Source organism: Nocardioides ungokensis, from assembly GCF_013466985.1.
GTDB classification, from domain to species: domain Bacteria; phylum Actinomycetota; class Actinomycetes; order Propionibacteriales; family Nocardioidaceae; genus Nocardioides; species Nocardioides ungokensis.
In genome coordinates this window covers 815001-871573 of the sequence record NZ_CP059164.1, presented here as the reverse complement: position 1 = coordinate 871573, position 56573 = coordinate 815001, and the positions used below count along the sequence as shown (strand labels likewise).

Here is a 56573-nt window from a genome sequence, read left to right as displayed (position 1 = left end):
CACTGGTAGGCAACCCACCGGGCCCACAGCCACGGCGTCATCTCGTCCGACAGGTCGGCCAGCTGCGTCAGCACGACCCGGTGCGCGCTGCGGCGGAACATCGGCACGCCCTGGTGGTACTCCAGTGCGGTCGCCGCGTCACCTGCCCGCTCGGCGGCGGTCGCGCTGTCGACGAACGCTTCGTACTCGCGCGTCATCAGGTCGCTGATCCGCTTCCCGCGGCGGAACCCCGGTGACGGGCTGGACGGGCTGGACGGGTACGGCGATCTCGGCGTGCTCATGCCCTCAGACTTCGCCTCGAGCAGGTGCCGTCACAAGGCTCGCTACGGCTCCTGTGGACAACGCAGCGCCGAGGACGGGCTGTGCACGATCTACGGCTCGGTCAGCAGGTGCTCGGCGGCGGCGTCCCGGCGAAGCGCGCGGCCAGCCAGGCCTCCGCCGCGGGGATGAAGCTCGCCCCGGCGTCGCTGTGGTCGGCACCCTGGATCTCCTGGGTCTGCACCGGCACGCCCTGGCGGCAGTACTCCGCGGCCAGGTCGGCCTGGTCCTTCGCGACCATCACGTCGTCGCCCTTGCCGTCGTGGTTGCCCCACACCATGAACATCGGCGCGCTCGGGTGGCCCGAGGCCGACCCCATCTCGAGGCCCTTCATGATCCGGCGGAAGACCGGCACGTCGAGGATGTCCTCGTAGCGCTTCTTCATCAGGTGCTTGATCGTCAGGTTGGGGAACTCCCCGGACATCTCCCCGATGCACTGGTGCGACTCGGTGCGCACCACCATGCGGCCCCACCTGGAGAGGTACTTCCTCAGGTCGAGGCCGTGCGCCCGGCTGATGCCTTCCATCGCCCCGGGGATCACGTCGGACCACTCCGGCGTGCCGTTGACGTAGGGCAGGTCCCCGGTCTCAAGCTTCGAACCCTTGCCACTTTCACGCCCCCGATCCTTGCTCCGTCGCCACCCCGCTTCGACCGAGTGGGCCGACCGCCAGAGGCGGTCGGCCCACTCAATATCGAGTCAGGTCGCGTCCCGTGCCGCTCGCAAAACGATGCGCATCAGCTGCAGCCGCTGGTGGAGCCGCAGCCCTCGCAGACGTAGCACGAGCCGGCGGGGCGCATCTTGGTGCCGCAGGTGAAGCAGAGCGGGGAGTCGACGGCGTGGCCGGTGATCTTCTCCAGGAGCTCGGCGGAGGTGTGGGCCTCCTTGGCGGGCTGGGCCGGGACCTCGCGGGCCTCGGAGCCGTGGCTGTCCTTGGTCTCCACGAGCTCGGCCTCGACCACCGGGACGGAGGTTGACGGGGCCTCGAGGAGCTCGGCGGCGGAGCCGGTCTCCTCGACGGGCTCGTAGGAGCCCGTCTCGAGGTGGCGCTGGCGCTCGTCGGCCGAGTAGATGCCCAGGGCGGCGCGCGACTCGAACGGGAGGTAGTCCAGGGCCAGGCGGCGCCAGACGTAGTCCATGAGGGACTGCGCCATGCGGACGTCCGGGTCGTCGGTGAGGCCGGCGGGCTCGAAGCGCAGGTTGGTGAACTTCGAGACGTAGGTCTCCAGCGGCACGCCGTACTGCAGGCCGATGCTGACCGCGATCGAGAAGGCGTCCATCACGCCGGCCAGGGTCGAGCCCTGCTTGCCGAGCTTGAGGAAGACCTCGCCGAGGTGGCCGTCATCGTGCGCACCCGAGGTCATGTAGCCCTCGGCGCCACCCACGGTGAAGGAGGTGGTGCGCGAGACACGGGACTTCGGCAGGCGCTTGCGGGTCGGGGCGTAGACGATCTTCTCGACGACCTTCGCCTCGACCGGGGCCTCGGCGGTCTGCGCCGTTGCGGCCTCGCCCTTGTTCTCGCCCTTGCCACCCGAGAGCGGCTGGCCGACCTTGCAGTTGTCGCGGTAGATCGCGGTGGCCTTCAGGCCGAGCTTCCACGACTGCAGGTAGACGTCCTCGATCTCCTCGACGGTGGCGCTCTCGGGGAGGTTGACCGTCTTGCTGATCGCGCCGGAGAGGAACGGCTGGGCCGCCGCCATCATCCGCACGTGGCCCATCGGCTTGAGGGCGCGGGCGCCCATCGCGCAGTCGAAGACCTCGTAGTGCTCGGTCTTCAGGCCGGGCGCGTCGATCACGTGGCCGTGCTCGGCGATGTAGGCGACGATCGCCTCGACCTGCTCGGGCTGGTAGCCCAGCTTCTTCAGCGCGCGCGGGATGGTCTGGTTGACGATCTGCATCGAGCCGCCGCCGACGAGCTTCTTGAACTTCACCAGGGAGAAGTCGGGCTCGATGCCGGTGGTGTCGCAGTCCATCATGAAGCCGATGGTGCCGGTCGGTGCGAGCACCGAGGCCTGCGCGTTGCGGAAGCCGTTGGTCGCGCCGAGCTCGATCACCTGGGCCCACGCGGCGGTGGCGACCTTGTGCACGCCGGAGTCGGCGATGCCGAGGGTGCGCACGGTGTCGTTGGCGGCCTGGTGCTTGCGCATGACCCGCTTGTGGGCCTCAGCGTTGCGGGCGTAGCCGTTGTAGGGGCCGACCACGCCGGCCAGCTCGGCCGAGCGCTTGTAGGAGGTGCCGGTCATCAGCGAGGTGATCGCGGCGGCCATCGCGCGGCCACCGTCGGAGTCGTAGCCCAGGCCCATCGCCATCAGCAGCGCGCCGAGGTTGGCGTAGCCGATGCCGAGCTGGCGGTAGTCCACGGTGGTCTTGCCGATCGCCTCGGTCGGGAAGTCGGCGAAGCAGATCGAGATGTCCATCGCGGTGATGATCAGCTCGACGGCCTTCGCGAACAGCTCGGAGTCGAAGGTGTCGTCGTCCTTGAGGAACTTCAGCAGGTTCAGCGACGCCAGGTTGCACGAGGAGTTGTCGAGGGACATGTACTCCGAGCACGGGTTGGACGCGGTGATCCGGCCGGTCTCGGGGTTGGTGTGCCAGTCGTTGATGGTGTCGTCGTACTGCAGGCCCGGGTCGGCGCACTCCCAGGCGGCCTTGGCGATCTTGTGGAACAGGTCGCGGGCGTCGACGCGCTCGATGACCTCACCGGTCATCCGGCCGCGCAGGGCGAAGTCGGTGCCGTCCTCGACCGCACGCATGAACTCGTCGCTGACGCGGACGGAGTTGTTGGCGTTCTGGTACTGCACCGACGTGATGTCGGCGCCGCCGAGGTCCATGTCGAAGCCGGCGTCACGCAGCGCGCGGATCTTGTCCTCCTCGCGCGCCTTGGTCTCGACGAACTCCACGATGTCGGGGTGGTCGACGTCGAGGACGACCATCTTGGCCGCACGGCGCGTCGCGCCGCCGGACTTGATGGTGCCCGCGGAGGCGTCGGCACCGCGCATGAAGGAGACCGGGCCGGAGGCGGTGCCGCCGGAGGAGAGCAGCTCCTTGGAGGAGCGGATGCGGGAGAGGTTCAGGCCGGCGCCGGAGCCGCCCTTGAAGATGAAGCCCTCCTCCTTGTACCAGTTCAGGATCGAGTCCATCGAGTCGTCGACCGAGAGGATGAAGCACGCGGAGACCTGCTGCGGCGAGGGAGTGCCGACGTTGAACCAGACGGGAGAGTTGAAGGAGAAGTACTGGTTGACCAGGAGCCAGGTCAGCTCGTGCTCGAACACCTCGGCGTCGGCGTCGGTGGCGAAGTAGCCGTGCTCGACGCCCGCCTTGGTGTAGGTCTTCACGACCCGGTCGACGAGCTGCTTGAGGCTCCACTCGCGGGCGTCGGTGCCGACGGCGCCGCGGAAGTACTTGGTGGTGACGATCGTCGAGGCGTTGACCGACCAGAAGTCGGGGAACTCCACGCCGCGCTGCTCGAAGACGGCCTCGCCGGTCTTCCAGTTGGTCTGGACGACGTCGCGACGCTCCCACGAGATCTCGTCGTAGGGGTGCGTGCCCTCGGTGCTGAAGACCCGATCGATCTTCAGGCCGGCCCCCGTCTTGGCGGATGCCCCGCCGCTCACCGTCTCGGTCATGTGTGCGCTCTCCCTGTTCCCTCGTGTCGTGGTGTCTCTGATCTGGCCCGGCAGTCGCCGGAAAAGCTTGAAGCGGGGTGCTGTCTTGATGATCCCTCCGACCACCGACAGTGGATGGTGTGGTGCGCCCGGCGCCGCGCTGCTTCCCCACAACGGGGCGCCGGGCGGTCTGGGTCAGCCCGGTGGGGCCGAGGCGGTGGCGTCGAGCAGCTCGCCGGGGCTCGAGGGGACCGCGCTGCGCTCTGCGCGCAGCATGGCGATCTCATCCTCGAAGTCGTCGGCCGACTCGAACGCGCGGTAGACGCTCGCGAAGCGGAGGTAGGCCACCTCGTCGAGCGTGCGCAGCGGGCGCAGGATCGCCAGGCCCACCTGGTGGGCCGGGAACTCCGCGAGCCCCTGGCTGCGCAGGTCGTCCTCGACGGCCTGGCCGAGGCAGGCGAGGTCGTCCTCGCTGACCGGGCGACCCTTGCAGGCCTTCCGGACGCCGGCGACGGCCTTGTCCCGGGTGAAGGGCTCGGTGGCACCGGAGCGCTTGAGCACGGTCAGCTGCATCTGCTCGACGGTGGTGAACCGCTTGGCGCAGGAGCTGCAGGTACGCCGGCGGCGGATCGAGCCGCCGTCGTCGGCGACGCGGGAGTCCAGGACCCGGGTGTCGGTGTTGCGGCAGTACGGGCAGTGCATCGGGTCCCCCTCTCGCGTCTCGGTTCCGACATCCGGGCTCGCCACGAACACCCTCGGACGGGTGTGGAGAGGCTGTGGATATCGGGGGTCATTCTGTGTAGAACATCCGGTCACCTGTGGGGCTTCCGCACCCGTTCTGTGAACTAGATGTGGATAACTACACCGGTGTAAGTACTAGATGTAGTGGTAACCGTACGCCGCGATCCGGGGCAGCGCAACGCGAACGCGACAACACCCGGGGGCCGGTCGGCCGCGTGCAGAGAAACTGCAGGTCAGCGGCCTGCGGGCAACCGAAAATAGTCATTTCGGGTGGTGTGTCGCACCCTCGGACTGGGGTCGTCGACACGGCCCCGGAATCGGCTCGGGCGGACCCCTAGCCGGTCTGCTGGGACGACGCCTGGCCGCCGTCCAGCTCGAGGATGAACCACACGCTGGTGCCGGTGGTGTCGACCTCGGAGCCCCAGCGGTCGGCCAGGGCGTCGACGAGCATCAGCCCGCGACCGTAGACCCGCAGCGGGTCGTCCCCCTCCCCCGGCGGCGGGCTGGGAGCGGGGGCGCCGGCACTGGTGGAGCCACCGAGGTCGCGGACCACGACCGTGAGCACGTCGTCCTCGAGGTCGAGGGTCAGCTGGGAGGTGGTCTGGGCGTGCATCACCACGTTGGTCACCAGCTCGGAGAGGCAGAGCTGGGCGGTCTCGACCGCGTCGCCCTCGACCTGCCAGGCACTCAGCTGCTCGCGCAGGAACCGGCGCGCGGCACCCGGGGAGCGGGGCTCGCTGTCGAGCAGCAGGCTCGCGCGACGCCCCTCGCCGGCCACCGCCGGGTCGTCCGGGGTGGTGTCGCCGTGGCTGCGACCGACGGTCACCCGCACCCGGCGCACCGCTTCGGCCACGCGGCGGGCTGCCGCCTCGAGCAGCCCCAGCTGCGGCTCGGTGAACGCCTGCGGGGCGTCGTAGAACAGGATGATCCCGCCGATCGGGGAACCGGTCCCGGGCAGCGGCCACGCCGCCAGCGCCGCCACGCCCTCGTCACGCTTGTAGGCGACCAGGTCGGGGTACTTCTGCTCGAGGGCGTCGAGCTCTCCGAGCACCGGTTCGCCGTTGCGGACGACCGCGGTGAGCGGGACGTCCTCGTACGCGTCGATGTGGCACCACTCGAGCCCCTCGGGACTCACCCGCTCGGTCGCCACGAACCGCAGCCGACGGCCGCCGCCCTCGGTGAGCGCCAGGCCGACCCGGGCGACGCCGGGGAGCTGCCCCAGGTCGCCGATCACGTTGCGCGCGATGTCGTCGACGTCGGGGGCGCTGCGCAGCGCGAACCCCAACCGCGAGAGGTGTCCGAGCGGCGCGCGAGGGACATGCGTCATCGGCTCGTCGACCGACGAGCGGGCACCCTCCACCACGGGGGCCAGCCTAGGACAGCGCGGCCGGAAAGGACTGCCCATGAGGCCCTTGACAACGGCTTTCGGCGTCCTGACGACTCGTTCGAGCCCGAGCGCACGAACGCCGCGATCATCGGTCAGAATGTCGCATGTGGGGTCGGGGAAGAGGGCAGCACCGCGGCGGGCGGCCAAGCGTCCGTCGAGGCTGCAGCCTTCGCTGCTGGCGCTCGCGGCCGGGGTCACCCTGGCGGTCGTGGCGTGGGGCTACCTGGTCTATGCCGCCATCGACTTCGGGAGCTCTGCCCGCGGCGGCGAGTCCGCCGCCTGGGGGTTCCTGGCCCTGGCCTCGGTCGGGGCGGTCGCCTGCCTGTTCGTCGCCCTGATGCTGATCCCCCGCCTCGTGCACCGGCTCCGCGAGCACGGCGCCTCAGCTTCGTCGACGCCCACTCCCCCCGACCTGCCCCGCCCCGTCGGCGGCCGGCGCGCATCTCGCTGAGCCACCACCTCACGCGCGCCGGTCGACCAGCCGCCTGACGAACTTCAGGCCCGACCAGACCTCGTCGACCGCCGCGACCTTGACGTCGACGAACCCCAGCCCGAGCCCGAGGTCGCGCACCCGGCCCTCGTCGAGGTCCGAGACGAGCCCGTCGGGGTTGCGGGCGGAACGCTGTGCGGCCTTCTTGGGCCAGCACACCCAGACCATCCCGTCCGTGGTGGTCCGCTCGAGGAGGACCGGCAGCCGACGCGTCAGGGCGGCGAGGTCGGTCTGGAAGGTGAGCGTCACGTCCGCGGCGCGCGGCAGGCGGCGTACGACGTGGGCGGCGCCGAGGTCGCCGAGGTCGACCGAGGCCGGGGCGGCGTCGAGGAAGACCATGTGGGCGTCCTTGATGCCGAGCTTGCGCACCAGTGGGGTGCCCGAGTAGCCGGCCATGGGGTGAGGATGGCGGGTCGGCCCGCGCCCGACAAGGTGATTGCTGTCGGCGGCTGGGTCGCCGGGGGTTTCGAGGCTCGCTGACGCTCGCACCTCAACCACCGGCGCTCGCACACTTCGACACGGCGCTGGCGCGCCTCCTCAGTGCATCGCCTCAACCACCGGGAGAACGCCGCGAGGGGCGGGGCCACCAGGCCCCGCCCCTCGTCTTCCCCGGCCCGCCAGCCGGGGTCGAGTCGGCTGGCGGAGGTCTCAGTGGTGCGTGTCGGTCACTCGCCCGTCGGGACGCGCAGGCGCTGGCCGGCGACGACCATCCCGGAGTCGAGCGCGTTGAGCTGCTCGATGTGGTCGACCATGGCGCGGACGTCACCGTCGTCGGCAATGTCGGCGGCGATGCCCCACAAGGTGTCGCCGGTGCCGACCATCACCACGCGGGTCGGCTCGGGGGTGCCGGGCTCCTCGGTGGCCACGGAGCCGGCGGCCCAGTAGAGCCCCAGCCCGAGCACGACCAGCAGTGCCAGCACGAAGACCACGAGGCGGCCGCGGCGGGTGAGCCGGACCTGGCCGGTCGGCGCGGGGCGCGGCGCCGGCATCGCGGGGCGGAATGTGCGGGTTGCGGTCATGGTGCTCATCGGGACCTCCTGGGGAAGTGGCGGTCAGCCTCGGGTCGTCACGCCGATCTGCTGTCGAACCGATGTCTAACGGCGGCCACCGACAGTCCCTCTCGGGCGGTCTGGACCAGCGGGTCGAGCACCGGATCGATCAGACGTTCGATCGAACATGTGTACGAGGTTAGATCAAGTGTTCGAACGAGGCAAGGAGCGACACGAACATTTGTTCGAACGATTCGAACGGCCCCGATCGCCGGCCTGGTGCCGGCCAGGCGCCGGCCAGATCGCCGACCCGGGCGACGGCTCAGGCGTCGCGCTGCATCGCGCGGCGACCCTGCGCCACGAACATCCCCAGGCCGCGCGCGGCCACCGACGGGGCCAGCGCCGAGGCGCGGATGACACCGCCGCGCCAGGCCGGGACCGCGCGCACCACGCGGCGGGTGCCGAGCAGGGCGACCGCTTCCTCGGCCACCTCCTCCACGGTGAGGATCCGGCCACCGGAGTGCACGAGCGCCGACCCCGTCCCGCGCGGATCCTGGCCGTCGAGCATCGCCGTCTTCACCCCGTCCGGGCACAGGGCGTGCACCCGGATGCCGCGGGCGGTCTCGGCGTCGGTCGACATCGAGGCCGACACGATCGCGGCCTTGGTAGCGGCGTACACCGTGTAGCCGGGCACCGGGCCGAGGCCCGCGAGGGACGCGGTGTTGACGATGTCGCCGCCGCGTCCGGACGCCTCGAACGCCGCGATCGCCGTGCGCATCCCCCACAGGGTGCCCATCAGGTTGACCCCGACGAGTCGCTGTACGGCCTCCTCCGACAGGTCGGCCAGGGTGCCGTCGTCCCCGACTCCGGCGTTGTTGAACCACGCCGTGAGCACGCCGTGGCGGCCGGCCTCCGCGGCGGCAGCGCGGTGCGCCTCGGGGTCACGGACGTCGTGCGAGAGCCCCTCGACGGCGCCGATCTCGGCCGCGGTCCGGGCGGCCGCCTCCCCATCGACGTCGGTCACCACGACGAGGTGGCCGCCCGCCACCATCCGCTCGGCGATGCCACGCCCGATCCCGCGGGCACCCCCGGTCACGACGCAGCTGGTGGGGACGGAGAGAGGGGCGGTCCTCGACATGACGGGAGTCAAGCAGACCCAGGGAGCGGCAGGCTCGGCCACCCGGACCCATTCACCTGACGCGCCCGGCCGCAGCGGCGTACGTTGCCGACGTGAGCCCGGTCGCCGACCCACTCGTGGCCCCCGTCGAGGACAACCTCGCGGCGTTCCACCGCGTCCTGACGACGCTCCCGTGGGTCACCGTCGAACGGCACGCGGACGTCACCGCGTTCCGGTCCGGCCTTCCGCACCCGTTCTTCAACGGGGTGTTCGGTGCACGGTTCGCGCCCGGCACCGAGCCGGAGCGGGCGGCCGCGACGATGGCGCCGTTCCTGGAGCAGGGGCTGCCGTTCCTGTGGTGGTGCGGCCCCTCGACGTGGTCGGAGGCCCTCGACAGCGCGCTGGCCGGGCTCGGGATGCACCGCGAGGACGCGCCCGGCATGCACGTCCCCCTGACGGGAGGCGTCCCGGACGCACCGCCGGTGCCGGGCCTCGAGATCGCCCTCGACGCCACCGCCGACCCCACCGCCGGCGCCGGCGACGTCGCCCGGGTCATGTGCGAGGGGTTCGAGTTCCCCGACGAGCTGGCCTGGGCCATCCGCGACGTGATCGCGCTCGACCCCGCTCACGTGGTGAACGCGATGGCGACCCTGGACGGCGAGCAGGTCGCCTGCGGGACGCTGTGGGTCACCGGGCGCACCGCCGGGCTCTACAACATCGCGACGCTTCCTGCGGCGCGCGGCCGCGGGATCGGGTACGCCGTGACGGCGGCGATGATGCGCGAGGGCCGGGACCGCGGGTGCCGGGAGTCGATCCTGCACGCGAGCCCGATGGGCCTGCCGGTCTACCGGCGGCTGGGCTTCGTCGAGGTGTGCCGGATGCCGCAGTACGTGTGGGTCCCGGACCACTGACACGCTCCTCCACAAGCGCGACACGCGGTTCGAACAGATGTTTGAATCACCAGACCGGTTTGGCTACGGTGGTGACACCTGCCCGGGGCGTCCCCGGGCCGCCCGTCGCGAACCTGGAGGCAGCCGCATGGCCACGAAGAAGACCGGCACTGTGAAGTCTGGCGCCGGGAAGGCGGGCACCGGGAAGTCCGGCACCGGCAAGGTCGCGCAGCTGCCCGACGGCCCCCCGGACGCGACCGGCCTGACCCCGCGTCAGCAGCGGGTGCTCACCACCATCAAGGGCTCCATCGAGCGGCGCGGCTACCCGCCGAGCATGCGCGAGATCGGCGAGGCCGTGGGCCTGACCAGCTCCTCCAGCGTCGCCCACCAGCTCAAGGTCCTCGAGGAGAAGGGCTTCCTCAAGCGCGACCCCAACCGTCCGCGCGCCATCGAGGTGTTCCTGCCCGAGGTGATGGCGGCCCGCAGGTCGATCTCCGCGGCCGAGGAGACGTCGTACGACGAGACCGGCATCGGCGACGCCATGCCCGCCGCCTCCTACGTGCCCGTGCTGGGCAGGATCGCCGCCGGTGGGCCGATCCTGGCCGAGGAGCGCTACGAGGACGTCTTCCCGCTGCCCAAGCAGCTGGTCGGCGAGGGGCAGCTGTTCCTGCTGGAGGTCTCGGGCGACTCCATGATCGACGCGGCCATCTGCAACGGCGACTACGTGGTCATCCGCCAGGAGCAGACGGCCGAGAACGGTGAGATCGTGGCGGCCATGATCGACGGCGAGGCGACGGTCAAGACCTTCCAGCGCAAGGACGGCCACGTTTGGCTGCTTCCGCACAATGAGGCTTACGATCCGATCGACGGAACGAACGCGACCATCCTCGGGAAGGTCACAGCGGTCCTCCGACGCATGTGACCCTGAGGGCTTAATGCCCTGCCTCAGGGGGTTCTCCGGGTCATACTGGGTATTCACGCCCGTTGAAGTCCCGGAAAGTTAAGCACGTGACCATGCCGAGCCTCCCCGCGATCCCGGGTATGCGCAAGAAGCACCCGCGGATCGTCCGCGGCGTGCTCGAACTCCTGCTGGTGCTGTCCCTGTGGGTGGCCTACAGCCTCTCGCGGCTCTTCGCCGACACCGACATGGACCCGGCCATGGCCCGGGCGCGCGACCTGCTCAACATCGAGCGCAACCTCGGTATCCACTGGGAGGTGCCGCTCAACCGGCTCTTCATCGACCACGACGTGCTGGGCCTGATCGGCAGCTACTGGTACGCCACACTGCACTACGTGGTCACCGGCGCCGTGCTGCTCTGGCTCTACCGGATGGGGCGCCAGTTCTACGTGCCGGCCCGCCGGGCGCTGGCCATCGCCACGATCCTCGGCCTGGTGGCCTACCTGCTGCTCCCCACCGCGCCGCCGCGCTTCATCCAGGGGTACGTCGACGTGCTGAGCCTGCACGCCGCCGACGGCTGGTGGAGCACCGACGCCTCGGCCCCGCGCGGACTGGGTGGCCTCACCAACGAGCTGGCCGCCTTCCCCTCGCTGCACGCCGGCTGGGCCCTGTGGGTCGCCATCTCGGTCCAGCGCCACGCGCGCTGGTCGTGGATCAAGCCCTTCGCCTGGGCGTACGCCGCCGGCACCGCCGTGGTCATCGTCGGCACCGGCAACCACTGGGTCATCGACGTGATCGTCGGCTGGCTGGTGGTCCTCGCCGGCTGGATGGCCGCCGAGCGCATGCCCACCCCCGACGACAGCCTGCCGCGCACCTCCGGGCTCGCCCCCGGTGCTGCGACCTCGGCTCGGCTCGCGACCGACTAGCTGCCGCCCCCTGGCCGCGGCTCAGCCGCCGGCGAGCCGGGTGAGCGCCTTGCGGACGACGGCCGGGTCGGTCGTGGTCCACATCGGCGGCAGGCTGGCCTTGAGGAACCCGCCGTAGCGGGCGGTGGCGAGCCGCGGGTCGAGGACGGCGACGACGCCGCGGTCGCTCGTGGTGCGGATGAGGCGGCCGGCGCCCTGGGCCATCAGCAGCGCCGCGTGGGTGGCCGCGACCTGCATGAAGCCGTTGCCGCCCGCCTTGTCGGCCGCCTTCTGCCGGGCGCTCATCAGCGGGTCGTCGGGGCGCGGGAACGGGATCCGGTCGATGATCACCAGCTGGCAGGTGTCGCCGGGCACGTCGAGGCCCTGCCACAGGCTCAGCGTGCCGAACAGGCAGGTGTGCGGGTCGCTGACGAACTGCTTGGCCAGCTCCGGCAACTGGGCGTCACCCTGCGCCAGCGTGGTCAGGTGCGGCAGCCGCTCCCGCACCGCCTCGGCCGCGGCCTCCGCGGCCCGGCGGCTCGAGAAGAGGCCGAGCGTCCGGCCGTCGGCGGCGTCGACGAGCTCCGCGATCTCGTCGAGCTGCGCCTTGCCCAGGCCGTCACGGCCCGGCGGCGGCAGGTGCCGCGCGACGTAGAGGATGGCCTGCTGGCCGTAGTCGAAGGGCGACCCCACGTCGAGGCCGCGCCAGGGCAGCGAGCCCTCAGACGAGGAGCCGGCGACCGGCTGGCCGTCGATCACCCGCTCGCTGGGCTTGAGCCCGACGCTGGTCGCGACCGAGTTGAAGTCGCCCCCCAGCATCAGCGTCGCCGAGGTGAACACCACCGTCTTGTCGGTGAGCAGCTTGTCGCGCATCGGCCCCCACACCTGCAGCGGCGCGACGCACAGCCGCGGCGGGATGCGCTCGCCACCCTCGGAGAGCCACAGCACGTCGGACTCGAGGTCGGCGGCCATCCGCTCGGCGTTCGCGAAGACCTCCTGCACCGACCCCCGCGCCTGGGTCCGGCCGGCGTCGGCGTCGCTGGAGTCGCTCTCCTTGGGGTAGGCCGACAGGCAGGCGCGCGCGGCGTCGCGCACCAGCACCAGGGCGTCGGCGAGCTGCTCGGGAACGCGCTCGAAGCGGCCCGGGACGGACTCCGCGATCGCGTCGCGCAGCGTGTCGGCCGCGTCGGCGAGGTCGTCGGCCTCGGAGCCGTCGACGAAGCGCTGCGAGCGGCGGGCCGCCCGCTCCACGTCGCTCGCACTGAGCTCGTCGGTGGCCGCCTGGGTGACCCGCGCGGTCAGCTCGTGGGCCTCGTCGATGACCACCACGTCGTAGTCGGGGATCATCGGCACGCCCTCGATCGCGTCGATCGCGAGCAGCGAGTGGTTGGTGACGATCAGGTGGGACCGGTGCGCCTTCTCGCGTGCCAGCTCGACGAAGCACTCCTGGCCGAAGGGGCACTTGGCCGCGCCCAGGCAGTCGCGGTGGCCGACGCTGACCTGGCGCCACTCCCGGTCGGTGTGGCGTGGGGCGTTGTCGCGCTCGCCGCTGCCGCCCGCCTCGGCCTCCTCCTCGGCCCAGGCGCGCAGCTCGAGGACCTTCTGCCCCATCGAGCCGGACGGCATCTCGACCAGGGCCCCCTGCTCGTCGGGCACGCCCTCGCGGATCCGGTGCAGGCAGGCGTAGTTGGAGCGGCCCTTCAGCACGGCGTACGACGCGTCGACCCGGTCGCCGACCGCCTCGACCAGGCGCGGGATGTCGCGCTCGACGAGCTGGTGCTGGAGCGCGAGCGTCGCCGTCGCGACCACGACCCGCTGCTCGTGCAGCAGGCTGGGCACCAGGTAGGCCAGTGACTTGCCGGTGCCGGTGCCGGCCTGCACCAGCAGGTGCCGGCCGTCGGTCATCGCCTCGGCGACGGCCTCGGCCATCGCCACCTGGCCGTCGCGCTGCGTCCCGCCGAGTGCGGAGACCGCCCCTGCCAGCACCTCGCGCACGGCGCCGGCACCCACCGTCGGCGAGGTCGTCGCAGCGCTGCTGGTGGCGGAGGTCGGAGGCACCCGAGAACACTAACGGTGCCCGCGGACACTGCCGGGGCCGCGTTCCAACACCCCCCGGGGCCGCGGATACTGCGGGTTGGGCATTCCGCACCCGTCCCCCACCGCCTAGGGTGAGCCGACCGGCACGGCGGACACACGAAGCGGGGGTTTCAATGGCCGAGCAGCTCGAGCTCAAGGCGGACGACGGGCGGGTGCTCGAAGTCCTCACGGGCGGCGACCCCGGTGGACTCCCGTGGCTCTACCACGGTGGGTCGCCGACGGCCGCGGTGCCGTTCGGGATGTTCGAGGACGCCGCCGCCCGGCTCGGGCTGCGGATGGTGACCTACTCCCGGCCCGGATACGGCCGCTCCGCGCCGTACTCCTGGACCGACGGCGCGCCCCGGATCGTCGACGACGTGGCCGACTCGGGGCTGATCCTCGACCACCTCGGCGTGGACGAGTTCGTCACCCTGGGGTGGTCCGGCGGTGGGCCCCGGGCGCTGGCCTGCGGGGCGCTGCTGCCCGACCGCTGCCTGGCGGTCGCGACGCTCGCCGGCGTCGCCCCCAAGGACGGCGCGGGGCTGGACTGGTTCGAGGGGATGGCCCCCGAGAACCGCGCCGAGTACGCCGCGGCCCAGGACGGCCCCGAGGCGTACGACGCGTACCTGACCGAGGAGTTCCTGCCGATCATGCAGGCACCCCACGACGAGCTGGTGGCCGCGATGGGCGGCCTGCTCACCCCGATCGACGCGGCCGCGTTCACCGACGACCTGGGCGACTACCTGGCCCGCAGCATGAAGCACGCCGCTGCGCAGGGGGTGCGTGGCGCCCGCGACGACGGGCTCGCCGCGACCCGGCCCTGGGGCTTCGACATCGGCTCCATCCGGGTCCCCGTCGCGATCTGGCAGGGCCGGGAGGACGCGATGGTGCCGTTCGCGCACGGCGAGTGGCTGGCCGCCCACGTGCCCGGCACCGAGGCGCACCTCCTCGACGAGGAGGGCCACATCTCCCTGGCCATGCGGATCGAGGAGATCCTCGCCGACCTCAGGAGCCTGGCCGGTCGCTGAGGGAGGCGACCCGCCGGCCAACCTGCCGGCCCACCTGCCGGGCTACCGCGTCCCCGAAGGCCCGGTGGCCGGCCGCGGTCAGGTGCAGGCGGTCGTCGAGGTAGGTCAGCGCGAGGCCGGAGGTGCGGACGTAGGCGACGTCGTACCGAGCCGCCAGCGAGGCGAGCAGCGCGTCCACGCGCGGGACGGCGAGCGCGCGCGACGGGGCGCTCGCCGGGCCGACCACCACGACCCGGAGGCCCGCGAGCTCGCCCACCAGGCGGGTGAAGCCCGCGGTGATCGCGGCGTCGGTCTGGTCGAAGTCGTTGAGCCCGCCCTCGACCACCACGAGGTCCGCGCCGTCACGCAGGGCGCCCGGCGCCCGGTCGGCGAAGGACACCGCACCGCACTCGCTGGCCTGCTCGCTGAAGCCGGACCCCGAGAAGCCGGCGACGTGGACGCTGCCCGGCAGGCGTGAGGGCCACGAGGTCGACGCGTCGGCCAGGCCGAGCCCGACCGACCAGGAGTCACCGATCACGACGACCCGTGCACCGGAGCCCGTCACCTGCTGGGCCCGCGCCGACGAGGCCGCGGCGAAGCGGTCGCACCGGGATGGGTCGGCTCCCCCGGCGCGGCCGGCGAGGTGGACGGTCAGCGCGCAGACGAGGGCCACCAGCAGCACCGGCACGGCGACGCGGCGCCCCCGTTGTCTCACCTGCGGGACGACGCCCGCAACCCCCCGACGGATCACGGGGTCAATGATCGGTCAGCCGGGCGCCGAAGTCACTCGTCCCCGCCGCCGCCACCGCCGTCGAGCCGGCTGTCGAAGTGCGGCACGCCATCGACACAGTGCGCCGTCACCTCGGAACCGCGACCGCTCTCGCTGTCCCGGCCGATGAAGCGCACCTCGAGCGTGACCGGACCCGCGTCGCCCTCCTCGACCGCAAAGCCGGGCTCGGGCTGCGAGGACACGTACCCGATGTCGCGACCGCGGCACTGCGCGGTGACCAGGCCGCCGAGCCCCAACCACGTCCGTCGCCGCGGCGTTGGGCGCGCCGACGTGGTCGGGGGGGACGACGAGGCGTCGGTCGTCGTCGTCGGCCGCCCGGTCAGCGTCGCCGTGGCCCGCGCCGGCGCGTCCTCGCCGGCCCCGACGTTCTCCCCCGCCGACGAGATCACGAACCACACCGCGGTCGACCCGACGACCACCACGGCGAGCCAGGCGGCGACGCCCACCAGCACGGCCCGCGACATCCTCATCGCCCCATCCTCTCAAGATCCGGCCGGGCGGGAGGGTCTTCGGGGCTACCGTTCCGGGCATGACGAGCATCCTGGTGGTCGAGGACGACGACGCGATCCGCGTCGCGGTCCAGCGCGGCCTGCGGGAGCGCGGCTTCGCGGTGGCCACGGCGGCCACCGGGCTCGCGGGGCTGGAGCACGTCCTGCACGAGGCACCGCAGGTGGTGCTGCTCGACCTCGGGCTCCCCGACGTCGACGGGCTGACCCTGATCTCGATGATCCGGGCCGCGAGCCAGGTGCCGATCATCGTGATCACCGCCCAGGACGACGACCCGACGATGGTCAAGGCCCTCGACGGCGGTGCCGACGACTACGTCGTCAAGCCCTTCGGGACCGACCAGGTCGCCGCCCGGATCCGGGCGGTGCTGCGGCGCGGCGGGCGCGAGAGCGCACCCGAGTCGATCCGGGTGGGCGAGCTCGTCGTCGACGAGCGCAGCCGCACCGCCACCCTGGCCGGGCAGCCGCTGGATCTCGCCCGCAAGGAGTTCGACGTGCTGCTCCTGCTCGCCTCGCGGGCCGGCGAGGTGGTGACCAAGCGGGAGCTGCTCACCGAGGTCTGGCAGCAGGCGTACGGCGGGTCCGACCGGACCGTCGACGTCCACCTCTCGTGGCTGCGCCGCAAGCTCGGGGAGTCGGCCGCGGAGCCGCGCTACCTGGTCAGCGTGCGCGGCGTCGGCGTACGCCTCGTCGACCCCGACGCCGGGGGCGCCTGATGCGCCGACGGATCTCATGGCTGGTCGTCGCCACGACGTCGACGGTCGTGGTGTCCTTCGTGATCCCGCTGTGCCTGCTGGTGCGCACCCTGGCCGAGGACCGGGCGATGGCCACGGCCGACCAGGAGGCCCACAACGTCGCGATCCTGGTGGCCGGCGACCCCTCCCAGCTGCGCACGTTCCTGGCCGGGGTCAACCGCCGCGGCGCCGCCACGACGGACGTCCTGACCAGCAACGGCCGCGAGCTCGGGCCCGGTCCGCCGATGGCGACCGACCCGGACGTGCACCGCGCCCGCACCGGCCGTGAGGCCTTCACCGTCGTCGACTCCCGGGGCGGGCGGGTCCTGCTCCCCGTGGTCCTCCCCGACGGCACCGTGGTGGTCCGGTCGACGGTCACGCCGGACCAGCTGCGTCAGGGCGTGACGCGCGCCTGGGTCGGGATCATCGGCCTCGGCGTGGTCCTGCTGGCGCTGGCGCTGGTGCTCGCCTCCCGGCTCGGCCGGCGGATCAGCGAGCCGCTGAGGGAGGTGGCCGGCACCGCCCACCGGCTGCGCGAGGGCGAGCTCTCCGCACGTGCCGACGTGCGCGGCACCGAGGAGACCCAGGAGCTCGCCCGGGCGCTCAACGGGCTCGCCGAGCGGACCGGTGAGCTGCTGGCCAGCGAGCGGGCGGCGGTGGGCGACCTCTCCCATCGGCTGCGGACCCCGGTGACGGCGCTGCGGCTGGACGCCGAGGCCGTCACCGACCCGGGCCTGGCCCAACGGCTCGGCGAGCACATCACGGTGCTGCAGCGCACCGTCGACGCGATCGTGCGGGAGGCCCGCCGCCCGGTGCGCACCGACCTCGCCCCCTCCTGCGACGCCACCGCGACCGTGATCCGCCGGGTGGAGTTCTGGCGGGCCCTTGCCGAGGACCAGGGACGCACGGTGGTCGAGCGGCTGCCGGACCGGGCCCTGCCAGTGCCGCTGGCCGCCGAGGACCTGGCCAACCTGGTCGACGTCATCGTCGACAACGTCTTCGCCCACACCCCCGAGGGGACGATGATGCGCATCGACCTGCATCCCGGGGAGGGTGGGAGCGAGGTGGTGCTGGTCGTGGCCGACGCCGGCCCGGGCATCACGGAAGGCGCACGTCAGGAGCGCCCCGGCTCCACCGGGCTTGGCCTCGACATCGCGCGACGCACGGCCGCAGCGTGCGGCGGCCGGCTGCGGATCGGGACCGCCCCCGAGGGAGGCGCGGCGGTCGAGGTCACCCTCCCGGCGGCCGGCGACTGACGGCCCAGCGTCCGCCTCAGCGTCCGTCTCAGTGACCGTCGTGGTCGTCGTCGTGGTGTCGATCACCGTCGCCGTCCCCCCGCTCGCGCCCGGCGTCGTCGGAGCCGGAGTCGTCGGCGACCGGCGCCTGCGCCTGCACCACCTGCTGCGCGCCCGGCGAGGAGGGGGCGGCCGCCTGGCCGGGCACCGCCGGCGCCGGGGCCGCGGGCACCACCACGGTGCGCACCACCACTGTCACGCACACGCCGTGCTCGAGGTGGGCGCCTGCGGCGCAGGGGGCCCAGCGAAACCGGGTTGCAGGCCGGACCACCTGCGCCGGTGCCTTGGGTCGCGGGGCGGCAGCGACGACGGCCTTCGGGCGGGTGTCCGGCGCGTCGGCCGACGCGGCCCGGTAGGCCGCGGCCGAGCCAGCGAGCCCGACGGCCAGGAAGGCGGACACGATGCCGACGGAGTGGGTCTTCATGCGGGCCACCGTGGCTCCCCGGGCCCTAGGGGCACCTCGCGAGAACCTCAAGTCCACGTCAAGACCTCCCATGACCCGGACTTAACGCGAGGATGAGGCCGGCTTGCCGCGGTCTCGGCAACGCTGCCGACATGACCTACTCCCCCGCACGCCGCGACCGCTACCGGCTCGCCGTCTCCGCGGTGACCGGTGTGGCCGCCGCAGGCGCGCTCACCTCCACCGGCTGGCTGGCCGGGGCCGCGGCCCACGACCACAGCCGCGAGCTGGCGCAGCAGCAGGCCAGGCAGGACGCCGTCAACGCCCGGGCCGCCCGGGCCCGGGCGAGGTACGACGCCGCCGTGGCCCGCCAGCAGGCGCAGAGCCGCAGCAGCCGGCCCACGACCGTGCTCCGCCAGCGCCCGACCAGCACCCGCGTGACCACCCGCTACGTCACCGGCACCGCGGGCACGTCCGTGGTCGGAGGCGGTGGCACCGTCAGCACCCCCGCCGCACCGGCGGCCCCGGCGGCCCCGGCGGCACCCGCGGGGCCGGTCGCCCAGCCGGCCCCGCCGCCGCCTCCTCCGCCGCCCCCGCCGCCGGCGCCGTCGGGCGGGTCGCACCCGTGAGCGGGACCGCCCGCTTCCGGGCCCTGGGCACCGACGTGTTCGTCGCGGTTCGCACCGCCGCGGACCTGCCTCGCGCCCGCCGCCTCGCCGCCGACGTGCTCACCGACGTCGACGAGGTGTGCAGCCGCTTTCGTCCCGACTCCGACCTGTGCCTGGTCAACGCGAACCCGGGCCGCTGGGTGGATGTCGACCCCTTGCTGGTGACCGCGGTCGAGGTGGCCTGTCGGGCCGCGGACGCCACGGGCGGCCTGGTCAACCCCCTGCTGGGCCGCCCGCTCACATTTCTCGGCTACGACCGGGACTTCCGGCTGCTCGTGGACTGCGAGGACGAGGAGACCGTGGCGGAGACGCCGCTCCCCGACCGGGACCGGTGGCGGGACGTCCGCACCGACCCCGCGGGCGGCGTACGCATCCCGCCCGGCACGGCGCTGGACCTGGGCGCCACCGGCAAGGCGTGGGCCGCGGACCTGATCGCGACGGCGTACGCCGAGCACCTGCGCGGGTCGGCCGTCGTCAGCGTCGGCGGGGACCTGTGCATCTCCTCCCCCGACGCGATCCCGTGGGAGGTGGCCGTCACCGACCTCCCGGACGAGCCGCCCGTCGTCGTAACCCTCGACCGGGGCGGGCTGACCACCTCGAGCACGCGCGTACGTCGCTGGACTCGCCGGGGGGCCCGGCGCCACCACCTGCTCGACCGCGCACCGGCCACCCCGCGACGGAGGTGTGGCGCACGGTCACGGCGACCGGCGCGACCTGCACGGCCGCCAACACGGCCAGCACCGCCTCGGTCGTCCTCGGCGAGGCCGCCCCGGCCTGGCTCGACGCGCACGACGTGACCGCCCGCCTGGTCGCCTCCGACGGCCGGGTGCGCACGGTGGGCGACTGGCCGACCGAGAGGAGCGCGGCATGACCGACGGACCCCTGCTCTGGTACCTCAACCGCAGCACCGGGCTGGTCCTGCTCGTCCTGCTGACCCTGAGCACCGTGCTCGGGGTGCTGTCCCTGGGCGGCCGGCCCGGACGCGGCGTACCCCGCTTCGTGACCCAGTCGCTGCACCGCAACCTCGCGCTGCTCTCGGTCGCGCTGCTGGGCGTCCACGTGACGACGGCGGTCGTGGATACCTACGTCGACATCCGCTGGTGGCAGGCCGTGGTGCCGGTCGGCGCGACGTACATGCCGCTGTGGCTGGGGCTCGGCACCGTGGCGCTCGACCTCATCGTGCTGGTGGCGGTCACGAGCCTGCTCCGCACCCGGCTCGGGCACCGCACCTGGCACGCCGTGCACCTGCTGTCGTGGGCCGCCTGGGCGGTCGCGGTCGCCCACGGCCTCGGCATCGGCACCGACCTGCGCGCCGGCAACCTGCTGGCCGTCGTCCCCACCGTCGCGTGCGTCGCGGCCGTCCTGCTCGCCGGGACGGTCCGGGTCGCGCGCGGCCTCCGCCCCGAACATCTCCCCGAGAGGAGCCTCTCGTGACGCGGCCCACCTCCCCCGTGCCCGTGCCCCACGACATCAGCATCCACCCCGGTCCGGCCCTGCTCGAGGGCGTCGCCGACGGTCCGTCCCTCGCGGCCCACCGGCAGCAGTACGGCGACCTCCCCGCCGTCGGTCTCCCGGACCTGCTGCGGCTGGTCCGCGGCGTCGGCCTGCGCGGCCGGGGGGGCGGCGTTCCCGTTCGCCGTCAAGCTCGAGGCCGCCTCGCGGCGCCGGCGCCCGGTGGTTTTGGTCAACCTCAGCGAGGGCGAGCCGGCCAGCGCCAAGGACAGCGCCCTCGCCCTGGCCCGCCCGCACCTGGTGCTCGACGGGGCCGTCGCTGCGGCCCGCGCACTCGGCAGCCGGGAGCTCCACCTGGTGGTGACCGGGGAGCGGCCGCGGGTGCGCCTGAGCGTCAGGCAGGCCCTCGAGGAGCGCGGCGGAGACGTCGCCGTCCACGTGCACACCGCTGCCCCACGCTTCGTCGCTGGCCAGGCGCGCGCCGTGATCGAGCTGTTGTCCGGGCGGCCCAACCTGCCCGTCACCGCCTGGACGCCGGAGGCGGTCGACGGCCTCCGCGGCCGCCCCACCCTGCTGTCGAACGCCGAGACCTGGGCCCATGTCGGGCTGCTGGTGCTGCGCGGGGAGGGCGCCTACCGACGGCACGGCACCGACGCGGAGCCGGGGACCGCTCTGCTGACGCTGACCAGTCCCGGTGAGGACCCGCACGTCCGCGAGGTGGCCTACGGGACCCGCCTGCGCGACGTGCTCCCCGAGGCCGCGCACGGCCTGCCCGCGCTGGTCGGCGGCTTCCACGGCTCGTGGGCCACCTGGCCCACCCTCGCCAGCGCCCGCGTCTCGGTGCCGGGGCTGGCCGCCCTCGGCACCCCTCTCGGTGCGGGCGTCCTGCTCGTCCCGGACGCCGACACCTGCCCGGTCGAGCTCACCAGCCGCATCGTGACGTTCCTCGCCGGCCAGAGCGCCGGACGGTGCGGGCCGTGCCTCAACGGACTGCCGGCCCTGGCCGCCGCGGTGCGCGACCTCGCGACCGGCTGGGGCGGCGCGGCGCGGGCCGGCGAGCTGGCCGCCCTGGTGCGGGGCCGCGGGGCGTGCGCCCACCCGGACGGCACCGCCCGTTTGGTCCGCTCGTTGCTGGCCACGCTGTCCCACGAGGTCGCCGAGCACGCGGCCGGCGGCTGCACCCACGCGTCCGCGGCGGTGGCCTCGTGAGCCGGCTGCGGGTCGACTGGCCCAGCTGCCAGGCCCGCGGGCTCTGCCACGAGCTGCTGCCCGAGCTCGTCGAGCTCGACGAGTGGGGCTACCCGATCGTGGGCGGCGAGGTCACCGACGACCTGGTCGCCGACGCCCGCGCTGCCGTACGCGCCTGCCCCCGGCTCGCGCTGCGGCTGGTGGCGCGGTGAGGAGGACCCCGGACGTCATCCGAATCGTGGGGCCTGAGCCACGATTCGCCTGACGTCCGGGGAGAGCCGGGCGGCGGAGCCTCAGACGGCGTACGCCGCCAGCTCGCCCGCGAGGTCCTCGTTGGCGCGACCGCGCACGATCGTGCCGTCGCCGGTGTGCTCCATCGAGGCGATCTCGCCGTGCTGGTGGAGGCGGTTGATCAGGTCGCCCCGCTCGTAGGGCAGCAGCGCGTGGAACTCCACGTCCGGCCGCGGCAGCTCGCTCTCGATGATCGCGAGCGCGTCGGCGATGCCCTCGCCGGTCCGCGCCGAGACGACGACCGCGTGGGGCTCACGCTGGCGCAGCCGCGCCAGGACCATCGGGTCGGCGGCGTCGGCCTTGTTGATGACGACGAGCTCCGGGACCTGGTCGGCCTTGATCTCGGCGAACACCTCGCGCACCGCGGCCAGCTGGCCCTCGGGGTCGGGGTGGGAGCCGTCGACCACATGCAGGATCAGGTCGGAGTCGGCGACCTCCTCCAGCGTGGAGCGGAACGCCTCGACCAGCTGGTGCGGCAGGTGCCGCACGAAGCCGACCGTGTCGCTCATCGTGAAGACCCGGCCGTCCGCGGTGGTCGTACGCCGCGTGGTGGGGTCCAGGGTCGCGAACAGTGCGTTCTCGACCAGCACCCCGGCGTCGGTGAGCCGGTTGAGCAGCGATGACTTGCCGGCGTTGGTGTAGCCCGCGATCGAGACGCTGGGGATGTGGTTGCGACGGCGCTCCTGGCGCTTGGTGTCGCGGGTCCCCTTCATCTCCTTGAGCTCGCGGCGCAGCTTGGCGATCTTGGTGTTGATCCGCCGGCGGTCGGTCTCGATCTTGGTCTCACCGGGACCACGGCCACCGATACCGGCACCCGCGGCCACCCGGCCACCGGCCTGGCGGGACAAGTTGCCACCCCAGCCGCGCAGGCGCTGCTTCATGTAGCTCAGCTGGGCCAGCTCGACCTGGGCCTGGCCCTCCTTGGACTTCGCGTGCTGGGCGAAGATGTCGAGGATCAGCGCGGTCCGGTCGACTGCCTTGACCTTGAGCCGGTCCTCGAGGTTGCGCAGCTGGCTGGGGGCCAGCTCGCCGTCGAGGATCACGGTGTCGGCGCCGGTCGCCTGCACGATCTCGCGCAGGCCGTCGACCTTGCCGCGGCCGATGTAGGTGGCCGGGTCCGGCTTCTGCCGCCGCTGGTAGATCGCGTCGAGCACCTCCGAGCCGGCGGTCTCGGCGAGCAGCGCGAGCTCGGCCATGGAGTTCTCGGCGTCCTCGACCGACCCCTCGGTCCACACCCCGACGAGCACGACGCGCTCGAGGCGGAGCTGGCGGTACTCGACCTCGGTGATGTCCTCGAGGTCGGTGCGCAGTCCGGCGACGCGGCGCAGCGCGTGCCGCTCGGCGAGGTCCATCTCGCCGGTGGTCTCCTCGGCGTCCTCGGGGTCGGGTTCGCTGGCCCAGGAGCCGGTCGCGTCGTCGGCGTACCCGGACTCCCAGCCGTCGTCGCTGTCGTCCCAGGTCTCGGTGGCGTCCAGCTCGGCGTCGAGGTTGAAGTCGCGTGCGTTCGTCATATGCCCTTCAGGGTAGGTGCGGGAGCCCGGGGGCGCGAGCCGTTTGCGACGCGCTCCACTCCCGTGATGTCTCAACGCGGACGAGCGCGGGGCGATTCCCGCGACGATAGGTTGGACCGGTGAACACCCCCTCCCCCGAGCGCAGCGTCTCCGAGGGCCGAGTCCCCGAGCGTGCCCGTGTCGTGATCATCGGCGGGGGTGTCATCGGATGCTCGATCGCCTACCACCTCGCCCACGCCGGCTGGACCGACGTCGTGCTCCTCGAGCGCGACCGGCTCACCTCCGGCACCACCTGGCACGCGGCCGGCCTGATGACCTGCTTCGGCTCGACGTCGGAGACCTCGACCGGGATACGGCTCTACTCCCGCGAGCTCTACGCCCGCCTCGAGGAGGAGACCGGGCAGGCCACCGGGTTCAAGCCGGTGGGACTGATCGAGGCCGCCGCCGACAAGGACCGGCTCGAGGAGTACCGCCGGGTCGCCACCTTCCAGCGCCACCTGGGCCTCGAGGTCGAGGAGATCTCCCCGCGGGAGATGGCCGACCTCTTCCCCTGGGCGCGCACCGACGACCTGCTGGCCGGCTTCCACGTGCCCGGCGACGGGCGGGTCAACCCGGTCGACGTCACCACGGCGCTCGCCAAGGGCGCCCGGCAGCTCGGCGTACGCATCGTCGAGGGGGTGTCGGTGACCGACGTGCGCACCGACCGCGGCGAGGTCCGCGGCGTGAGCACCACCGAGGGCGACGTCGTGTGCGAGTACGTCGTCAACTGCGCCGGCATGTGGGCCCGCGAGCTGGGTGCCCGCAACGGGCTGGTGATCCCCAACCAGGCGGCCGAGCACTACTACCTGATCACCGACACCATCGAGGGGCTCGACCCCGACGCTCCGGTCTTCGAGGACCCCGCGGCGTACGGCTACTACCGCGAGGAGGGCGGCGGCATGATGGTCGGGCTCTTCGAGCCGCAGGCCGCGCCGTGGCAGGTCGAGGGCATCCCGAAGGACTTCTCCTTCGGCAAGATCCCGCCCGACTGGGACCGGATGGGGCCGTTCCTGGAACGGGCCATGGCGCGGGTGCCGATCACCCTCGAGGTGGGGGTGCGCACCTTCTTCTGCGGCCCCGAGTCCTTCACGCCCGACCTCGCGCCGGCGGTCGGCGAGGCGCCCGGCATCCGCAACTACTTCGTGGCCGCGGGCATGAACTCCGTCGGCATCCTCTCCGCCGGCGGGCTCGGCCGGGTGATGGCGCACTGGATCACCACCGGCCGCCCCGACGTGGACGTCACCGGCTTCAACGTCGACCGCTTCCGGCCCTGGCAGGCCGACGACGCCTACCGGGCGGCCCGCACCACCGAGATCCTCGGCACCGTGTACGCCGCGCACACGCCCGGCAAGCAGCTGCGCAGCGCCCGCAACGCGCTGCTCTCCCCCGTGCACGAGCGGCTGGTCGACCAGGGCGGCTACCTGCGCGAGGTCTCCGGATGGGAGGGCGCCGACTGGTTCGCCGGCCCGGGCACCACCCCCGCAGCCGAGCCCACCTGGGGCCGGGCCCCGTGGTTCGCGCAGTGGGAGGCCGAGCACCGCACCGTCCGCGAGGGCGTCGGCCTGATGGACATGAGCTTCATGGCCAAGCTCCGTGTGCAGGGCAGCGACGCCGGCGAGGTGCTCGCCCGCGTCTCGGCCGGGGCGGTCAACGAGGCCGACGAGACGATCACCTACACGCAGTGGCTCGACGAGGACGGCCACATCGAGGCCGACCTGACGGTGACCAGGCTCGCGACCGACGACTTCCTCGTCGTCGCCTCCGACGCCGCGCACGGGCACGCCCTGGCCTGGCTGGGCCGCCACGTCGGGGACGCGGACGTCCGGGTCACCGACGTCACCGCCGACTTCGCCCAGCTCAACCTCCAGGGCCCGCGCTCGCGCGACCTGCTCGCCGACCTGACCGACGCGGACCTGTCGACCGAGGCCTTCGGCTTCCGCACCTCGCGCTGGATCGAGGTGGCGGGGGTGCGGGTGCTGTGCGCGCGGATCACCTACCTCGGCGAGCTGGGCTACGAGCTCTACGTGCCCGCCGAGGCCGGGCTGAAGGTGTACGACGCGCTGCAGGCCGCGGGCGGGCCCTACGGCCTCGCGCCGGTGGGGCTCAAGGCGCTCTCCTCGCTGCGGATGGAGAAGGCCTACCGCGACTTCGGCCACGACATCGACAACACCGACTGCCCGCTGGAGGTCGGCCTCGGCTTCGCGCTGGCGCTGGACAAGCCGGGCGGGTTCGTCGGGCGGGACGCCGTGCTCGCGCGCAAGGAGGCCAACGCGGCGGCCGGCGGGATGGGCCAGCGACTGGTGCAGCTCCGGGTGCTCGACCCCGAGCCTGCTGTGTTCCACGCCGAGGTCGTCCACCGCGACGGCGTGCCGGTCGGCTACGTCCGGGCGGCGTCGTACGGCTGGACCCTCGGCTCGGCCGTCGGCCTGGCGTTCGTGTCCGGCGGCGGAGAGCCGGTGACCGCCGACTGGCTGGCCGCCGGCACCTGGGAGGTCGATGTCGCCGGCACCCGGCACCCGATCGAGGTCTCGCTGCGACCGATGTACGACCCGACGTCGGCGCGCGTCCGCGCCTGACCGGCGTGCGCGTCGTACGCCTCTCCGCCGACGGCGGCGCGCTCCCCGGACTGCTGCCGGACCGTGCCCCGGGCGGTCGCGTGCTGCTCGGGATCACCGGCGCGCCCGGCGCCGGCAAGTCGACCCTGGCGACGCACCTCGCGCGGACCGCCGGGGCGGTGGTGGTGCCAATGGACGGCTTCCACCTCGCCGACGTCGAGCTGGCCCGCCGCGGCCTGCTGGACCGCAAGGGAGCTCCGGAGACCTTCGACGGGTGGGGGTACGCCGCGCTGCTCGGCCGCCTGCGCGAGCGCCCCGACCACGTGGTGATGGCGCCGGCCTTCGAGCGGGAGCTCGAGCAGCCGCTGGCCGGCGCCGTACCCGTCGCGCCGGAGGCCGAGCTGGTGGTGACCGAGGGCAACTACCTGCTGCTGGACGGGCCGCCGTGGTCGGCGGTGCGCGCGGCCCTGGACGCGGTGTGGCACGTCGTCACGGACGATGCTGTCCGGGTGCCGCGGCTGGTCGAGCGGCACGTCGCCTTCGGCAAGTCGCCGGTCGACGCCCGCGCCTGGGTGGACCGGGTCGACGGACCCAACGCGGCACTCGTGGACGCGGCCCGGTCGCGGGCCGACGTGGTCATCGACCTGACGGCCTGGGAGGGCCCAGCCTGAGATCCCCCATGTGGGTCATGGGCACCACGTGACCCCGCCGCCACACTGGAATGTCGATCGGGCGGACGCGGGAGGGCGGTGGCGGGGATGGACGCAACGGCCCGGTGGCTGGGCACCGCCCCCGGCCGGCTGGTCGGTGCGGTCGCCGTGGTCGTGCTGCTCGGCCTGGGCGCCTGGGGGACGACGCTGGCCGTCCTCGACGAACCCACCAACGGCCCCGGCACGGCCGGCCTCGTCCTGTCCGGCAGCCCGGTGGTCGGGCAGGTCTGGTCGGACGCCTACGGGACCTCCGCCGTCGCCGCGGCGCTGCGCGGGCTGCTGCTGGTCGTCGTCTGCTGGAGCCCCCTGCTGGCGCTCCTGGCGCTGTGGACCGGCCGCAGCTACCGGACCGTGTCCACCCGCCGCCTGGCGACACCCCTGGCCCTCGTCGCCCTCGGCGCCGGGGTGGTGGGCCTGGCCGCTGTCGCGGTCCTCCAGCTGGCAAGCAACGGGATGGGCGGCCTCGACCCCTGGTCCTCGGGGTGGCGGCTGGCCGCCGCCGCCGGGTGGGCCGCCGTGCTGGCCGGGCTGCTGGTCGCGGCGTACTCCCTCGGCGGCGTGCTCTCGCTGGGGCTGCGCCCGTCGGTGCGCGCGGTGCTGCGCACCGCCGACAGCGAGGCGGCCGCACCCGCCGAGCGGACCATGGACGAGAGCGGGCTGGGGCTGGCGTTCTCCGGCGGCGGGATCCGGGCGGCCTCGATCAGCCTCGGTGCGCTGCAGGCGCTCGAGCGCAACGGCTCGCGCGGCTGGGACAAGGCCGACCACGTCACCTCGGTCTCCGGCGGCTCCTACATGACCGGCGCCTGGAGCCTGGCCCGGACCCTGGCCCCGGCGGGCGAGGAGTCCGCGCCCCGGCCGTGGGCGTTGGCCGGGATCCAGCCCGGACCCGAGGAGCGCCACCTGCGCGACAACCTCGGCTACCTGTTGTCCAACGCCCCGCGCGGCAGCGGCGACGACTCGGTGGCGCCGACCTCGGAGCCGGCCGAGAGCGCGCGTGCGCAGCGGCTGCCCGCGGCCGTCGCCACGGTGCTGACCGGGATGCTCGCCAACGCGCTGGTCTTCCTCGGGATGCTGTGGGTGGCCGGGCGGCTGCTGGGCTGGTTCTACCGCTGGTACTTCGGGCTGACCTGCAAGGGCTGGCGGAGCGACCGGCACCTGGCCTTCGAGCTCGACCACACCTGCCTGTCGCCCGGACCCCGGGAGGTCGGGCCGATCCTGGTGTGGCTGGCCGCCGGGCTGGCGTTCGTGCTCGTGTGGGTGCTGGCGAGCAAGTTCAGCGACGCCTCCGGCGCGACCGTGCCGCCGGCCTGGCTGCTGGTCCCCAAGCTCCTGGGGTACGGCGGCCTCGCGGTCGGCCTCGCGCTGCTGGCCTTCATGGCGGTGGTGCCGCTGCTCGTCGAGCTGGTCTGGCGGCCGGTCGCGGCCCACGACCTGTTCACCTCGGCGGTCGCCGTGGCCGGCTCGCTCGGCTCGATCTCGGCGGTGCTGCGGACCCTGCGCAAGCCGCTGGCGAAGGTCGCGCCGGTGCTGGGCGGGGTGCTCTTCGCGACGCTGCTGCTCTTCTTCCTGTGCCGGTGGGCGCTCGGCGGCATGGTGGTGGCGCCGAGCGAGCGCGACCGGGTGCTGCTGGCCGTGGTCGTCCTCGCCCTGCTGGTGGTGCACCTCGGCGGCACGATCGAGTTCTGGTCGCTCGCGGGCTTCTACCGCGGCAAGCTGCGCTCGGCGTTCGCCACCTACCGCACCGGCGGCGCGACCGGCGTGCGGGCCCGGGCCTACGTCAACAACGACGTCGCCGCGCCCGGGGAGCGGGTGGAACCGACCCTGGCGTCGCTCCCGGTGCGCGGCCCCGGCCGCCCGAACGGCACCCCGCTCACCATCTGCGCCTCGGCCACGGTGACCGGCCGCGGCGTACGCACCCACTACGGCGTGCCCGCCCTGAGCGTGACCTTCTCGCCGGAGGCGGTCCGGCTCTTCGCGCCGCTGGAGGAGGACGGGCTCTGGCAGCGCTACGAGTGCTCGGCCGAGGCGATGGCGACCCTGCGGCCCCGGCTCAGCCCGCGGCTCACGACGATGATGGCGGTCGGGCTGTCGGGAGCGGCGGTGTCGCCGGCGATGGGACGCTTCCGGCTGGGGCCGATCAGCATGCTGCTGGCGTTCGCCAACATCCGGCTCGGCGCGTGGATCCCCAACCCGCGCTGGGCCGCGACGCTCGCCGCGCAGGGCAGGCCGCTGCCGCGACCGGGGCTCGGCTACCTGCTCAAGGAGTTCGTCGGCTTCCACGACCCCAGCGACCTCTACCTCTACGTCACCGACGGCGGGCACTGGGAGAACACCGCGCTGGTCGAGCTGCTGCGGACCAGCCACCACCGCGAGATCGTCTGCGTGGACGCCGACTCCGGGCCCGGCAACCTCGCCACGTCGATCTCACGGGCCGTCGACCTCGCCCAGCTCGAGTGCGCGGCCAGCATCGCGCTCAACCTCGACGTGCTGCGGGCCGACCGCGACCCCTCGCCCGGCCACGACTACTCACCGCGGTCGGTGAACCTCGGGCTGGTCCGGCGCACCGACGGGAACGACGAGCGGATCAGCCTGCTGTGGTACTCCAAGCCCGCGCTCACCCAGGACATGCCGCCGCAGCTCCTGGCCTACCGCGAGGTGGACCCGACCTTCCCGCGGGTCAGCACCATCGACCAGTTCTTCCACGCCGCGCAGTTCGTCGCCTACCGCGACCTCGGCCGCTACAACGCCCGGAAGATCCTCGCCGCCCGCGCCACCCTGGCCACCCACGTGCGCGCACACCCGACCTACATCCGCTTCCGCGCCGCCGTGCGGGCCGGGATCGTCCCCGACCCGCCCGAGGGCTGGGTGCTCCCCGAGCTGGTCGACCTCGTCGAGCAGCTCGCCGCGGACCGGATCACCGACGAGCAGGCGGTGTACGCCGAGCGGGTGTACGCGACCGTGGTGGCGGCGCTGGTGTGAGGGCGCAGGAGTGCTCGGCTGGCCCGGGAGTCAGCGGGGGCGCGGCTCGGCGGCGTACTCCCCGGCGTGAGGCCGGTGACCGTGCGGAAGTCGCGGCCGAAGTGGGCCTGGTCGGCGTAGCCGAGGTCGGCGGCCACCCGGGCCAGGTCGGGGCGCTCCTCGCCGGCCAGCCGTTCGGCCGCCTCGTGCAGGCGCCGACGCTGGATCAGCCACTTCGGGGACAGCCCGATCCGGCGCTGGGTCATCCGCTGCAGCGTGCGCTCGCCGATCGCGAACTTCTCGCAGACCTGGCCCACGCGCTGTACGCCGGAGTCTCCCTCGACGTGCTCGACGACGGCGTTGACCAGCAGCCCCTCCTCGTCGACGGGCAGGAGCAGCGAGAGCGCGGCCTCGACGGCGGTCACGGCCCGCTGCTGGCCGTCCGGGGCCAGCGGGTCCGCGCCCACCGCGTCGCGGATCGCGTCGATCAGCGCGGCGCCGTCCAGGCCGCGAGCGTCGGTGAGCGGCACCGCCCGGTCGGTCAGCGTGTCGACCGAGTCGCCCCACACCAGCGAGCCGGCCGCGGGCTGCAGCATGGTGCCGAGTGCCCAGCCCTCGCCGGCCAGCTCCTGCGTCGAGAGCCCGGAGCTGGGCCCGACGAGCAGGGCGTACTCGTGGGAGACCACGATCAGGCAGACCGGGTACTGCAGCACCCGCTGCACCGACCGTGTCCCCTCCGGCAGCGCCCAGACCGGCATCCAGTAGCGGCGCACCAGGTCGGCGACCTCGGGCGTCGGCGCGAACCGGTGGATCGGCGGGCTGTAGCCGGCGGCGTCGCGCAGGTGGGCCCGCTCGGTCGGGTCGATCCGGCGATTGGGGGGCACGTGTCGGATTCTTTCAAGAACCGGGCCGCGGTGGGGCCGCACGCTGGTCACATGAACGCACTCATCGACGACTACCTCACCAACGCCGACCGCTTCTCCGCAGTCGTGGACGCGGCCGGCGACTGGACCGCACCGAGCCCCTGCGAAGGCTGGACGGCCCGCGACGTGGTCGACCACGTGGTCGACAGCCAGCGCGACTTCCTGTCCCGGCAGGACCTCGACGCCGGGTCGCGGCCCACCGGCGACCCGCAAAGGGTGTGGCGCGCCCACCTGGACGGCGTACGCCTGTCGTGGCGGACGACGCAGCCGTCACGCGGGAGTACGACGGCTACTTCGGCCGGACCACGGTGGCCGAGACGCTGACCGACTTCTACGGGTTCGACCTCGTCGTGCACCGCTGGGACCTCGGCCGGGCGCTGGGCCAGGAGGTCCGCTGGACCGAGGAAGAGATGGACCGCCTGGAGACGGCCATGAAGGGGTTCGGCGACGCGCTCTACTCCGAGGGCGTCTGCAAGCCGGCGGTCGACGTACCCACCGACGCGGACCGGCAGACCCGGCTCCTGGGGCTGATGGGCCGCCGCGCCTGAGAAGCACGGGACGTCATACGACCTGGTCGCGCGGGCGACGAGACCGTATGACGTCCCGGGGGTGCGCGGGGAGGACGGCTACTTGGGAGGCATCCGGATGCCGCCGTCGACGCGGACGGTCTCGCCGTTCATGTACGGGTTGCGCAGGCACTCCATCACCATCGACGCGAGCTCCTCGGGCTGGCCGAGCCGCTTGGGGAACAGCACGCTCTCGCCCAGCTTGGCCTTGAACCCCTCGGCGTCGCCGCCGAAGCCGTAGATCGGGGTGTCGATCAGGCCCGGCGCCACCGTGTTGAGGCGGATGGCCGAGGCCGCGAGGTCGCGGGCGACCGGGAGGGTCATCCCGACGACGCCGCCCTTGGAGGCGGAGTACGCCGCCTGGCCGATCTGGCCGTCGAACGCCGCCACGCTGGCCAGGTTGACGATGGCACCCCGCTCGCCGGACTCGGTCGGCTCGAGCTTGCTCATCTCGGAGGCCGCGAGCCGCACCGCGTCGAAGGTGCCGATCAGGTTGATCGCGATGACCTTGGTGAAGGCCCCGAGGTCGTGGGCGGAGTCGAACTCCCCGTCGCGGCCGATCGTCCGCTGCGCCCAGCCGATGCCGGCCGAGTTGACCAGCACCCGCAGCGGGCCGAGCTCGACGGCCGTGCGGACCGCCGCCTTGATCTGCTCGGTGTCGGTGACGTCGACGCTGACGAACGTGCCGCCGATCTCCTTCGCGAGGGCCTCGCCCTTGTCGGCCTGCAGGTCTGCGACGACGACCTTGGCGCCCGCGGCGGCGAGCTGGCGGGCGACGGCCGCGCCGATGCCCGACGCGCCGCCGGTGACGATCGCTGATGCTCCGTTGATGTCCATGGCTGGCGATCCTAGAGCCCGGGTCTCGTGCCCCAGCACGCGCTATGGCCCCCGAAGACTCACCACACGTCAGGCTCACGACCCGTCAGAGACAGGTGGTGCCCGATGCCACGACCACGGCCGGCCCAGTGAGCAGCACCCGGTCGTCGGCGGTCCAGCTGACGGTGAGGGTGCCGCCGGGCACGTCCACCCGGTAGGACACGTCCGCGGTCGGTGGCGTCCCCTCCGCGACCAGCCCGTCGGCCAGCGCCGAGGCGACCATCACCGCGCACGCGCCGGTGCCGCACGACCGGGTCTCCCCCGAGCCGCGCTCGTGCACCCGCATGGCCACGTGCCGCTCGCCGCGGCGCACCACGAACTCCACGTTCACGCCGTGGGGGTAGGTCTCCCGGTCGTACGCCGGCTCGTCGTACAACGTCCCGGCGTCCTCCAGTGCGTCGACCAGCGCCACCGCGTGCGGGTTGCCCATGTCGACGTGGCGCGCCGGCCAGCTGTGCAGCCCGACGCCGACGACGGTCTGCCCCAGCACCTTCGGCCGGCCCATGTCGGCGGTCACCAGGTCGTCGTCGAGGGTCAGCGTCTTCAGGCCGCCCCGGGTGGCCACCGGCACCGGCGCGGACGCATCGACCAGTCCGGCGTCCACCAGGTGCCGCACGAAGACGCGGATTCCGTTGCCGCACATCTCCGAGAGCGAGCCGTCCGAGTTGCGGTAGTCCATGAACCACTCGGCGTCCTGGCCGCGCACCAGCGCGGCGTCCGGCCCGTCGTACGCCGCGGTCCGGATCACCCGCACCACCCCGTCGCCGCCGATGCCGGCCCGCCGGTCGCACAGCGCACGCACCCGCTCGGGCGTGAGCTCGCCGTGGATGCTGCCGTCGTGGTCGGGCAGGAGCACGAAGTCGTTCTCGGTGCCGTGGCCCTTGAGGAACGCGTAGGACTCAGGCATACAGGCCCTTGTCGTAGTTCTCGGGACGGTAGTAGTCGTCGAGCTGCTCGAGGGTCATCCCCGTCGGCTCGTACTTCTGCGCGATCACGGCCCGCCGCGACACCCGGCCCTCGGGGTCCCAGGTCTCGGGCTTCCACAGCCCGGACCGCAGGAAGGCCTTGGCGCAGTGGAAGAACAGCTCGTCGATGTCGACCACGACGGCCAGGATCGGCCGGTGCCCCTTCACGACCAACGCGTCGAAGAAGGGGGCGTCGCTGACCAGCCGCGCGCGGCCGTTGACGCGCAGCGTGTCGCCACGTCCGGGGATCAGGAAGTCGAGCCCGACGTGCGGGTTCTCGAGGATGTTGCGGTAGCCGTCGGCCCGCCGGTTGCCCGGCCGCTCGGCGATGGCGATCGTGCGCTCGTCGATCACGTGCACGAGCTGCCCGGCCGGGTCGCCCTTGGGCGAGGCGTCGCAGCGACCGTCCGCCGAGGCCGTCGCCATCACGCAGAACGGCGAGGCCGCCAGCCAGTCACGGTCAACGTCGAGCAGCGCGGGGCGGGCCTTGTCACGGACCCGCTGGATCGGCTCACCGAGCAGCGCGGTCAGCTCGTCGGCCGAGGAGATCTCGGTCCAGGTGTCGGTGTGCACGGTCCAACCGTAACGGGATCCGTGGCCCCGGGGCGGTGGGAAGGGGTGCTGACCCCGGGACCACGAACCGGTCAGGGGCCGGTCGGGCGCACCACTCGCGCCGACCCTCCGCCGCGCCGCTTCGGCTCCGCCACGACCGTCAGCCGCCCGCCGTGGCCGAACTCGATGGCCGTGGCCGCCCCGATCTCCGCGGCGCTGGTGAACTGGTCGCCCGAGGCCTGGAGCTGCTGGCCGTACGGCGCCAGCGCGGCGCCGTACGCCGTGATGAACTCCGGCTCCGCCAGCGTCTTCTCCACGTTGCCGTTCGACGCGCGCGGCGCCGCCAGCGCCTCGGCGATCGGCATCCCACGGTCGATCCGGTTGAAGAGGATCTGCAGCACCGTGGTGATGATCGTCGACCCGCCCGGCGACCCGAGCGCCAGGAACGGCTTGCCGCCCTTGAGCAGGATGGTCGGCGACATCGAGCTGCGCGGGCGCTTGCCGCCCTCGATCCGGTTCGGGTCGTCGGCGTTGTAGACCGCCGAGAAGTCGGTCAGCTCGTTGTTGAGCAGGAACCCCCCCCCGGCAGCACGATCCCCGACCCGCCGGTCTGCTCGATGGTGAGCGTGTACTCCACGACGTTGCCCCACTTGTCGGAGACGGTCAGGTTGCTGGTCTCGACGTTCTCGGTGTCGGTCGCCGGCCTGGTCGTGCCCGCGGCGCCGCTGCCGCACTGCCCGTCGTACGACGTGACGTCGCCGGGAGCCGTCGGCTTCGGCATCGCCTGGTTCGGGTCGATCTGGCAGGCCCGCTCGGCGGCGAACTTGTCGGAGAGCAGGTCCTTCAGCGGGACGTGGACGTAGGCGGGGTCGCCGTCGTAGGCGTTGCGGTCGGCGAAGGCCAGGGCGCTCGCCTCGATGTAGTGGTGCAGCGCGGCGGCGTCGTCCATCGAGGAGAGGTCGTACTGCTCGAGGATGTCGAGGGCCTCGCCGACGGTCGCTCCCCCGCTGGAGGACGGCGCCATCCCGTAGACGTCGTACCCGCGGTAGTCCGAGTGCGTGGGGCTGCGGTCGATGGCGTGGTAGTCCCGCAGGTCGCGGGCCGTCATGAAGCCGGGCGGCACCGGGAGGTCGGTCTGCTTCGTCGTCGGTGGGTTGCGAACGGTGCGCGCGATCTCGTGGGCCACCGCGCCGCGGTAGAGCGCGTCCGGTCCCCGACGACCGATCAGGTCGTACGTCGCGGCCAGGTCCGGGTTGTGGAATCGGGTGCCGACCCGCGGAGCGTGCCCGTGCTTCCAGTAGAGCCGCTTGGTGGACCGGAACGCCTTGAACCGCACCTTGTTCTGCACGGTCTGGTCGTGGAAGGTCTGGTCGACCACGAAGCCGTGCCGGGCGAGCCGCGCCGCCGGGGCGAGCGAGCGCCCCAACGAGCGCGTGCCCCACCGGTCCAGGGCGCGCTGCCAGGTCGCGAGCGTGCCCGGGACCCCGACCGAGACGCCGCTGGTGACCCGCTCCGGGGTGAAGGGGTAGGGCTGGCCGGTGTCGGGGTCGATGAACGCATCGTGCGGCATCGCGGCCGGCGCGGTCTCGCGGCCGTCGATGGTGCGCACCTTGCCGGTGCCGGCGTCGTAGTGCACGAAGTAGCCACCCCCGCCGATCCCGGTGCTGTAGGGCTCGGTCACGCCGAGCGCGGCCGCCGTGGCGATCGCGGCGTCGGTGGCGTTGCCGCCGTGCTTGAGCACGTTCAGCCCGATCCGTGAGGCGTCCGCGTCGACCGACGTCACCGCGCCGCCGTACCCGACCTGCGTGGGGGTCTTGGGTGGCGGGGTGAGGCGGTGGGCGGGTGCCGGGGCGGTGGCCGCGGCGGCCCCTGGAGCGGCCGGCGCAGCCAGTCCGGCCATGGTCAGCGCCGTGATGGCGGCGGCTGCGGTCGTGCGGGTACGACGCATGCGTTCCTCCCGAGATGGAGCGACGGACCCGCCCACCCTGCCCCGGTGAGGCACCCGTTGTCGAGGGCACGCCCTCGAGCTCAGCGGGCGCGCGGACCCACCACGTCGTACCTCGCGCAGGCGAAGTCGCCGTTGCGCGCGAGCTCGGTCAGCCTGAGGTCGAAGGGGCGCGGGAGCAGCGGCCGCCCGGCTCCGAGCGTCACCGGGGCGAACTGCACGCACACCTCGTCGAGCAGCCCCGCCTCGGCGAACTGGGCCGCGAGGTCGCCGCCGCCGCAGATCCACAGGTCCTTGCCGCCGGCCGCCTCGACCATCGCCGCGTGCACCGGCCGGACGTCGCCGGAGGTGAACCGCACGTCGGCCCCCTCGATCGGCGGCAGGTCGCGGTGGGTGAACACCCACGTGGGCTGCTGGTAGGCCCAGGCCTCGCCCTTCTCGACGTGGTGCGCACGGATCCACTCGTAGGTCGTCGCACCCATCGTCAGCGCCCCGATGCCGGCGATGAACGCGCCGTAGTTCATCGGCCCGTCCTCCTCGATGTGCTGGACGAAGAGCCAGTCCAGCGAGTCGTGCTCGTCGGCGAGGAACCCGTCGAGCGTGGAGGCGGTGTAGTACGTCGTCCGGGTCACCCGCTCAGCGTGGCACGGCGGCCAGCGCCTTCTCCACCCTTCCGGGGTCGTCGTGGGCCACCCAGACGATCCGCGGGTCCTTGCGGAACCACGAGTCCTGGCGCCGGGCGAAGCGCCGGGTCGCCACCACGGTGCGCTCCCGGGCCTCCTCGAGGCTGAGCTCGCCGGCGAGGTGGGCCGCGACCTCGCGGTAGCCGATGGCGCGCCCGGCGGTCCGGCCCTCGGCCAGCCCCTCGCCGAGCAGCCGCTCGACCTCCGCCACGAAGCCGTCCTCGAACATCTGGTCCACGCGCTGCTCGATCCGGGCGTCGAGGGTGGGCCGGTCGATGTCCATGCCGACCTGCACGCTGGCGGCGTCGGCGTACTCCAGCCGCGGCAGCGACGCCGTGAACGGGCGGCCGGTGATCTCGATGACCTCCAGGGCGCGGACCGTGCGCCGGCCGTTCTCGGGGATGATCCGCGCCGCCGCCTCGGGGTCCCGCGTGGCGAGCCGCTCGTGGAGCCGCAGCGGCCCCACCTCGGCGAGCTCCGCCTCCAGGCGCGCCCGCACCGCCTCGTCGGTGCCGGGGAACTCGAAGCGGTCCAGGATCGCCCGCGTGTAGAGGGCCGAGCCCCCGACGAGCACGGGCACCCGCCCGGAGGCGCGCAGCCGCCCGGCGACGTCCCGGGCCCGGGCCTGGAACTCCGCCACGGTCAGCGGGTCGCGCACCGAGAGCAGGTCGAGCAGGTGGTGCGGGATCCCCCGCCGCTGGTCGGGCGGGAGCTTGGCGGTGCCGACGTCCATGCCCCGGTAGACCTGCATCGCGTCGGTGTTGACGACCTCGCCGCCGAGCCGCTCGGCGAGGTCGAGCGAGAGGCCGGTCTTGCCCGACGCGGTGGCTCCGACGACGGCCACGATCGGGACCCGCCCCGGGGGCTCCTCGGGTGCCTCGATCGGGCTTGTCGGCATGTGGCTAGTGTGTCAAAGAGCGGACCTCCCCCACCCGGGGGCCACCGACCGGAAGGAGCATCCCGTGGGATTCCTCGACGACGCCAAGGCGAAGCTGACCGAGGCGGTGGACAAGCACGGCGACAAGATCGCTGACGGCATCGACAAGGCCGCCGAGATGGTCGACGACAAGACCGGCGGCAAGCACGCCGACAAGCTCGCGACCGGGGCCGAGAAGGCCAAGGACGCCCTCGACAAACTCGACGGCCGCAACGACGACATCCCCGACGGCGGCAAGCGTTGACCGCGCCGATCCCGGAGGAGCAGGACCAGGCGGCCCTCGGCACGGGAACCCCGCCCGGTGAGCACGGCGACGAGCTCCCCGACGAGGACGACGCCCGGGGTGGCTCCGCCGCCCAGGAGGAGAACGCCGAGACCTCCGAGGACCAGCCGTCGCAGTGAGGCCGACCCGCCCGAGGGTCGACGACAACCAGGAGGACCGATGACGACCGGACCGGACGAGGAAGAGCTCGCCGAGGAGCAGGCACCGCTCGACCAGCCCGACCCTGAGGAGTACGAGGCCGACGAGCGCGAGACGGCCGTCTCCGCCGACACGGGCACCGTCTACGACGTGGGGGGCGAGCCCGAGGCGACCCCGCACGACCTCGAGACCGACGACGACACCGACGAGTGAGCGGCCCGCTGGACCGGTTCGTCGTCGTCGTACCGGCGTCGTACGTCTTCCTGCTGCGCGACGGGGTCGCCGGGACCGAGGTGCTGCTGCAGCTGCGGCAGAACACCGGTTACATGGACGACCACTGGGCCGCCGCCGCAGCCGGCCACGTGGAGAAGGGCGAGACGGCGTACGACGCCGCCCGGCGCGAGGCGCTGGAGGAGATCGACGTGACCGATCTCGACCTCTCCTTCGTGACCGCCATGCAGCGCACCCGGGGCGGCGAGCCCATCGACGAGCGGATCGACTTCTTCTTCACCGCCCGCTCCTGGGCCGGCGAGCCGCGCATCGTCGAGCCCCACAAGTGCGCCGACCTGCGCTGGTGCGCCCTCGACGAGCTGCCCGTGCCGGTGGTCCCGCACGAGCGCTCGGTGTTGGAGGCGCTCCGCGCGGGTACGACCACGGCGTACAGCACGTTCGGCTTCACACCCGCCTGACCCACATCCCCTGATCCCACACCCACGCAGGAGGACCAGATGAGCACCGACGACCTCGGCCCCAAGCCGGAGGCCCAGATCGAGCCCGGCGAGCCCGCTCCCGGCGGCGCGGACGCCGTCGAGGACGAGGAGAACGCCACCCCGACCACCCGGGACCTCTCCACCGAGGACAACCCGGCCGTCGACGACGTGGCGTTCCCCGACGAGATGCAGGAGGCGAGGACACCTCGACCCAGGCCACCCGCGACGAGGACGAGCCGATGTCGGGCGAGCAGGAGTCACCGGCGTGAGCGAGTCCGAGCGCCCCGGCGAGCCCACGACGCACGAGCAGGAGACCGACGTGCGCGACTCCACGCCCAACTCGGCCGGCCCGGACCGTGCCGAGGGCGGGATGGGTGTCAGCAGCGAACGCGTCGGCCCCACCGGCCCCGGGCAGGTCTCGACCGACGGCGTCCGCCCCACCCACCCCGAGGAGCGCGACCCGGACGCCGAGGTCCCGCCCGAGCAGTCCACGGGCAACCCCGAGCCACAGCCCGAAGGCCTCGAGCCCAGGGCGGGCTACTCCAGCAAGGACCCGCGCTCCGGCTGACCCGGATCGGTGGGCCGCATTGGTGGGCCGCATTGGTGGGCCGCATTGGTGGGCGCAGAGGGGATCGAACCCCGACCGCTGGTTTGTAAGACCAGAGCTCTACCGCTGAGCTATACGCCCACGAAGCCCGCACAGACTAGCGAGCCGGAGCGGCGGCCGCGAACGCAGACCGCGGCGGAGCGACAACGTCTGGAAATGAGTCGAACCGCTGGCGTCTCGGGTCACCAGCGGTTCGACAAGGACAACACTAGACGGCCCACCAAGCGATGTCAGGGGGTCGGCGGCCATCTTGAGGAAAACCTCAGGAAACGGTCCAGACCGGCGGCCACGTCGAGCCGTTCGCCCCTTGCTACGCGACGGCCAGCAGCTGCTTGAGGTGCTCGTCGAGGTCGCGCCCCTCGGGCATGGCGTTGTGGACCGCCCAGCGGACCAGGCCGTCCTTGTCGACGACGTACGACGACCGCCGGGGGCAGCCCTTCGTCTCGTCGAAGACGCCGAAGGCCTGGCAGACCTCGCCGTGCGGCCAGAAGTCGGAGAGCAGGGGGAAGTTGAGCCCCTCCTGGTCGGCGAAGGCCCGCAGCGCGTACGTCGGGTCGCAGGAGATCGCCACGACCTCGGTGTCGAAGGTCATGAACTCCGCGAGCCGGTCGCGGATGCCGGCCATCTCGCCCTTGCACACGCCGGAGAAGGCGTAGGGGTAGAAGAAGATGACCACGGCCTTGCGCCCGCGGTAGGAGGACAGCGTCATGTCCTGCCCGAACTGGTCACGCAGCGTGAAGTCGGGCGCCTGGCCGCCGAGGGAGAGTCCACTCATGATGCCGCCATCCTTGCACCCGGCCCTCACAGGCCCGCCGAGGGCCGGGTGGTGACCGGGGTCAGTCCTTGTCGACGAGGTCCCGCTTGAGGACCTTGCCGGTGGCGTTGCGCGGGAGCTCGTCGAGGAAGACGATCTCGCGGGGCACCTTGTAGCGCGCGAGGTTCTTCTTGACCCACGCCTTGAGGTCGTCCTCGCTGGCCGACTCGCCCTCCCTGAGGGAGACGAAGGCCTTGAGCCGCTTGCCGTAGTCGTCGTCGTCGACACCGATCGCGGCCACCTCGGCCACGGCCTCATGGCGGGCGAGGCAGTCCTCGACCTCCTTGGGGAAGACGTTCTCACCGCCGGAGACGATCATCTCGTCGTCGCGCCCCTCGACGTACAGCCGCCCGTCGTCGCCGATCCGGCCGACGTCCCCGCTGGACATCAGGCCGTCGACGACCTCCTTGTGACCGCCGCCGGTGTACCCCTCGAACAGCAGGCTGTTGCCGACGAAGATCCGGCCGGCCTCGCCCTGCGGCACCTCCTTGCCGTCCGGGTCGAGGATCTTGACCACGGTCGCCCACGGCGGCTTCCCGGCCGACGAGGGGGCCTCCCGCAGGTCCACGGGGGTGGCGATCGAGGCGTAGGCGACCTCGGTCGAGCCGTAGATGTTGTAGAGGTTGTCCCCGAAGTGGTCCATCCAGTCCAGGGCCAGGTCCCCGGGCAGGGCCGACCCCGACGCGGCGACGACCTTCACCCGGGAGAGGTCGTGCTTCCTGAGCTTCTCCTCGGGCAGGGCCATGATCCGCTGCAGCATCACCGGGATGACCGCGAGCGAGTCGCACCGCTCCGCCTCGGTCACCTCGAGGCACTCCTCGGGGTCGAAGCGGCGCCGGAGCACGACGGTGGACCCGAGCAGCATGGCCATGGCGAGGTGGGCGAAGCCCCAGGTGTGGAACAGGGGCGCCGCGATGTGGGTGCGCCAGCCGTGGCGCAGCGGCATCCGCGACAGCAGGGCGACGGCCGCCTCGATGCCGGCCTCGTTGCGGGGGGCGCCCTTGGGGGTCCCGGTGGTCCCCGACGTGAGGATGACGATGCGGCTGTGGCCCTCCGGCGGCTCCAGGTCGTCGTCCGGGTGGTCGCCGATCAGCGCCTCGACCGTGTCGGCCTCGACCTCCCCGTCGGTCCAGGCGACGACGCGGTGCTTCATCTCGGCCTCGGCGAGGAGGTCGGTGAACTCCTCGTCGTGGATGACGACCGTGGGCTGCTCCCGCTCCAGCACGTCGACGAGCTGGGGGCCCGCGAAGGCGGTGTTGAGGTAGAGGATGTCGGCCCCGAGCTTCGCGGCGGCGACGGTCGCGTCGACGAAGCCGCGGTGGTTGCGGCACATGACCGCGACCCCGTCACCCTCCGAGACGCCGAGGTCGGCCAGCGCGCGGGCCAGGCTGTTGGACCGGCGGTGCAGCTCGCCGTAGGTCAGCGACCCGAGCTCGTCGATGATCCCCACCTGGTCCGGCGCCCGGACCGCGAGCGCGGTGAACCCGCCCGCCGGACCGGTCCCCCACCGGCGCAGCGCCCGCGCCATCCCGGCGAGGACCACCGGCGAGTAGGGCCGGACGATGCCGGCCTCGGTGAGGACCTTCAGGCTGGTGCCGGCCGCTGCCGCCCGGCCGAGGACTTGTCGGAGCACGCGTGATTCCTTGCGGTCGGTCGAATGGGGCCGGGTCAGGCGGGTGTCTTGGGGGCGACCAGCCGGGTGGCCGACCAGTCCTTGCTCACCGCCGCGGTGGTCGTCTGGGAGAGGCCCGCGATGGGGGCCGCCTCGGCGATGTCGGCGGCATCCACGGAGTTCGGGCGCCCCACCTTGGGGGTCAGCAGCCAGATGGCGCCGCCGCCCACGAGGTCGGTCAGCGCGTCGACGAGCCCGTCGACGAGGTCGCCGTCCTCCGAGCGCCACCACAGCAGCACGGCGTCCACGACGTTGCCGTAGTCACCGTCCACCATGTCGGCGTCGATGCGGTCCTCGATCGCGACCCGGAGCTCGTCGTCGGTGTCGTTGTCCCAGCCCAGCTCCTGGATGACCATGCCGGGCTTGAAGCCCAACCGGTCCGCAGGACCGGCCGCAGGTCCATCTGTCTGGGTGGACCCGCCACCCGCGGTCGCACTCACTGAGTCCTCCAGTCGCGTTGCATCCGCCACCCGTCTCCCGGGCGGCCACCTCACAAGGTGTGGAGTAGTCCAGCGGAGAACCCGCACCGGCGCAACCCATGTAGAGGGGATTCCTGCCCGGCGACCCCGCCCGTGGGGCGTCGGCCGGGCCCTCGACGGCCTCGGCCGGGACGCCGGGTGTACGCGCAGGGCCGTGCCCCGTCCTCGCTCGCCTGAGCCCACCCCACGGACCTACCGCCGGGTAAATTTCGCGTGGTCCGGGCGCGTGCAACGATGAGACGGTGACCGAAGACTCCACCACTGGTTCAGGCACTGGCTCCGACACCACCCGGAGCGGCACGATCCCGTCCGTGATCCACGAGGGACTGCCGACCCAGCTGCCCGACATCGACCCCGACGAGACGCAGGACTGGATCGACTCCTTCGACTCGCTCGTCGGCGAGCGCGGCCGTGAGCGCGCCCGCTACGTCATGCTGCGCCTCCTCGAGCGCGCCCGCGAGACCCAGGTGGGCGTGCCCGCCCTGCGCAGCACCGACTACATCAACACGATCCCGCCCGAGCGCGAGCCGTGGTTCCCCGGCGACGAGGAGGCCGAGCGCCGCATCCGCGCCTTCATCCGCTGGAACGCCGCCGTCATGGTCTCCAGCGCCAACCGCAAGGGCCTCGAGGTCGGCGGGCACATCGCCACCTACCAGTCCTCCGCCAGCCTCTACGAGGTCGGCTTCAACCACTTCTTCCGCGGCAAGGACCACCCCGGCGGCGGCGACCAGATCTACATCCAGGGCCACGCCTCCCCCGGTGTCTACGCCCGGGCCTTCCTCGAGGGCCGGCTCACCGAGGAGCAGCTCTACCGGTTCCGCCAGGAGGTCCAGCACGGGCCGCACGCCGGGCTGCCGTCGTACCCCCACCCCCGGCTCATGTCGGACTTCTGGGAGTTCCCGACGGTCTCCATGGGCCTGACCGGCATCAACTCGATCTACCAGGCGCGGTTCAACCGCTACCTCCACAACCGCGGCATCAAGGACACCAGCCAGCAGAACGTCTGGGCGTTCCTCGGCGACGGCGAGATGGCCGAGCCGGAGTCGCTGGGCGCCATCGGCGTCGCGGCCCGCGAGGAGCTCGACAACCTCACCTGGGTCATCAACTGCAACCTCCAGCAGCTCGACGGACCGGTGCGCGGCAACGGCAAGATCATCCAGGAGCTGGAGTCGACCTTCCGCGGCGCCGGCTGGAACGTCATCAAGGTCGTCTGGGGCCGCGAGTGGGACGATCTGCTGGCCCGTGACGTCGACGGCGTGCTCGTGAACAAGATGAACACCACGCCGGACGGCGCCTTCCAGACCTACTCGGTCGAGAGCGGCGACTACATCCGCGACAGCTTCTTCGGTGGCGACCCGCGGCTGCGCAAGATGGTCGAGCACATGTCCGACGACCAGATCCGCAAGCTGCCGCGCGGTGGCCACGACTACCGCAAGGTGTACGCCGCGTTCGACGCGGCCAGCAAGCACGTCGGCCAGCCGACCGTGATCCTGGCCAAGACGATCAAGGGCTGGACGATCGACGCCCTCGAGGGCAAGAACGCCACGCACCAGATGAAGAAGCTGACCCAGGACGACCTCAAGAGGTTCCGGGACCGCCTCTACCTGCCGATCTCCGACCGCGACCTGGAGCGCTCGTACGAGGAGACCGGCGCCGCGCCGTTCTTCCACCCCGGCGAGGACGCGCCCGAGATCCAGTACATGAAGGAGCGCCGCGACAGCCTCGGTGGCTCCGTGCCCCGCCGCGTGGTCCGGGCCAAGAACCTCCAGCTGCCCGGCGACAAGATGTACGCCGAGCTCAAGAAGGGGTCGGGCAAGAACTCCATCGCGACCACGATGGCCGTCGTCCCGCCTGCTCAAGGACTGGATGAAGGACCCCGAGATCGGCCAGCGCATCGTGCCGATCGCGCCGGACGAGTACCGCACGTTCGGCATGGACGCGATGTTCCCGAGCGCGAAGGTCTACAACCCGGCCGGCCAGCAGTACGAGTCGGTCGACCGCAAGTTGTTGCTCTCCTACAAGGAGTCGGCACAGGGCCAGATGCTCCACGAGGGCATCTCGGAGGCCGGCGCGATGGCCTCCGCGACCGCCGCCGGCTCGGCGTACTCGACGCACGGCGAGCACATGATCCCGTTCTACATCTTCTACTCGATGTTCGGGTTCCAGCGCACCGGCGACTCGATCTGGGCGATGGCCGACCAGCTCTCGCGCGGCTTCCTCATCGGCGCCACGGCGGGTCGCACGACGCTGACCGGCGAGGGCCTGCAGCACGCGGACGGGCACTCGCCGCTCATCGCGGCGACCAACCCGGCGGTCGTCCACTACGACCCGGCGTTCGCCTACGAGATCAGCCACGTCATGCGGTCCGGCCTGGAGCGGATGTACGGCGCTGACGCCGAGAACGTCATCTTCTACATCACCGTCTACAACGAGCCCGTTCAGCAGCCGGCCGAGCCGGAGGACGTGGACGTCGAGGGCATCCTCAAGGGCATCCACAAGGTGTCGACCGCCGAGGGCGAGGGCCCGCGGGCCCAGCTGCTCGCCTCGGGCGTCGGGTACCCCTGGGTCAAGGAGGCCGCGCGGATCCTGGCCGAGGAGTGGGGCGTCCAGGCCGACACCTGGTCGGTGACCTCGTGGAACGAGCTGGCACGCGACGCCGTCGCGGCCGAGGAGTGGAACCTCCTGCACCCCGGCGAGCAGCCGCGCACGGCGTACGTCGCCGACAAGCTGGCCGGCGCCGACGGCCCGGTCGTGGCGGTCTCGGACTACATGCGGGCCGTGCCGATGCAGATCGCCCGTTGGGTGCCCGGTGACTACCGCGTGCTCGGCGCCGACGGCTTCGGCTTCGCCGATACCCGCCCGGCCGCACGCCGGTACTTCCACATCGACGCCCAGTCGGTGGTCGTGCAGACGCTGCAGGCACTCGCCGACGCGGGCCAGATCGAGCGCGGGCTCGTCGAGAAGGCGTTCGCGCAGTACCGCATCGACGACCCGACGGCCGTGGCCGGCGTGAAGCAGGAGGGCGGCGACGCCTGACGCGAGTCGGCGCCACAAGACCCACCGAGTCGGCGTTGCTTGACCCCAACCAGGGCGTCAAGCAGCGCCGACTCGGCGATTTCAGGCGCTGGGCAGGGCCGTGACGGTGGCCGTCGGGCGGGCGCTGGCGTGCCCGGTCTTGAGCAGGTTGCGGAAGCGGGCGCGGCTGTAGGCCGCCGGCTGGGTCGAGCGGATGAACTCGTGCACGATCCTGGCGAACCGGTGCGGGTGGTCCTTGTGCGGGAAGTGCCCGGCGTTCGGGATCACCTCGACCCTGGCGTCGGGGGCGAGCGCGCCCGCGTTGCTCGCGTGCCGCACGGGGATCACCATGTCCTCGCTCCCCCACACGACCGCCATCGGCATGGCATCGGTCAGGTAGGCACGGTCCGCCATGGTGACGATCTGGCCGCGCCAGTCGACGACGGCGCGGACGACGTGGCGGATCGCGTGCCGGGCGTGGGGGTCCTTGAAGGAGTCGAAGATCTCGGCGACCTCGTCGAGGTCGCGGGTGTGCTTGCAGGGGGCGCTCGCCAGCGCCCGCATGCCGGCCATGCCGACGTGCCGTACGCCGGGCAGCGTCAGCACACCCATCAGCTGGTGGAAGCCCGGGGTGGTGATCGCCCGGATGGCCGGCGTGACCTCGGGCCCGAGACCGCCGGAGGCGACCAGCATCAGCCGCTCGGTGCGTTCGGGGAACTGGTAGGCGAACTGCATGGCCACCCCGCCGCCGAAGCTGTGCCCGATCACGGTGGCCTTGTCGACGCCCAGCACCGTCAGGAGGTCCCGCATGCCGTTGGCGTAGCCGCCCACGCTGTAGTCCGCGCGCGGCTTGTCCGACAGTCCGTGGCCCAGCAGGTCGGGCGCGATCACCGTGTAGCGCTTGGCGAGCGAGTCGATCACGGGCTCCCAGGTGGTGTGGTCACACCCGAGACCGTGCAGGAGCAGCACCACCGGGCCCTGACCGGTCTTGACGAAGGCACGCCGGTGCCCGTGGAGCGTGACGTACTGGACTTCGTGCGGCGTGCGGGACACCGAACCTCCTGTATGCCGCGGCCGCGGCCTAGTTGACGGATTCAACCACTTCTGACTGCTCTTCGGGGCCCCGTAACCCTTATTTCACGGGGGTTTTGCGCGGATCTGGTGTCGACTAGCCTCGATCCGTGAAACCCACCTCGCCCGTAGTACCCAGTCGGCGCCCGGCTGATGCACTGCAACGGGCGACCGGCGCCCTGAGCACCTCCGCCATGGCCCGGATGGAGACCGAGATGCCGTGGTTCCGGGAGCTCAGCGCCGAGGACCGCTCCTGGGTCGGGCTCATTGTCCAGGCCGGCATCCGCGGCTTCGTCGACTGGTACCGCCGCGAGGGCGGTCGGCCCGACGAGGGGGGCTCCGCCGTGGCCGCGTCCGTCTTCGGCGCCGCGCCCCGTGCCCTGGCTGGGGTGATCAACCTCCAGCAGACCGTGGACCTGGTCCGGCTCTCCATCGAGGTGGTGGAGAACAACATCGACGACATCGTGGACCCCGACGACGCGCCCGAGGTCCACGCCGGGGTGCTGCGCTACGCCCGGGAGGTCGCCTTTGCGACGGCGGAGGTGTACGCCCGGGCCGCCGAGCTCCGCGGCGCCTGGGACGCCCGGCTGGAGGCGCTGGTCGTCGACGCCGTCCTGCGGTCGGAGGCCGACGAGACCCTGCTCTCGCGAGCCAGCGCCCTCGGCTGGACCGCCCGGGGCGACGTCGCGGTCGTGCTGGGCGCCGCCCCGGCGCAGCGGACCGAGACCGACCTCTTCGAGGAGGTACGCCGCAGCGCGCGCTCGGCGGGCATGGATGCGCTGTGCGCGGTGCAGGGTGAGCGCCTGGTGGTGCTGCTCGGCGGGGTGGCGGACTCGCGGGTCGCCGCGGAGTCCGTGGTGCACCTCTTCGGCGAGGGGCCGGTCGTGGTCGGCCCGGTCGCCGACGACCTCGGGCGCGCCCACGTGTCCGCCCGGGCCGCGGTCTCGGCCCACCGGGCTGCGAGCGGCTGGCCCGAGGCGCCCCGTCCGGTGCGCAGCAGTGAGCTGCTGCCCGAGCGGGCCCTGGCCGGCGACGGCCACGCCCGTCGGCACCTGGTCGAGGAGGTCTACCTCCCCCTGGTCCGGGCTCGCGGCACCCTGATCGAGACACTCGCCTCCTACTTCCACCACGGCTGCTCGATCGAGGCCTCGGCGCGGGCGCTCTTCGTGCACCCCAACACGGTGCGCTACCGGCTCCGTCAGGTGGCCGACCTGACCGGCTACGCGCCGGCGCATGCCCGCGACGCCTTCATCCTCGAGATCGCGCTGGTGCTGGGCCGGCAGTCCGGCCGCGCGGATGAGGCCAAGCCCGAGCCACATTTGTAGGAACCCTACAAACAATCCCCCGCGAGATTCGTGCGCGCCCGAGGGGAGACCCAGCCACGGGCACGGCAGAGTGGAGGTTGTGCTCGTCATCGTCGCTCCCGGCCAAGGTGCCCAGACACCTGGTTTCCTGCAGCCCTGGCTGGAGGACCAGACCTTCGCGCCCCGCTTCGTGTCGCTCTCGGAGGCTTCGGGGCTGGACCTGGCCCATTCGGCACCGAGGCGGACGCCGAGACCATCCGTGACACCCGGATCGCGCAGCCGCTGCTGGTCGCGACCGGCCTGGCGGCGTTCGAGCTGCTCGACGCCGCGGACGTCGGCGCTGTCTCGGGACACAGCGTCGGCGAGCTCGCCGCCGCCGCAGCCGCGGGCGCCATCACCGCCGAGGAGGCGATGGTGCTCGTCCGAGAGCGGGGCATCGCCATGGCCGAGGCCGCCGCGGCCACCCCCACCGGGATGACCGCCGTCCTCGGTGGCGACCGCACCGAGGTCCTCGCCGCGCTCGAGAAGCACGGGCTCACCCCCGCCAACGACAACGGGCCGGGCCAGATCGTCGCCGCGGGCACCCGCGAGCAGCTCGAGGCTCTCGCCGAGGAGCCGCCCGCGAAGGCCCGGCTGACCCCGCTCAGCGTGGCCGGGGCGTTCCACACCGAGCACATGGCTCCGGCCGTGGGCCACCTCGAGAAGCTCGCCGCCGACGTGTCGCCCCGTGACCCGGCCACCGCGGTGATCTCCAACAGGGACGGCGAGGTCGTCCGCGACGGCGCCGAGGTGCTGAGCCGGATCGTCGGCCAGATCGCCAACCCCGTCCGCTGGGACCTGTGCATGGAGACCATGCGAGACGTCGGTGTCACCGGGATCCTCGAGCTGCCGCCGGCGGGCGTGCTGACGGGCATCGCCAAGCGCAACCTCAAGGGTGTCGAGACCTTCGCCCTCAAGACCCCCGACCAGCTCGACGACGCGCGCGCCTTCTGCGCCAAGCACGCCGGCGCGGTCCTGCCCCACGACTCCGAAGGTGCCAGCTCATGAGCCCGTTCCAGTCCTCCCAGGGCGCGCCCCACGCGGCGATCCTCGGCATCGGTGCCTACCGACCCTCGCGGGTGATCCCCAACGCCGACATCGTCGCCGCGATCGACTCCAGCGACGAGTGGATCCAGCAGCGCTCGGGCATCAAGCAGCGCCGGTGGGCCACGCCCGAGGAGACCGTGCAGCTGATGTCGGTCGAGGCGTCGCGCAAGGCGCTCGCCCACGCCGGCCTCGACGCCCGCCAGATCGACTGCGTCGTGGTCGCCACGGTCAGCCACATGCTGCAGACGCCTGCCATCGCGACCGCCATCGCCCACGAGCTCGGCACCGAGCAGGCGGCCGCCTTCGACATCTCCGCGGCCTGTGCCGGCTTCTGCCACGCGGTCTCGATGGCCTCCGACTTCGTCCGCGCCGGGAGCGCCCGCCACGTGCTGGTCATCGGCGTCGAGCGGCTCTCCGACATCACCGACGTCGGCGACCGCGGCACGGCCTTCATCTTCGCCGACGGCGCCGGCGCGGCCGTGGTCGGTCCCAGCGAGACCCCGGGCATCGGTCCGGTCGTCTGGGGCTCCGACGGAGAGCAGTACGACCTGATCCGGCAGCGCGAGGACTGGCGTGACGTGGTCGCGTCGAAGGACCCCGTGATGCCGCACCTGACGATGCAGGGCAACCCGGTCTTCCGGTGGGCGTCCTTCGCCATGGCCAAGATCGGTCAGCAGGCGCTCGACCGCGCCGGGGTCAGCATCGACGACCTCGACGTGTTCGTCCCCCACCAGGCCAACATGCGCATCATCGACGCGATGGCCCGCTCCATGAAGCTGCCCGAGCGCGTCCGGATCGCCCGTGACATCGCCGAGCAGGGCAACACCTCGGCGGCCTCCATCCCGCTGGCCCTGGACCGGATGATCGCCGAGGGCGAGGCCCGCAGCGGCGACACCGCCCTGCTCATCGCCTTCGGCGCCGGCCTGGCGTACGCCGCCCAGGTCGTCACCGTCCCCTGATACCCGCACCACCAGAGCAACATCCGACAAACCGAGAGGAACAGCCCCACATGGCCACCACCGAAGAGATCCGCGCCGACCTCGCCGACATCGTCAACGAGGTCGCCGGCATCGACGCCGACGACGTCCAGCTCGACAAGTCGTTCGTCGACGACCTCGACGTCGACTCGCTGTCCATGGTCGAGGTCGTCGTGGCCGCAGAGGAGAAGTTCAGCGTCTCGATCCCCGACGACGAGGTCAAGAACCTCAAGACCGTGGGCGACGCCGTCGCCTTCATCGAGCGCGCCCAGGGCTGACCTGCCGCCAGCGCCCGCCCCCGCGGGCGCCGGCACTCCCCGTCCGGGGGCCCGGCGCCCGCCCGCAGCACACCAGATCAGAGGATGAGATGAGCCGCACAAGAGTCGTGGTGACCGGCCTCGGCACCACCAGCCCCGTCGGAGGCGACGTCGCCAGCACCTGGGACGCGCTCGTGAACGGACGTTCCGGCGTCCGCGCCCTGACCGACGACTGGGCCGAGGAGATGCCGGTCAAGATCGCCGGACGCGTGGCCGTCGAGCCGACCGAGGTCCTCGAGCGGGTCAAGGCCCGCCGCCTGGACCGCTCCTCGCAGTTCGCGATGGTCGCGGCGATGGAAGCGTGGCGCGACTCGGGCCTCGACGTCCTGCAGGAGTCGGGCGACCTCGAGCACGAGCGCGTCGGGGTCGCGATGGCCTCCGGCATCGGCGGCGTCAACACCCTCCTCGACAACTACGACATCCTCAAGGAGAAGGGCCCCCGCCGGGTCTCTCCGCTCGCCGTCCCGATGCTGATGCCCAACGCCCCCGCGGCCCAGATCAGCCTGTACGTCGGCGCCCGCGCCGCCGTGAACACCCCCGTCTCGGCGTGTGCCTCCGGCAACGAGGGCATCGCCCTCGCGGTCGACCAGATCCGCCTCGGCCGCGCCGACGTGGTCGTCGCGGGCGGCACCGAGGCGGCGATCCACCCGCTGCCCATGGCCGCCTTCGCGAACATGATGGCGCTGTCGAAGAACCCGGGTGACCCCACGACGGTCTCCCGTCCCTGGGACACCGGCCGCGACGGCTTCGTGCTCGGTGAGGGCGCCGGCGTCCTCGTCCTGGAGTCCGAGGAGCACGCCAAGGCGCGCGGCGCCCGGATCTACGCCGAGGTGCTCGGCGCCGGCATCACCGCCGACGCGCACGACATCGCGCAGCCCGACCCCCGCCGGCCGTGGCGGTGCCCGCGCGATCCTGCGGGCCCTGGCCGAGTCCGGCATCACGGCCGCGGACATCGCGCACATCAACGCGCACGCCACGTCGACCCCGCAGGGCGACATCGCCGAGGGCCTGATGATCCACGCGACGCTCGGCAAGCACGCCGACGACGTCGTGGTCACGAGCACCAAGTCGATGACCGGTCACCTGCTCGGCGGTGCCGGCGCGCTCGAGGCCATCGCCACGGTGCTCGCCCTCCACCACCGGGTCGCGCCGCCGACGATCAACCTCGACAACCTCGACCCGCAGGTCGAGCTCGACATCCCGACCAAGGCCCGCGACCTGCCCCAGGGCGACATCGCGGCGCTGAACAACTCCTTCGGTTTCGGCGGCGCCAACGTCGCGGTCGCGTTCGGCAGCGTCTGACCGGGTCCGGACCCGCGCTCGACGCACGCGCGGACGGCCCCCACCGGCATCGCCGGTGGGGGCCGTCCGCGTCCGGAGCACGGCTACCGCCGTAACGCCTCCGGGGACGTCGCGTTGTACCCATGACGCCCGTCACACGACCGCGGAGGACCTCATGCTGCGCACGGCGACCCTCGCCCTGCTGACCTCGATCATGGCCGGCCTGCTCGTCGCAACGGGGTCAGCAGCGGCGCAAGCACGGTCGTACGGTCACACCGGCGCCCCCGACGGGGTGCTGCGCGCAGGCTGCCACCGTTACCGCTACCACTACGTGGTGAAGCCGCCGACCGGCGACTGGATCCTCGAGACCTTCCTGCTGGGCCCGCACCACCGCAGGCTCGCGTCCAACGCGTTCAGCTCGGACTCCGAGAGCACGAGGGGCCACGGGCGCTTCCAGTTCTGTCGCTACTCGACCACGCCCGGGCGGTTCACGATCAAGGCCAAGCTCACCTGGTACACCACCCCGATCCTCGGGGCGCAGAAGGAGCACCACGCCTGGCTGGACCCCTCGCACTTCCGCCTGCACCGGCCCTGAACCCAGGGCCGCTCACGCGACGGGAGCAGGTCCCTAGACGACCTGGTGCAGCCAGCGCACCGGAGCGCCGTCGCCGGCGTGCCTGAAGGTCTCCAGCTCGTCGTCCCACGGCTTGCCCAGCAGCTTGTCGATCTCGACCAGCAGGGTGGTGTCGCCGAGGGCGGCCTTGACCACCGCTGCCTTCAGCCGGTCCTCGGGGATCATGATGTCCCCGTGCAGGCCGGTCACCGCGTGGTAGACCCCCAGCTCGGGGGTGTAGGAGTAGCGGGAGCCCTCGGAGGACGAGGTGGGCTCCTCGGTGATCTCGAAGCGGAGGTGGTTCCAGCCCCGCAGCGACGAGGCCACGGCGGCGGCAGAGCCGGCCGCACCAGCCCACGAGAGCTCCGCCCGGTAGGTACCTTGCTGAGCGGGCTGCGGGATCCAGTCCAGGCTCACGGGCGTGCCGAGCACGCCGCCGACGGCCCACTCCACGTGCGGGCACAGCGCCGACGGCGCAGAGTGCACAAACAGGATGCCCCTCGTCCCAGAGCCAGTCGGGCGGGCGGCAGTGCGTGCGGTCACTGTGACCTCCTTCATCTCCGGCGTCGAGATACGCCTTCCCCAGCGGTCTCGTTGTGGAGCAAAGGTGCCGAGTGACACAGTTGTAAGTTGTAGGACCATTGTTGCGTATGTTGCGCCTGAGCACCAGCGAATCGAACTTCCGGGCGAAAATCCGGCTCGAAGCGGATCCTGCTCCGGGTCAGGCGGTGTCGGCCCGGGCGAGGTGGACGGCGGCGGGGTCGACGATGTTGGCCGCGTCCTGCACGGCACCGAGGAGCCGGCCGTCACCCACGACCTGCGGCCCCTCGACCACGTCGAGGACCAGACAGGTCACGTTGTCCCGTCCGCCGGCTGCCAGGGCGGACTGCGTGAGGACGGCAGCCGCGGAGTGCGGGTCCACCAGCCGGAGCACGTCGGTGATGCGCGCGTCGTCCACGAGTCGGTCCAGCCCGTCGCTGCACAGCAGGAGGCGGTCGCCCTCGCGCACGTCGAGCTCGTCGAGGTCGATGTCGTGGGGGTCGACGGCGGGATTCCCGTCCACCGAGCGGAGGACGACGTTGCGCCACGGATGCTGTGCCGCCGAGTCCCGGTCAGCTGGCCCGTGTCGCGCATCTGCTGGACGTAGGTTGGTCCCGCGAGACCTGGCGCAGGACGCCGTCATGCAGCAGGTAGGCACGGGAGTCACCCACGTGACCCAGCAGCACACGCTCCCCGTCGCAGAGCACGGCGGACAGCGTCGTGGCCATGCCACCACGCGCCTCGTCCTCGCACACACCCGACCGCGAGGTTGCGACGCGCAGCGGCCACGGCATCGAGCATCACCTGTTCGAGGTCGTCACCGAAGCGGCTCAGGGCCGTCGCCGACACGACGTACGCGGTCGTGGCCGACGCAACCTCCCCGGCCGCCGCACCCCCGACCCGTCCGCGACCAGCGCGACGTAGGGCGACACGAACGCCGAGTCCTCGTTGTGGTCGCGGACGCGACCGACATCGCTGACACACTGCTCCCGAGAATCGCAGCATCGACGCCCCTTGGTCCGGAACCTGACTCGCAGTAGACCGCCACGACAGGCGCGCGGTCAACCCCCACGTGGGCGCGGAAGTCGTCGGCAGCCTGCCCATCCGGCGGCACTGCAACCCTCCCTGCGCCCGCGAATCCGGCGGACGGGTCCGGGCCGGGCGGCCGTGGCTCAGTCCTGACACGCTCGAGGGCCTCGGCGCGGTCGGCGGCATCGGTGAGCTGGTCGGCGTCGATGGCGTTCGTCCGGTGGAACCAGGCGAGCGCGTCGGTCTCGCGGCCGGCCGCCTCGAGGGTTGTCCTCGTAGGCGTACCGGCAGCCGGACGACCCACGACGCGCGACTCTTGGACGTCAACGGCGCGAGCTCGAGGGTGCGCAGGGCGCGTCGAGCTGGCCCATGTCGCGACGGGCGCCGGCCTCGACGATGGTCATCTCTGCCTTCGCCTCGGGCGAGAAGTTCACGACCGACGGGCTCTTGGCCAGCTTGAGCGCCTGGTCGGGCTGACCGAGCGCGCGGTGGCAGTCGGCCATGATCGGCAGGTACGCCGTGGCACCGTTCATCCGCTTGGCGGCTCGCAGCTCGGCAAGGGCCTCTGCGTAGTGCCCTGCGGCGTACGCCGCCTCCCGGTGGCCTCACGGACGACCGCGAGGCGAGGAGCACGAGCCCGCGCGGCCATCGTGTGCTGGTAGGCCGTCTCGGGGTCCTCGTCCATCAGCATCCCGGCAGCGGCGAGGTGGCGGGCGACCCGGGCCGCCAGCTTCTCGGGCAGCCCCTTGAGCTGGGCCGTCACCGAGCGGTCCGAGCTCACGGCCGGTGACCTCCTCGGGGAGGTCGGGACCGTCGTACTTGGCCTGGTCGGCGGTGCGGTCACCCTGCTTGTCGGTCGGGCGCTTCCAGTCGTTCTTGCGCCCCGGACGCTCCCCGGGCTTGCCGCCGCGATCGGGCCTTCCCCCGCCCCGCCGGTCGTTCCGGTCACTGCGGTCGTTCCGGTCACTGCGCTCACGACGAGGGCCTGATGCGCGGCCTCCATCGCGAGCGGGACGCTGGCTCCGACGGTCTTCGGCCACGACTTCACACCTCTCAGGGGATACTTCTCGTAAATAGCGTAGAGGCCACCTTGCGGTGGCCTCTACGGAGTGTATGTCCGGCGGCGTCTACTCTCCCACAGCCTCTCGGTTGCAGTACCATCGGCGCTGAAAGGCTTAACTTCCGGGTTCGGGATGGGACCGGGTGTTTCCCTTTCGCTATGGCCGCCGTAACTCTGCGGGAAACACACGCACCCAGGCACCACGTGGGGTGTGGGGGTGTTTCCAAGCTCTATGTAGTTGACTCATTGTGTTCCTGACCGTCAACGCGGGTTGTTGGTTGGGAACTGCGTAGTGACGCGGCATCACCAGTCGATGGTGTTTGTGGTGATGTGTGTGTGGACAAGCCCTCGGCCTATTAGTACCGGTCGGCTAGGCATTACTGCTGTACACCTCCGGCCTATCAACCCAGTGTTCTGCTGGGGGCCTTACCCGATTATATCGGTGGGAAACCTCATCTTGAAACGTGCTTCCCGCTTAGATGCATTCAGCGGTTATCACTTCCGAACGTAGCTAACCAGCCGTGCCCCTGGCGGGACAACTGGCACACCAGAGGTTCGTCCATCCCGGTCCTCTCGTACTAGGGACAGCCTTTCTCAAGTTTCCTGCGCGCGCGGCGGATAGGGACCGAACTGTCTCACGACGTTCTAAACCCAGCTCGCGTGCCGCTTTAATGGGCGAACAGCCCAACCCTTGGGACCTACTCCAGCCCCAGGATGCGACGAGCCGACATCGAGGTGCCAAACCATCCCGTCGATATGGACTCTTGGGGAAGATCAGCCTGTTATCCCCGGGGTACCTTTTATCCGTTGAGCGACGTCGCTTCCACATGCCGACGCCGGATCACTAGTTCCGACTTTCGTCCCTGCTCGACATGTCTGTCTCACAGTCAAGCTCCCTTGTGCACTTACACTCAACACCTGATTGCCAACCAGGCTGAGGGAACCTTTGAGCGCCTCCGTTACATTTTAGGAGGCAACCGCCCCAGTTAAACTACCCATCAGGCACTGTCCCTGATCCGGATAACGGACCTAGGTTAGACATCTAGTACGACCAGAGTGGTATTTCAACGTTGACTCCACAACCACTGGCGTGGCTGCTTCACAGTCTCCCACCTATCCTACACAAGCCGAACCAAACACCAATACCAAACTATAGTAAAGGTCCCGGGGTCTTTCCGTCCTGCCGCGCGTAACGAGCATCTTTACTCGTAGTGCAATTTCGCCGAGTCCACGGTTGAGACAGCGCCCAAGTCGTTACTCCATTCGTGCAGGTCGGAACTTACCCGACAAGGAATTTCGCTACCTTAGGATGGTTATAGTTACCACCGCCGTTTACTGGGGCTTAAGTTCTGAGCTTCGCCACCGAAGTGGCTGACTCGTCCCCTTAACCTTCCAGCACCGGGCAGGAGTCAGTCCGTATACATCGTCTTACAACTTCGCACGGACCTGTGTTTTTAGTAAACAGTCGCTTGGGCCTGGTCTCTGCGGCCATCACCGCTCCCACCGCTAGGGCGTTCACGGATCCGGCCCCCCTTCTCCCGAAGTTACGGGGGCATTTTGCCGAGTTCCTTAACCATGGTTTGCTCGATCGCCTTGGTATTCTCTACCTGATCACCTGAGTCGGTTTGGGGTACGGGCGGCGCATAGCTCGCTAGAGGTTTTTCTCGACAGCATAGGATCATCCACTTCGCCCCATTGGGCTCCCCATCACATCTCAGGATATGTGCCAGACGGATTTGCCTATCTGACTCCCTACATGCTTAGCCGTACACAACCATCGGTACGGTTGGACTACCTTCCTGCGTCACCCCATCGCTTGACTACTACCAGTTCGGGTCCCACGCTACGCCTCGACGCCTCGCCCGAAGGGTCCGGTCGAAGAGGTTTCGGATGGTTAGCATCACCAGGTTCGTCATGGGCGCTACTTTGCCGGTACGGGAATATCAACCCGTTGTCCATCGACTACGCCTGTCGGCCTCGCCTTAGGTCCCGACTTACCCAGGGCAGATTAGCTTGACCCTGGAACCCTTGATCATTCGGCGGAAGAGTTTCTCGCTCTTCATTCGCTACTCATGCCTGCATTCTCACTCGTGTCGCGTCCACAACTGGTTCACACCGCTGCTTCACTCGCGACACGACGCTCCCCTACCCATCCACACACCTGAACACCGGTCAAGCCGGCGCTGGGTTATTGCGTGAATGCCATAGCTTCGGCGGATGACTTGAGCCCCGCTACATTGTCGGCGCGGAATCACTTGACCAGTGAGCTATTACGCACTCTTTCAAGGGTGGCTGCTTCCAAGCCAACCTCCTGGTTGTCACTGCGACTCCACATCCTTTTCCACTTAGTCACCGCTTAGGGGCCTTAGCTGATGGTCTGGGCTGTTTCCCTCTCGACTACGGAGCTTATCCCCCGCAGTCTCACTGCTGCGCTCTCACTTACCGGCATTCGGAGTTTGGCTAACGTCAGTAACCTGGTAGGGCCCATCGGCTATCCAGTGCTCTACCTCCGGCAAGAAACACGCAACGCTGCACCTAAATGCATTTCGGGGAGAACCAGCTATCACGAAGTTTGATTGGCCTTTCACCCCTATCCACAGGTCATCCCCTCA

General features: G+C 71.9%; 54 protein-coding genes, 1 tRNA gene, 2 rRNA genes and 4 pseudogenes (2 of these 61 cut by a window edge). 29 read left to right on the top strand and 32 right to left on the bottom strand.

What is annotated here, in order from left to right; genetic code table 11:
* The 5 genes from H0S67_RS04360 to H0S67_RS04340 form a co-directional block, all read right to left on the bottom strand.
* On the bottom strand, positions 1–281 hold the start of the coding sequence (locus H0S67_RS04360) for a hypothetical protein (protein ID WP_180935586.1). The gene continues 784 nt to the left of window position 1, outside the view; 281 of the gene's 1065 nt are visible here — the first part of the coding sequence; its start codon is at positions 279–281; its stop codon lies off the left edge, out of view.
* Positions 282–382: 101 nt separating this feature from the next.
* Positions 383–844: a lipase family protein gene (locus H0S67_RS04355; protein ID WP_180935585.1), complete on the bottom strand. Its 462-nt coding sequence runs from the start codon at positions 842–844 to the stop codon at positions 383–385.
* Positions 845–1053: 209 nt separating this feature from the next.
* The gene (locus H0S67_RS04350) at positions 1054–3942 is read right to left on the bottom strand and encodes a vitamin B12-dependent ribonucleotide reductase (RefSeq protein WP_180935584.1); all 2889 of its coding nucleotides are present in this window, start codon (positions 3940–3942) and stop codon (positions 1054–1056) included.
* 174 nt (positions 3943–4116) lie between these two features.
* Positions 4117–4623: a transcriptional regulator NrdR gene (gene nrdR / locus H0S67_RS04345; protein ID WP_180935583.1), complete on the bottom strand. Its 507-nt coding sequence runs from the start codon at positions 4621–4623 to the stop codon at positions 4117–4119.
* 373 nt (positions 4624–4996) lie between these two features.
* On the bottom strand, positions 4997–6025 hold the full coding sequence (locus H0S67_RS04340) for an ATP-binding protein (RefSeq protein WP_180935582.1): 1029 nt from the start codon (positions 6023–6025) through the stop codon (positions 4997–4999).
* 130 nt (positions 6026–6155) lie between these two features.
* On the opposite strand from H0S67_RS04340, the gene H0S67_RS04335 reads away from it, so the two are divergent.
* Entirely contained in the window at positions 6156–6500 is a 345-nt protein-coding gene (locus tag H0S67_RS04335) for a hypothetical protein (protein WP_180935581.1), read from the top strand.
* 9 nt (positions 6501–6509) lie between these two features.
* Here H0S67_RS04335 and H0S67_RS04330 read toward each other — a convergent pair whose 3' ends face one another.
* The 3 genes from H0S67_RS04330 to H0S67_RS04320 form a co-directional block, all read right to left on the bottom strand.
* Positions 6510–6935 (bottom strand): DUF3052 domain-containing protein, encoded by a 426-nt coding sequence (locus H0S67_RS04330; protein WP_180935580.1) that lies wholly within the window; start codon positions 6933–6935, stop codon positions 6510–6512.
* A 269-nt stretch (positions 6936–7204) separates the two neighbouring features.
* Complete coding sequence (locus tag H0S67_RS04325) at positions 7205–7567, bottom strand: LysM peptidoglycan-binding domain-containing protein (protein WP_180935579.1); 363 nt, start codon at positions 7565–7567, stop codon at positions 7205–7207.
* A gap of 283 nt (positions 7568–7850) precedes the next feature.
* Positions 7851–8666 carry an SDR family oxidoreductase gene (locus H0S67_RS04320; protein ID WP_180935578.1) on the bottom strand — a complete coding sequence of 272 codons (816 nt, stop codon included), beginning with the start codon at positions 8664–8666 and terminating at the stop codon, positions 7851–7853.
* 92 nt (positions 8667–8758) lie between these two features.
* Here H0S67_RS04320 and H0S67_RS04315 point away from each other — a divergent pair, with 92 nt between their 5' ends.
* The 3 genes from H0S67_RS04315 (at position 8759) to H0S67_RS04305 (ending at position 11359) form a co-directional block, all read left to right on the top strand.
* Positions 8759–9556 carry a GNAT family N-acetyltransferase gene (locus H0S67_RS04315; RefSeq protein WP_180935577.1) on the top strand — a complete coding sequence of 266 codons (798 nt, stop codon included), beginning with the start codon at positions 8759–8761 and terminating at the stop codon, positions 9554–9556.
* A gap of 127 nt (positions 9557–9683) precedes the next feature.
* Positions 9684–10457 carry a transcriptional repressor LexA gene (gene lexA, locus H0S67_RS04310; protein WP_180935576.1) on the top strand — a complete coding sequence of 258 codons (774 nt, stop codon included), beginning with the start codon at positions 9684–9686 and terminating at the stop codon, positions 10455–10457.
* A 92-nt stretch (positions 10458–10549) separates the two neighbouring features.
* Complete coding sequence (locus H0S67_RS04305; protein ID WP_246355325.1) at positions 10550–11359, top strand: phosphatase PAP2 family protein; 810 nt, start codon at positions 10550–10552, stop codon at positions 11357–11359.
* A gap of 21 nt (positions 11360–11380) precedes the next feature.
* Here the strand turns inward: H0S67_RS04305 and H0S67_RS04300 are convergent, their stop codons facing one another.
* Complete coding sequence (locus H0S67_RS04300; RefSeq protein WP_219635467.1) at positions 11381–13396, bottom strand: ATP-dependent DNA helicase; 2016 nt, start codon at positions 13394–13396, stop codon at positions 11381–11383.
* A gap of 152 nt (positions 13397–13548) precedes the next feature.
* On the opposite strand from H0S67_RS04300, the gene H0S67_RS04295 reads away from it, so the two are divergent.
* On the top strand, positions 13549–14442 hold the full coding sequence (locus H0S67_RS04295; protein ID WP_180935574.1) for an alpha/beta fold hydrolase: 894 nt from the start codon (positions 13549–13551) through the stop codon (positions 14440–14442).
* On the opposite strand, the gene H0S67_RS04290 is transcribed toward H0S67_RS04295, so the two are convergent.
* Positions 14420–15136, bottom strand: a complete 717-nt coding sequence (locus H0S67_RS04290; protein WP_180935573.1) for an SGNH/GDSL hydrolase family protein — start codon at positions 15134–15136, stop codon at positions 14420–14422. The genes H0S67_RS04295 and H0S67_RS04290 overlap by 23 nt on opposite strands.
* A gap of 68 nt (positions 15137–15204) precedes the next feature.
* Complete coding sequence (locus H0S67_RS04285; protein WP_180935572.1) at positions 15205–15681, bottom strand: hypothetical protein; 477 nt, start codon at positions 15679–15681, stop codon at positions 15205–15207.
* Positions 15682–15740: 59 nt separating this feature from the next.
* On the opposite strand from H0S67_RS04285, the gene H0S67_RS04280 reads away from it, so the two are divergent.
* Together H0S67_RS04280 and H0S67_RS04275 are read left to right on the top strand one after the other, a co-directional pair.
* Positions 15741–16433 (top strand): response regulator transcription factor, encoded by a 693-nt coding sequence (locus H0S67_RS04280; RefSeq protein ID WP_180935571.1) that lies wholly within the window; start codon positions 15741–15743, stop codon positions 16431–16433.
* On the top strand, positions 16433–17707 hold the full coding sequence (locus tag H0S67_RS04275) for a HAMP domain-containing sensor histidine kinase (protein ID WP_180935570.1): 1275 nt from the start codon (positions 16433–16435) through the stop codon (positions 17705–17707). The genes H0S67_RS04280 and H0S67_RS04275 overlap by 1 nt, the downstream gene beginning before the upstream one ends.
* Positions 17708–17735: 28 nt before the next feature.
* On the opposite strand, the gene H0S67_RS04270 is transcribed toward H0S67_RS04275, so the two are convergent.
* Positions 17736–18170 carry a hypothetical protein gene (locus H0S67_RS04270; RefSeq protein WP_180935569.1) on the bottom strand — a complete coding sequence of 145 codons (435 nt, stop codon included), beginning with the start codon at positions 18168–18170 and terminating at the stop codon, positions 17736–17738.
* A gap of 131 nt (positions 18171–18301) precedes the next feature.
* Between H0S67_RS04270 and H0S67_RS04265 the strand changes: the two genes are divergently transcribed.
* The 6 genes and pseudogenes from H0S67_RS04265 (at position 18302) to H0S67_RS04245 (ending at position 21666) form a co-directional block, all read left to right on the top strand.
* Positions 18302–18775: a hypothetical protein gene (locus H0S67_RS04265; protein ID WP_180935568.1), complete on the top strand. Its 474-nt coding sequence runs from the start codon at positions 18302–18304 to the stop codon at positions 18773–18775.
* Complete coding sequence (locus tag H0S67_RS04260; RefSeq protein WP_180935567.1) at positions 18772–19611, top strand: FAD:protein FMN transferase; 840 nt, start codon at positions 18772–18774, stop codon at positions 19609–19611. Before H0S67_RS04265 ends, H0S67_RS04260 begins: the two co-directional genes overlap by 4 nt.
* A gap of 70 nt (positions 19612–19681) precedes the next feature.
* Complete coding sequence (locus tag H0S67_RS04255; protein WP_180935566.1) at positions 19682–20248, top strand: ferric reductase-like transmembrane domain-containing protein; 567 nt, start codon at positions 19682–19684, stop codon at positions 20246–20248.
* 186 nt (positions 20249–20434) lie between these two features.
* A pseudogene (locus H0S67_RS24410) lies at positions 20435–20857 on the top strand (hypothetical protein); the annotation flags it as partial.
* A gap of 21 nt (positions 20858–20878) precedes the next feature.
* The gene (locus H0S67_RS27215) at positions 20879–21475 is read left to right on the top strand and encodes an NADH-ubiquinone oxidoreductase-F iron-sulfur binding region domain-containing protein (RefSeq protein ID WP_343050491.1); all 597 of its coding nucleotides are present in this window, start codon (positions 20879–20881) and stop codon (positions 21473–21475) included.
* Positions 21472–21666, top strand: coding sequence for a ferredoxin (locus tag H0S67_RS04245; RefSeq protein WP_180935564.1), 195 nt, complete (start codon positions 21472–21474; stop codon positions 21664–21666). The genes H0S67_RS27215 and H0S67_RS04245 overlap by 4 nt, the downstream gene beginning before the upstream one ends.
* An 81-nt stretch (positions 21667–21747) precedes the next feature.
* Here the strand turns inward: H0S67_RS04245 and hflX are convergent, their stop codons facing one another.
* Entirely contained in the window at positions 21748–23256 is a 1509-nt protein-coding gene (gene hflX, locus H0S67_RS04240; RefSeq protein ID WP_180935563.1) for a GTPase HflX, read from the bottom strand.
* A 119-nt stretch (positions 23257–23375) separates the two neighbouring features.
* On the opposite strand from hflX, the gene H0S67_RS04235 reads away from it, so the two are divergent.
* Together H0S67_RS04235 and H0S67_RS04230 are read left to right on the top strand one after the other, a co-directional pair.
* Positions 23376–25871 carry a GcvT family protein gene (locus H0S67_RS04235; protein WP_180935562.1) on the top strand — a complete coding sequence of 832 codons (2496 nt, stop codon included), beginning with the start codon at positions 23376–23378 and terminating at the stop codon, positions 25869–25871.
* 5 nt (positions 25872–25876) lie between these two features.
* On the top strand, positions 25877–26521 hold the full coding sequence (locus H0S67_RS04230) for a nucleoside/nucleotide kinase family protein (RefSeq protein WP_246355115.1): 645 nt from the start codon (positions 25877–25879) through the stop codon (positions 26519–26521).
* A 2843-nt stretch (positions 26522–29364) separates the two neighbouring features.
* Here the strand turns inward: H0S67_RS04230 and H0S67_RS04225 are convergent.
* Positions 29365–30402 carry an AraC family transcriptional regulator gene (locus tag H0S67_RS04225; protein ID WP_219635466.1) on the bottom strand — a complete coding sequence of 346 codons (1038 nt, stop codon included), beginning with the start codon at positions 30400–30402 and terminating at the stop codon, positions 29365–29367.
* Between the two features lie 51 nt (positions 30403–30453).
* Between H0S67_RS04225 and H0S67_RS23105 the strand changes: the two genes are divergently transcribed.
* Entirely contained in the window at positions 30454–30765 is a 312-nt protein-coding gene (locus tag H0S67_RS23105; protein WP_219635465.1) for a maleylpyruvate isomerase N-terminal domain-containing protein, read from the top strand.
* A complete protein-coding gene (locus H0S67_RS23100) occupies positions 30693–30989 on the top strand; it encodes a DinB family protein (RefSeq protein ID WP_219635464.1) in 297 nt (98 codons plus the stop codon). The genes H0S67_RS23105 and H0S67_RS23100 overlap by 73 nt, the downstream gene beginning before the upstream one ends.
* 78 nt (positions 30990–31067) lie before the next feature.
* Here H0S67_RS23100 and H0S67_RS04215 read toward each other — a convergent pair whose 3' ends face one another.
* From H0S67_RS04215 to miaA, 6 genes and pseudogenes are all read right to left on the bottom strand, one after another.
* Positions 31068–31844 carry an SDR family NAD(P)-dependent oxidoreductase gene (locus H0S67_RS04215; RefSeq protein ID WP_180935561.1) on the bottom strand — a complete coding sequence of 259 codons (777 nt, stop codon included), beginning with the start codon at positions 31842–31844 and terminating at the stop codon, positions 31068–31070.
* An 85-nt stretch (positions 31845–31929) separates the two neighbouring features.
* Positions 31930–32790 carry a diaminopimelate epimerase gene (gene dapF / locus H0S67_RS04210; RefSeq protein WP_180935560.1) on the bottom strand — a complete coding sequence of 287 codons (861 nt, stop codon included), beginning with the start codon at positions 32788–32790 and terminating at the stop codon, positions 31930–31932.
* Positions 32783–33421, bottom strand: a complete 639-nt coding sequence (locus H0S67_RS04205) for an MSMEG_1061 family FMN-dependent PPOX-type flavoprotein (protein WP_180935559.1) — start codon at positions 33419–33421, stop codon at positions 32783–32785. Before H0S67_RS04205 ends, dapF begins: the two co-directional genes overlap by 8 nt.
* A gap of 71 nt (positions 33422–33492) precedes the next feature.
* Positions 33493–35300, bottom strand: a pseudogene (gene ggt, locus H0S67_RS04200) (gamma-glutamyltransferase).
* 128 nt (positions 35301–35428) lie between these two features.
* Positions 35429–35977: a dihydrofolate reductase family protein gene (locus H0S67_RS04195; RefSeq protein WP_180935558.1), complete on the bottom strand. Its 549-nt coding sequence runs from the start codon at positions 35975–35977 to the stop codon at positions 35429–35431.
* A 4-nt stretch (positions 35978–35981) separates the two neighbouring features.
* Positions 35982–36926, bottom strand: a complete 945-nt coding sequence (gene miaA / locus H0S67_RS04190) for a tRNA (adenosine(37)-N6)-dimethylallyltransferase MiaA (RefSeq protein WP_180935557.1) — start codon at positions 36924–36926, stop codon at positions 35982–35984.
* 64 nt (positions 36927–36990) lie between these two features.
* Here miaA and H0S67_RS04185 point away from each other — a divergent pair, with 64 nt between their 5' ends.
* The 5 genes from H0S67_RS04185 to H0S67_RS04165 all read left to right on the top strand — a co-directional run bounded on the left by H0S67_RS04185 (position 36991) and on the right by H0S67_RS04165 (position 38664).
* Positions 36991–37209, top strand: a complete 219-nt coding sequence (locus tag H0S67_RS04185) for an antitoxin (protein WP_180935556.1) — start codon at positions 36991–36993, stop codon at positions 37207–37209.
* A complete protein-coding gene (locus tag H0S67_RS04180; RefSeq protein WP_180935555.1) occupies positions 37206–37367 on the top strand; it encodes a hypothetical protein in 162 nt (53 codons plus the stop codon). The genes H0S67_RS04185 and H0S67_RS04180 overlap by 4 nt, the downstream gene beginning before the upstream one ends.
* A 40-nt stretch (positions 37368–37407) precedes the next feature.
* The gene (locus H0S67_RS04175; RefSeq protein ID WP_180935554.1) at positions 37408–37599 is read left to right on the top strand and encodes a hypothetical protein; all 192 of its coding nucleotides are present in this window, start codon (positions 37408–37410) and stop codon (positions 37597–37599) included.
* The gene (locus tag H0S67_RS04170) at positions 37596–38075 is read left to right on the top strand and encodes an NUDIX hydrolase (protein ID WP_246355114.1); all 480 of its coding nucleotides are present in this window, start codon (positions 37596–37598) and stop codon (positions 38073–38075) included. Before H0S67_RS04175 ends, H0S67_RS04170 begins: the two co-directional genes overlap by 4 nt.
* A 286-nt stretch (positions 38076–38361) precedes the next feature.
* Complete coding sequence (locus tag H0S67_RS04165; RefSeq protein WP_180935553.1) at positions 38362–38664, top strand: hypothetical protein; 303 nt, start codon at positions 38362–38364, stop codon at positions 38662–38664.
* A 46-nt stretch (positions 38665–38710) separates the two neighbouring features.
* Here the strand turns inward: H0S67_RS04165 and H0S67_RS04160 are convergent.
* The 4 genes from H0S67_RS04160 to H0S67_RS04145 form a co-directional block, all read right to left on the bottom strand.
* Positions 38711–38784, bottom strand: a tRNA-Val gene (locus H0S67_RS04160).
* 229 nt (positions 38785–39013) lie between these two features.
* Positions 39014–39478, bottom strand: a complete 465-nt coding sequence (locus tag H0S67_RS04155; protein ID WP_180935552.1) for a peroxiredoxin — start codon at positions 39476–39478, stop codon at positions 39014–39016.
* Between the two features lie 61 nt (positions 39479–39539).
* The gene (locus H0S67_RS04150; RefSeq protein ID WP_180935551.1) at positions 39540–41150 is read right to left on the bottom strand and encodes an AMP-binding protein; all 1611 of its coding nucleotides are present in this window, start codon (positions 41148–41150) and stop codon (positions 39540–39542) included.
* A gap of 35 nt (positions 41151–41185) precedes the next feature.
* A complete protein-coding gene (locus H0S67_RS04145) occupies positions 41186–41629 on the bottom strand; it encodes a DUF3052 domain-containing protein (protein WP_180935550.1) in 444 nt (147 codons plus the stop codon).
* A 341-nt stretch (positions 41630–41970) separates the two neighbouring features.
* On the opposite strand from H0S67_RS04145, the pseudogene aceE reads away from it, so the two are divergent.
* Positions 41971–44704, top strand: a pseudogene (gene aceE / locus H0S67_RS04140) (pyruvate dehydrogenase (acetyl-transferring), homodimeric type).
* 81 nt (positions 44705–44785) lie between these two features.
* Here aceE and H0S67_RS04135 read toward each other — a convergent pair.
* Positions 44786–45736 (bottom strand): alpha/beta fold hydrolase, encoded by a 951-nt coding sequence (locus H0S67_RS04135; protein WP_180935549.1) that lies wholly within the window; start codon positions 45734–45736, stop codon positions 44786–44788.
* Positions 45737–45957: 221 nt separating this feature from the next.
* Here H0S67_RS04135 and H0S67_RS04130 point away from each other — a divergent pair, with 221 nt between their 5' ends.
* The 6 genes and pseudogenes from H0S67_RS04130 to H0S67_RS04105 all read left to right on the top strand — a co-directional run bounded on the left by H0S67_RS04130 (position 45958) and on the right by H0S67_RS04105 (position 51314).
* Entirely contained in the window at positions 45958–47079 is a 1122-nt protein-coding gene (locus H0S67_RS04130) for a PucR family transcriptional regulator (protein ID WP_246355112.1), read from the top strand.
* A 30-nt stretch (positions 47080–47109) separates the two neighbouring features.
* Complete coding sequence (locus tag H0S67_RS04125; protein ID WP_246355111.1) at positions 47110–48105, top strand: ACP S-malonyltransferase; 996 nt, start codon at positions 47110–47112, stop codon at positions 48103–48105.
* Positions 48102–49103, top strand: a complete 1002-nt coding sequence (locus H0S67_RS04120) for a beta-ketoacyl-ACP synthase III (protein WP_180935547.1) — start codon at positions 48102–48104, stop codon at positions 49101–49103. The genes H0S67_RS04125 and H0S67_RS04120 overlap by 4 nt, the downstream gene beginning before the upstream one ends.
* 50 nt (positions 49104–49153) lie before the next feature.
* On the top strand, positions 49154–49399 hold the full coding sequence (locus tag H0S67_RS04115) for an acyl carrier protein (RefSeq protein WP_180935546.1): 246 nt from the start codon (positions 49154–49156) through the stop codon (positions 49397–49399).
* A gap of 89 nt (positions 49400–49488) precedes the next feature.
* Positions 49489–50740, top strand: a pseudogene (gene fabF, locus H0S67_RS04110) (beta-ketoacyl-ACP synthase II).
* Between the two features lie 154 nt (positions 50741–50894).
* Positions 50895–51314: a hypothetical protein gene (locus H0S67_RS04105; RefSeq protein WP_180935545.1), complete on the top strand. Its 420-nt coding sequence runs from the start codon at positions 50895–50897 to the stop codon at positions 51312–51314.
* 33 nt (positions 51315–51347) lie between these two features.
* Here H0S67_RS04105 and H0S67_RS04100 read toward each other — a convergent pair whose 3' ends face one another.
* The 7 genes from H0S67_RS04100 to H0S67_RS04075 form a co-directional block, all read right to left on the bottom strand.
* Positions 51348–51890, bottom strand: coding sequence for a DUF3145 domain-containing protein (locus tag H0S67_RS04100; RefSeq protein ID WP_180935544.1), 543 nt, complete (start codon positions 51888–51890; stop codon positions 51348–51350).
* Between the two features lie 163 nt (positions 51891–52053).
* Positions 52054–52395: a PP2C family protein-serine/threonine phosphatase gene (locus H0S67_RS04095; protein ID WP_180935543.1), complete on the bottom strand. Its 342-nt coding sequence runs from the start codon at positions 52393–52395 to the stop codon at positions 52054–52056.
* Between the two features lie 49 nt (positions 52396–52444).
* Positions 52445–52666 carry a protein phosphatase 2C domain-containing protein gene (locus tag H0S67_RS04090; protein ID WP_180935542.1) on the bottom strand — a complete coding sequence of 74 codons (222 nt, stop codon included), beginning with the start codon at positions 52664–52666 and terminating at the stop codon, positions 52445–52447.
* 558 nt (positions 52667–53224) lie between these two features.
* A complete protein-coding gene (locus tag H0S67_RS24400) occupies positions 53225–53434 on the bottom strand; it encodes a hypothetical protein (protein ID WP_246355110.1) in 210 nt (69 codons plus the stop codon).
* Positions 53431–53682, bottom strand: a complete 252-nt coding sequence (locus H0S67_RS24395; RefSeq protein WP_246355109.1) for a hypothetical protein — start codon at positions 53680–53682, stop codon at positions 53431–53433. Before H0S67_RS24395 ends, H0S67_RS24400 begins: the two co-directional genes overlap by 4 nt.
* Before the next feature lie 334 nt (positions 53683–54016).
* Positions 54017–54132: ribosomal RNA gene (gene rrf, locus H0S67_RS04080) — 5S ribosomal RNA — on the bottom strand.
* A 165-nt stretch (positions 54133–54297) separates the two neighbouring features.
* Positions 54298–56573: ribosomal RNA gene (locus tag H0S67_RS04075) — 23S ribosomal RNA — on the bottom strand; it runs 842 nt beyond the window's last position.

Excerpts from the sequence above, each read along its gene's own strand:
- H0S67_RS04355 (WP_180935585.1), bottom strand. The coding sequence starts at position 844 with ATGGAAGGCATCAGCCGGGCGCACGGCCTCGACCTGAGGAAGTACCTC.
- H0S67_RS04350 (WP_180935584.1), bottom strand. The coding sequence starts at position 3,942 with ATGACCGAGACGGTGAGCGGCGGGGCATCCGCCAAGACGGGGGCCGGC.
- nrdR (WP_180935583.1), bottom strand. The coding sequence starts at position 4,623 with ATGCACTGCCCGTACTGCCGCAACACCGACACCCGGGTCCTGGACTCC.
- H0S67_RS04330 (WP_180935580.1), bottom strand. The coding sequence starts at position 6,935 with ATGGCCGGCTACTCGGGCACCCCACTGGTGCGCAAGCTCGGCATCAAG.
- H0S67_RS04325 (WP_180935579.1), bottom strand. The coding sequence starts at position 7,567 with ATGAGCACCATGACCGCAACCCGCACATTCCGCCCCGCGATGCCGGCG.
- H0S67_RS04320 (WP_180935578.1), bottom strand. The coding sequence starts at position 8,666 with ATGTCGAGGACCGCCCCTCTCTCCGTCCCCACCAGCTGCGTCGTGACC.
- lexA (WP_180935576.1), top strand. The coding sequence starts at position 9,684 with ATGGCCACGAAGAAGACCGGCACTGTGAAGTCTGGCGCCGGGAAGGCG.
- H0S67_RS04305 (WP_246355325.1), top strand. The coding sequence starts at position 10,550 with ATGCCGAGCCTCCCCGCGATCCCGGGTATGCGCAAGAAGCACCCGCGG.
- H0S67_RS04295 (WP_180935574.1), top strand. The coding sequence starts at position 13,549 with ATGGCCGAGCAGCTCGAGCTCAAGGCGGACGACGGGCGGGTGCTCGAA.
- H0S67_RS04285 (WP_180935572.1), bottom strand. The coding sequence starts at position 15,681 with ATGAGGATGTCGCGGGCCGTGCTGGTGGGCGTCGCCGCCTGGCTCGCC.
- H0S67_RS04280 (WP_180935571.1), top strand. The coding sequence starts at position 15,741 with ATGACGAGCATCCTGGTGGTCGAGGACGACGACGCGATCCGCGTCGCG.
- H0S67_RS04275 (WP_180935570.1), top strand. The coding sequence starts at position 16,433 with ATGCGCCGACGGATCTCATGGCTGGTCGTCGCCACGACGTCGACGGTC.
- H0S67_RS04270 (WP_180935569.1), bottom strand. The coding sequence starts at position 18,170 with ATGAAGACCCACTCCGTCGGCATCGTGTCCGCCTTCCTGGCCGTCGGG.
- H0S67_RS04265 (WP_180935568.1), top strand. The coding sequence starts at position 18,302 with ATGACCTACTCCCCCGCACGCCGCGACCGCTACCGGCTCGCCGTCTCC.
- H0S67_RS04255 (WP_180935566.1), top strand. The coding sequence starts at position 19,682 with ATGACCGACGGACCCCTGCTCTGGTACCTCAACCGCAGCACCGGGCTG.
- hflX (WP_180935563.1), bottom strand. The coding sequence starts at position 23,256 with ATGACGAACGCACGCGACTTCAACCTCGACGCCGAGCTGGACGCCACC.
- H0S67_RS23105 (WP_219635465.1), top strand. The coding sequence starts at position 30,454 with ATGAACGCACTCATCGACGACTACCTCACCAACGCCGACCGCTTCTCC.
- H0S67_RS04215 (WP_180935561.1), bottom strand. The coding sequence starts at position 31,844 with ATGGACATCAACGGAGCATCAGCGATCGTCACCGGCGGCGCGTCGGGC.
- dapF (WP_180935560.1), bottom strand. The coding sequence starts at position 32,790 with ATGCCTGAGTCCTACGCGTTCCTCAAGGGCCACGGCACCGAGAACGAC.
- miaA (WP_180935557.1), bottom strand. The coding sequence starts at position 36,926 with ATGCCGACAAGCCCGATCGAGGCACCCGAGGAGCCCCCGGGGCGGGTC.
- H0S67_RS04175 (WP_180935554.1), top strand. The coding sequence starts at position 37,408 with ATGACGACCGGACCGGACGAGGAAGAGCTCGCCGAGGAGCAGGCACCG.
- H0S67_RS04155 (WP_180935552.1), bottom strand. The coding sequence starts at position 39,478 with ATGAGTGGACTCTCCCTCGGCGGCCAGGCGCCCGACTTCACGCTGCGT.
- H0S67_RS04130 (WP_246355112.1), top strand. The coding sequence starts at position 45,958 with ATGGAGACCGAGATGCCGTGGTTCCGGGAGCTCAGCGCCGAGGACCGC.
- H0S67_RS04120 (WP_180935547.1), top strand. The coding sequence starts at position 48,102 with ATGAGCCCGTTCCAGTCCTCCCAGGGCGCGCCCCACGCGGCGATCCTC.
- H0S67_RS04115 (WP_180935546.1), top strand. The coding sequence starts at position 49,154 with ATGGCCACCACCGAAGAGATCCGCGCCGACCTCGCCGACATCGTCAAC.
- H0S67_RS04105 (WP_180935545.1), top strand. The coding sequence starts at position 50,895 with ATGCTGCGCACGGCGACCCTCGCCCTGCTGACCTCGATCATGGCCGGC.
- H0S67_RS04100 (WP_180935544.1), bottom strand. The coding sequence starts at position 51,890 with ATGAAGGAGGTCACAGTGACCGCACGCACTGCCGCCCGCCCGACTGGC.
- H0S67_RS04090 (WP_180935542.1), bottom strand. The coding sequence starts at position 52,666 with ATGCCGTGGCCGCTGCGCGTCGCAACCTCGCGGTCGGGTGTGTGCGAG.
- H0S67_RS24400 (WP_246355110.1), bottom strand. The coding sequence starts at position 53,434 with ATGAACGGTGCCACGGCGTACCTGCCGATCATGGCCGACTGCCACCGC.